Source organism: Parabacteroides sp. An277 (assembly GCF_002159645.1).
Taxonomy (GTDB): domain Bacteria; phylum Bacteroidota; class Bacteroidia; order Bacteroidales; family Tannerellaceae; genus Parabacteroides.
Map to the genome: position 1 here is coordinate 1 of NZ_NFJB01000015.1, position 57,671 is coordinate 57,671.

Sequence of the window (57,671 nt, forward strand, 5' to 3'; positions counted from 1 at the left end):
TCTCATAATAAGAAACAACCCCTCACCCCTTCGGGGAGCTCCCCTACGAACAGGGGAGCTTTTCAGTTACTTTCAGATAACATTTTCTTATTTATGACACACCCTCTTTTAGTTAGTGCTAAACTCAGAAGCCCTCTACGAAGACTTTTTTATTTCTATAACGGGCCTCGAAGAGGTCCCATTTTTAAGTAACCGCGGGTCGAAGCGGAGCGAGGCCTGCGGTATCCCATTTTAAATGAAAGAGCCGGGGCTCTAAAAAAGAAATCTACGTGCGCTTTTTCGCACAATAGTATAAATAATGGTTTCATCCTCCAAACCCCTATGTTTTGTCCATAAATCCCCACCTTTCGGATAAGAACTCGAAAAAAATCCCTCAAAACTCTTGCTATTTCATTTTTACTCCTTATCTTTGCATCGATTCCGCATCGGAGGGCGTTCCGACTTAGGGAATCGAATGAAAATATTGTAAGCATTTTACGGAGATTATTCCTAACTGAAAAATCGGCAAAATTTGGAAAGTGCACAGGAGTAATGGACAGTAAATGCTTGCGCTATGTACGAATCATAAAGTTATAGCCATGCCTCCCTTTTTCTGGAATCTGCGGGGAGAGGTTATATAAATCGTATAGGCGCGGGCTGTTGTTCTATTATTTGTGTACGGGTGTTTGCCGATACCCTCAGTTTGATAATAAACAATAAGCCCGCGTTTTTTATGCTTGTTCAGAAACGTATTTGGTTTGTTGCGCTTCGTAAAATCAGTTGGATAGAGATTTTATTAACTATTTTATTTACAAACTAAATTTAAAGTTTTATGAACAAAAAAGTACTTACGCTTTGCGCGGGCTTCCTGCTCGCGGGTAATGCCGTAGCTTTTGCTTCTGTATTTGGAACAACTAGTACTCAGGTAAAACCGACTACGGGCTATAGCATTCAGGAAGCATTATTTAAGCAGAATGGAGTTATCAGCGTTGATAATTCTGACGCTGTTGCGGGAAAGAATGCTTCTTTCTTTCCTTCAGTTTCTCCTTTTGCTATTAGTGTTGCTCATGGTGCAAATCCTATCACCGAATTAGAGCATATTAATGGTAAAGAAGAAAGCCGTTATTTCCAATTTGTAGTAGGTGATAAGACTTCTGCTGGTAAGGAAGTGTTGACAATGGTTTGGGTTGCAGATAACAATGTTACAGGCAATGCTAACCAAGGTCATTATGAGTTGCAGGTTGAGAATGTAGAAAACGCAAACATTCCTAACAATCGTATTCTTTTAGATCGTACTTTGTGGAAAGTAACGGTTAAGAAAGAAACTGCTGGTGCTGGTAATACATTGTATTATACATTGCAAAACAAAGCTACGGATGCTATTCTTCAGTTGACCATTGGTTCGGATAAACCGGAAGCAAACAAAGCTATCGCATTAGATCCAACAGTTGTGGCAGGTCAGACTCAGTGGCGTTGGGCACAAGGTGAAAATGCTACTCAACCAAGTACATTTGATGGTACAGCTGCTCCACGAGTATTGCAAGGTGTATTCTCTGCTCAATTCGACAATGGAACTACATTGGTATTGGCTAAAGCTGTGAAAAACAATGTTACTACGTTCAAACCTATTTTGATTAATAGCAATGATGAGACAGCGTTCTTGAGATCGACAATAGGCTTTGCTGATGCAACAGATAAAGATACTAAGTATTTCCCTGTAACATTCGAATCTTGGGAAGCTAATCCTATCCTGTTAACGGCAGATCAAATCAATGCAGAATTAGGAAACGATGTATTGGTTGATGGCAAGAACGATGGTAAGTTCAAGTTTACTTTCGATCCGGGTGTTCAAGGTGATGTAAACGTAATGGATGATACGTTTACCGCTGAACCCGCTATTGATGGTGCTGACCGTGTTCCGGGCGATGCTCCTGATGGTTTCGTTCGCTTCACAAATTCGAAAGGAACATTGATGGTCGATACGACTTATTACAATGAAGACGTAGAAGATCGTTATGAATTAAAGATGGCTGTTCGCGATATTACATTCCCGCGTCAGGCTGTAATTGCTGATAATACTAATATTTCGACGGTGCAAGGTAAAGAGGCTGATGGTACTTTGTATACAAGCCTTTCTTACTCAGCTGCTGCTTACGTACAGATGAATCGTCAAGCCAACTTCCGTCCTATCTTCTATCCGTCAACTCAGACTTTGCGCTTACAGGCTGAAATGATTTATAAGAAGGCTAAAGATGGTCGTCCTTGGTGGAGACAAGTTTATGATGATATCGATGCATCTACAGGTTATATAACAATTGCTAATTATGCATATGATAATAGACTTGATTCTGAAGATATAGTTTCCAGCCGTGTAAATGCTGTGGGTTATTATCCTGCTTACGTAACTAAGACGGAAGGTGATCCGGGTGCAGGAATTGTAAATGCTACATTCTCAAAGCAAGCATTGTCTTATAATAATGCATATAAAGTTCCTACAACTGTTAGTCAAAATAAATATAGAGCACAAGGTGAAGAACAACGCGAACAAGATCGTAAGGCTCTTGATGTATGGAATGCTGTAGCCAATACAAACTTGGATTATGCAGATGGAGAAGGTACTACAGCTAAGCCATATAAGAAAGTTGCTCCTTCGTTTACAGAAGTAGGAACTACTTATAATGATGGTTATGGAGCTATGCGTGTGATTGATCCGGCAGCTACAAATCAAACTCCGGGTAATAATACTAAGGTAATCTATTCACCGAACTACGTATTAGCATATAATAACGTAGTGAAGTTGGTTACTTTGACTGCAGGCCATAAAGTATTGACTACAGATATCCACGATCAGACAGATAATACTTACAACGGTTTGTTAACAAACATCTCTTTGGCTGGTTTGCGTCAGACTTCAGACATCGATCATACAACAGCTAACATTCCGGAAGGTTTCTATTACATCCAGAATGCAAACAAGAGCAATACGTTGGTAGCGGCTTATGGCGATTATCGCTATGAAGACTTGGCTGCTACAAATGCTTTGGAAACTGTATGGGATGAGAACATCGGTACGACAGGCGACTGGGCTATTGATGAAAATGACAATGCAGCTAAGGGCAATTTGGTTTACTCTGAAGATAAACTGATTATCCCGTCTGCTCAGTGGTATATTAAAGGTAATGGTAATCAATATCGGATGTTCAACCGTGAGTCTGGTCGTCAGTGGGGTACTGAATACTGGTGGGCAACTCAGGAAGAAGGCGTATATGTAAATCAAGCTACTTATACAAATGCTGCCGGCCAGTTGGTTACTTATCGTGATACAATCCGCTTGACTGCTGTTCCTGCTGCTGATTTGCACAAGCCGCATTTGGGTTATTTGTGGATGGAACAAGACGAAGCCATGGCTGATACTACAGTTTACAATGTAGGTATCACAAGCCTGGGAGAAGTAAACTTGTCGTTGAGCGTAAACGAAGAAGGAAACTTGGTAATGACTCCGGATTCAACGGGAGCTTACAAACTCGAAAGAGTATTGGAGAAGATCACGGATCCTTATGATGGACAAACTCATAAGACAACTGAGTTGCTCTATGGTTATACGGATTATGCAGAAAATGCAGCTGATACATTGGTTCGTGCTAAATACTACATCTACAAGGATGAAGTAAACGCTAACAGCGGTATCGAACCGTCAAGTATCAAGACGCGTGAATATATCACTTTGGATGGTGGTAAGTACAAGTTGAGCAAGGTACAAGTTAAGTTCGATAATAACTTCTATACAACAGAAGTAGACGGTAAGAATGTACGTCGTGCATTCTATGTTAAGCAAATCACTCCTGATGCTAATCAGTTCGTCTTGGTTGATCCGGAGGTAGTTGGTGTAGCAGGTAATAATACGGGTGATGATGTGAAGGAAGGTGCTCGTGTATTTGTAAATCAGTTGACTGCTGAATTACAACCGGGTAGCTTGGTATCGGAAGGCTATGCTAATCCGTATGCTAACAGCATCTTGAACCTTAATAAGGTAGGTGTTCAGAACTACGCAGACATCCGTGCAATCGGTGCAGACCGTGACACAGTTGAGTTCTTCGTAGCCAATGCGCCGACTTACAAGTTGGGTGAAAACTCTCAGATCAAGGGTGCGAAGGTTGGTTTGTTAGACTTGCGTGCTGAAAACGCTGACATCAACACCGCTATCTTCGTCGATACAGCTAACGTAAACAACGCCGCTTGCCCGCGCTTCTTGCTCGGTGTACGTGACTACGACAAGTATGAAACTTCTAACTTGGATCATCACAACCGCCACTTGTGGACAAAGGCTGCTTACTTGGTGAACTTGAAGGATTCTGTAGATGTAAATCCGGCTTACTATTACCGCAACATCGACCAGAACGCTACAACTTACTATCGCTTAGGCTTCTTAGACGGTACGCACAAAGGCACTACGTTGACTTTGGACAACGGCACGAAGTTCGAATTGAGCGACGAAGCACTGGGCGAAAACGGTTTGAATATCGCTACATTCGCATTCCGCTACTGCGATACTTCTCGTGAAAACTTCTATATCGAAACGATGTACGACGACAACACAAGAGGTTGGATCTGCATCCACAACGGTGTAGCTGCTGTAACGAAGAATATCCAGGAAGCTGAAGTATTCTCGATGGCTCAGAACGATAACATCGCTACTTCAAACGAAGCTATCTCGGCTGAAGAAGGTGCAGTAAGCGTAGTAGCTACTGACGGTGCAGTTATCGTGAAGGGTGCTGAAGGCAAGAACGTAGTGATCGCTACTATCCTCGGTAAGGTAGTTGCTAACGAAACAGTTAACAGCGATAATGAAACGATCGCAGTTCCGGCTGGTATCGCAGTGGTATCGGTAGACGGCGAAAGCTTCAAGGTAGTAGTGAAGTAATTGACAATTGAGAATTGACAATTGACAATTATCTAAGCTGAGACATTTAATTGTCAATTGTCCCTTGTCAATTATCCATTGAAAATAAAGTTCATAACAATAAAATTTGATTTTGTTAATTAGTAATTGAGAAGTCGAAGGCCCCTTGCGAAAGCCGCCGAGACGATGAAGAAATAATTCTATTCAAACAGCATTCCCCGGCTGCGAAGTCCGGGAATGAGAAGAAAACAGAGCCTCTCTCAGTATCGGGAGGGGCTTTTTTAGTCATAAACCGCGGTCTTTGGCTCGTCCCCAGGTTGATTCATGTGACCTACCCAATAGAATAACGTGACAATTAGGATAAGGATAACATGACTATTAGGGTAAGGATAACATGACAATTAGGATAAGGATAACGTAACAATTAGGGTAAGGATACGGTGCTATCCTTACAAGGATACGGAGCTATCCTTACAAGGATACGGTGCTATCCCGATAAGGATACGATGCTATCCTTATAAGGATACGGAGCTATCCTGAGCGGGAAGGCGGAAGGCTGCACAAAAAACGAGATAAATAAACAGGATTAATTAACGATTAAACATATCATGATATGAAACAACGATTACTTTTGAGCCTACTGATGCTGATGGTGTCGGTGGGGTTGGTGAAGGCGGCGGTTGAGATTACGGTACCTAAGGGGGAAACCCTAAAGATAACGATTTCAGGCGTGACGACTCCTGGTCCGGTTGTTAGCATAAATGGTACAGCTCAATATACGTTTTCTGCTGACGGTTATTGGACTGTAGCAAAGGATGATGAAAATCCGCAGACAGTAAGCATTGCGAACACTTTCGGTGGATTGAAGTTAGAAGGCAAAGCAACAGCGTTGACAGTAAACAACAATGGCTTGGAAACATTGGAAGTATCTAATTTAGGGCTGACTTCATTGGAATTAACTAGTGCAACCGGCTTAAATAAAGTGGACATTTCCAACAATAAAGAATTAGCAGCAATTACAGGTTCTGGCTCATTCTCGTCTGCGGAAGAGATTAATGCTTCGAACTGCGGTTTTACGACATGGCCAAATGCATTTAATGCAACAACGACATTAAAGAAATTGGACTTATCGAATAACGCGCTTAGTTCCGAGTTGAATTTTACTTCTTTCTCGGCTTTGGAAGAGTTGAATGTAGCGAACAATGAGTTGCAGAATGATGAATTGACCGTTCCGTCTACTTTAAAGAAGTTGGATGTAAGCGGCAATTCTTTGCGTTATGTGACGGGAGTGACGAAAGACATGGATGTGACTTTCGGAACGCAAACTTATACGGCTCCTTCTGCGTTTACGGCAGATGCTAATAAAGGATTGGATTTTAAAGACCTGAACATCCGGTTTGATGAACCGACAGAAGGTGATGTAACTTGGGAACAGGTAGAGGCAACTTGGACACCAGCACATGGGCAAAAGCGTTCGGGCGATGCGGCTGCTTCTACCTACTATTTCTATGATAGCAAAGGTGTTTACCAACAAGGTACTTATGACGTAACGCTTACCTACGGCGAAGCAAAGATTGAAATAAAAGACATTAAGATCACACCGGCTAAGTTCAACTTAGATATTGTAGATCCGACTAATATTAAGGTAACAAATCAATCCGGTACGGAGATTAAAGACAATTCGCAAGTAATACAAGGCGATATTATCTTGGTTGCGCTTTCCGATGAAGCGAAGAAGAACGGGTTGGATTTGGATTCGTTTGTAGCTACAGCTTTAACAGAGCAGACGGATAAATCAGATAAGGATCATAAAGCGTTCCGCGTGGAAGGTTATTGGGATGCCAGCCAAGACAAAGAGATTAATCCGAGCATAGAGGCGAAGTTGAAGGACGCTATGGTAGATGTAACCTTCAAAAAGAACGTGGATGGTACGAACAACTCTATTGTAGCGGTGGCTCAGAAAGGCAACCAAACCATTTCGTTGACGCCGGGTGAAACGAAGAAAGTGCCGTATGGAAGTAAGATTACGGTGACGTTCAAGGCAGAACCGGGTTATAAGACTTCTATTTTAATTGATGGTACGGATAAGAGTGCGGATATCAAACCTGTAGAAGGCTCGACTAACGAATATGTGTATGTAATCGAGGAATTGGCAAAAACGGATTTGGCGATTACGACGAATATTACGAAAACCAATACGGTGGCCATTACGTTGAAACTGGAAGGCGAGGCAAGAAATATTTCTGATCATGTATTTGCGCCCAATAGTATAATTACAATTGATGGCAAAGAATTTAAAGCTACGAATGGAAAGACGAATAATATTGGGGTAAAAGGTTTTACTGTAGGAAAAGAGGTTCAGCTGCATTTTGCTTTGACGCGTAATGCTGTGTTTGGCGGTGATGTATGGAAGGACAATCCGATTACAATTGAAAGTATTACGTATGGTTCGCAGAAAGTGGATTGGCAAATGAAGGAGGTTAGCAATAGCTTAGGTACAGGTAATGAAGCCAACCAACCTGCCCGCGAATATACGGCTACTTTCAAAGTACAAGAAGTAGACCAGACTTTGGTAATCCGCACGAAGAAGAATGTAGTAGTCGATATTATCCCAACTCCAGACAATGCAAGTGCAGGTTCGAAAGAACAAAAACATGCGTATGACGGCAAAGAACATCCGTTTGCTTATAAAACCAATCCGGCGGAATATGCCAAAGAGGTAAAGGTGGAATATACATCGGCCGATGGGGTGAAGCTGAATACAGGTGCTCCGACCGAAGCGGGTACTTATCAGGTAAAATATTGGATGGACGCGACTGAGTCGCATCAACGTGTGCTTTCTAATTCAGAATGGAAAGTTGTAATTGAAAAAGCACAGCCAACTGTGGCCACGAAACCAAAAGTAGAAGTAAATGCGGATGGCGAATATGTGATTACGGGTGGTGTAGCCAAAGGTATCAATGGTGAAACGCTGTATGGCAAATGGGAAGTATTGGATAGCAATGGAAATCCGGTACAGAAAGCCAGCAAGACTGACGCTCACACTGTAGAAGTTCGTTTCACAGTACTTGTAGAAAGCAGTAAGGCTGTAGATTCGAACTATAAGACGGCTACGGTTTCCACTTCTACAGGCACGGTAGATGAATGTGCAGTGAAGTATGAAAATATTCCGGATGGCATCACGGTTACCATTTATAATGGAGATTTGAAATTGGGTCAGAATGACAAAGTACCGGAAGGAGCGAAGGTAAAGGTAGAAGTGTATGTGCCTGATAACTATGATATCACGAAGGTAGAATTGAAACAGAATGGTAATCATGTTAACTGGACTACACAGCCTGATGGCAATTCTCGTACAATTATTTATGAAAATATCAAGATAACAGAAGGAACGGTATTCTCAGTGAATGGAACTTCTGCGTTCGACATCAACAAAGAGTTTGTGATTACACCGAATGAAGACATGACGGTTATGTACACAGGTACGGAGCCTGAGTTTAGTGACTTTATTGTATTGAAAGCTGATAATAATAAAGTCGATATCGACAAGTTGACCGGTGTACAATATGCTTATACGCAAGTAAGCGGCAGCACGGAGTATGCCGTGACTATACCGAAGAATGCCGGAACATATAAAGTATACGTAACGATTCCTTATCAAGGTAATAAGAGCAGTTATAAGGAATATAAGGCATTGGAGAATGCATACGTTGGTACATTGGAGATTACCAAAGTAAAGACAAAGATTACCGTCCTTCCGCGTCCGACATTGATTCCGAAGGGACAAGACTTGTCGCAATCGAACTTAATAGGTGGTACAGCTAAGGCTTTGAATGAAAAAGGCAAAGAAATAGATATGACGGTAGCCGGTACGTTCGATTGGTATGAATACACAGGTATTCCAAAGGATGGAGAACCTTACAAGGTTGTGTTCTGGCCGGAAGAATCTGACAATTATGACTATGCAATTGCAGATGTATATGTAACGGTTTCGGACAAGAACTTGATTACCATTAAAGATCCGGGTGCGCAAGTCGGTTCGATTATCGTCACGAATGCTAAGACAGGAGAACGTTTCTATGGAGAGGAGGAAATTATAGAAGGAACGATTTTACGTTTCCAAGTAACTCCTGCTTCTAATTTCCGGTTTGAACAATTGTTGGTAAACGGCTCTTCGTGGAATCCGAACGAAGTTTATACGGTAGGCAATGAATCGGTTGCGATTTCGGCTGTATTTAGCCTGATTGAACCCGAAGTCCCCGATCCTGAACCATCCGATCCAATTATTGACGAGGATAGCCAGTATATCGTAACGGTAAAGAAGGCATCGACAAACAACCGAGGCTTTATCCTCAACAAGGAAGGCGAGAATGGCGTTTATTACGAGAAAGCCTTTGAATTTACAGTCAATGCGTTGGATGCCGATTTGGATAAGTTGGTAGTGACGGGTGCAACGAGGGTTAGCAAAGGCAAGTACCGCATCGAAAGCGTGACAGACAATGCGACTGTAACAGTATCACTCCCGAACCCGACGCCGATAGATGTAAAGGTGGTTACAGAATCGAAGAACGCGAAGGGTTACTTGATGGGTAAAGTGAAAGCTGAGTCCTATCCGCTGGATGGCAAGTGCTATTATGGCGACGAACTGGTGGTAGTGGCTTATCCGGAGAGTGGCGTCAGCTTCTCGTACTGGAAAGACAATGCGTTGAATAAAGACCAGATGCGTGAAATCGTTGTAACGAAAGCGATGACCATCGAAGCTGTCTTTAGCGGTGTGCCTACGGGCATCGAGGATATCGAATCAGCCAGCATCTATGCGGGCGACGGTTATATCCAAGTGAAGAACGTAGCCAATGCCGACCTGACGATTGTCAGCATCAGCGGACGTATCCAAGCACGGCAATCAATCGAAGGCGATACGCAAATACGCGTACCAGCCGGCGTTTATGTAGTTGTTTTGGAAAGCGGCGAGGATGTGAAGCGCGTGAAAGTAATCGTGCGGTAAATTGATTGATATTATTGATTGGACACAGAGTCCCAGAGACACGGTGCTTCCCAAAAGCAGCCGGAGTCTTGGGGGCTCTGTATTTTTTTCTATCTACTTATGCCAAGAATCGTTCCTTTTTTGTAAGTTTGCGACAACTTTTTGGATATAAATAGGAAGAATATGAAGATTGCATTGGTCGGATATGGCAAAATGGGCAAAGCCATCGAACAAATTGCCCGTGAAAGAGGTCATGAAATCGTATCGATTATTGATATAAACAATTCGCAAGACTTTGCTTCGGAGGCATTCCGGAGCGCAGACGTAGCGATTGAATTTACTTCACCCAGCACGGCTTATGGGAACTACCTGAAATGTTTCGAAGCAGGCGTACCGGTCGTTTCGGGCACGACAGGTTGGCTCGATAAAATGCCGGAAATCAAACGCCTGTGTGCAGAAGAGGGAAAGACCTTCTTTTATGCGTCGAACTTCAGTATCGGTGTGAATATCTTCTTTGCCGTGAATAAATATTTGGCAAAGATTATGAACCATTTCCCCTCGTATGACGTGCGGATGACGGAGGTACACCATGTGCATAAACTGGATGCACCGAGCGGTACGGCCATTACCTTGGCAGAAGGCATCCTGGAAAACATCGACCGGAAAGAGCGTTGGACGCTCAATACGGCCGAACAACCGACCGACCTTCCGATACAGGCTATCCGCGAAGGCGAAGTACCCGGTATACATGAGATTGTTTACGAGTCCGATGCAGATAAGATTAGCATCAAGCACGATGCGAAGAGCCGTGCAGGTTTTGCCCTCGGAGCCGTGTTAGCCGCCGAGTTTACCGCCGAGAAGAAGGGCTTCTTGGGTATGAACGATCTGTTTCATTTCTAACATCGGGTCCATTGAATCATGAAGACTATCAGTAAAAAACAATGGATTAAGTTTAGTATCTGGGCCGTGCTCTACGTCCTCTTCTGTCTTTGGATGGAGAATGCGTGGTTGCTCTTGGGGCTTATCGTGCTTGTCGATATTTACTTGACTAAATTCATCCCCTGGAGTGCGTGGAAGAAGACGAAGAACCCGACACTCAGGAGTATTTTTAGCTGGGCAGACGATATTATCTTTGCGCTGGTGGCGGTTTACTTTATCAATTTGTTCATCTTCCAGAACTATCAGATACCAAGTTCTTCGTTGGAGAAATCATTGCTGGTGGGCGATTATCTGTTTGTGAGCAAAGTAAGTTATGGACCGCGGGTACCCAATACCCCTCTTTCGTTTCCACTTGTACAGAACACGCTTCCCTTCTTTAATTGTAAGTCCTATCTGGAATGGCCGGAATGGGGTTACAAGCGCGTGGCCGGATTGGGCAAGGTAAAGCGCAACGACATTGTGGTGTTCAACTTCCCGGCCGGAGATACCATTGCCCTCAAGATGCAAAACCCCGATTACTATACGCTGGTCGAGATGTATGGACGTGAAGCCATCCATGCCAACAAGGCGCAATTCGGGGAGGTCATGTATCGTCCGGTAGACAAGCGGGAGAACTACGTGAAGCGTTGCATCGGTATGCCAGGCGATAGCCTTTACATTAAAAACAACCAGGTATATATCAATGGCGAGAAGGCCGTCAATCCAAAGAATATGCAATTGAATTACTTTGTGGAGACGGAGACGCCTTTCTCCGAGACCATGTTCCGCAATTGGGGGGTAAGCCGCGATGATTATATGCCTTATGGACAACCTTGTACGGTGGGAGACCCTGAAACGCTCTCTTACCTTGGTTTTACGCCGAATGCCAATGGCGTATATAATATGGTATACCGTTTCCCCATGACGCAAGCGATGGTGGAACAGGTAAAGAAATTGCCCGGTGTGAAGAAAATCTTGGTGGAACCAGATGTCGTAGGCGGCACGATGTATTATCCTGTTGATTACAAAACCGGATGGACGCGCGACAATTATGGCCCGATATGGATTCCGAAACGAGGTGCTACTATCGAACTTACGCCGCATAACCTCGCTATCTATCGTCGATGCATCAAGAACTATGAACATAACCAGCTGGAAGAAAAAGACGGCGTCATTTACATCAATGGCGAAAAGGCGACCACCTATACTTTCCAATACGATTACTACTGGATGATGGGCGACAACCGGCATAACAGTGCCGATAGCCGTTCGTGGGGATTTGTACCGGAAGACCATATCGTGGGTAAACCGATTATGATATGGCTTTCGCTCGATAAAGACCGGAGTTTGTTTGAAGGTGGTATCCGTTGGGAGCGGCTTTTCCGCTGGGTAGATAATATCAAGTAATTACCAGCAGAATTTGTCATGGGTTGGAAGAATGAAGATGCGACAGAGAAGGGCAGGATGGAGAGGCGACGGCTTTTCCGTTCAGTTCTCTTCATTCTTCTATTGGCAGGGTTGTTGGTAGGTATTCGTTTCTTTGTCGTCGAATCAGTGCATCTTTCTACCGATGCGATGGAAACGACGTTGCATCGTGGGGATTATGTCCTGGCACATAAATTCCCTTTCCAAATAGGTGCGGAAAGAAATGGCATCTTCCTTTATACCAGTCCGCTGCGGAAAGATTCGTTGACAGCACCTCTGTTGGTGGGACGTTGTATCGGTATGCCGGGTGATACAATCCGGGTAGAAGCAGATGGCTACCGTATCAACGGGCAAGTCTATCCCCGTTCGCCCAATACGTTGAATATTTATTATGTTCCACGTGAAGCACAAGAAGCAGTCGTAAGTGTGTTGAAGCAATTGCGCATTCCCTTACGCGATTTTTCCCAACAAACAGAAGGATGTGTATTACGATTGACTCCTTTCGAGGAGTATCAAGTGCGCGAGGAATTACCAGCTTCGTTGCGCAATGCTTGGCAGGTACGGTCGACTCCTTCCTATCAGTTGGTCGTACCGCACAAAGAGCGGGCTTATCGTTTGGATAGTCTTTCGCTTTTGGCATGTCGGGATGCGCTCTTGCGAGAAACGGGAGGCAAGGCTGTATTTCATGACGGGCGCATGTATCTCGAAGGCAAACAGACGGACTTCTTTTTCTTTACGGAAGATTATTATTGGTTTCTTTCGGATAATGTGGCGGAGGGCATCGATTCACGTCATGTAGGTATTGTCCCAGCGAGTCATATTGTCGGTAAACTTTTTTTCTGTTGGTATAGTAAAGACCCAAACATTCGATTTAAACGTATACAATGAATATAGCTTATGTCTCGACCGCCTATCTGGGGCCGGTACAATTATATACAAAGTTTTTTGCCTATGATGCCATCCGTGTGGAGGCGGAGGAAAATTATGTAAAGCAAACTTATCGCAACCGGTGTGTCATCGCGGCGGCTAACGGTCCGCAAGCTTTGACGGTACCTATCGTTAAGCCCGACTCTCCGAAATGTCCGACACGCGACATACGCATCTCCGACCATGGTAATTGGCGGCATCTCCACTGGAATGCGCTTGTCTCGGCCTATCGCATGAGTCCTTTTTTTATGTATTATGAGGAGGACTTCGCACCTTTTTACGAGAAGCGATACACCTTCTTGATGGATTTCAATGAAGCCCTCCGTGAAGTGGTATGCCAGTTGATAGATATAACGCCTTCCATCCAGAGGACGCACTCCTATGAAACGCAGGTGGCACATGATTTCCGCGAGTTGATTTCGCCTAAAAGTCATGTGGTAGATACTGAATTCCATCCGGCACCCTATTATCAAGTGTTCCGCGAGAAATGGGGCTTCATTCCCAACCTGAGTATTGTTGATTTGCTATTTAATATGGGACCGGAGAGTATCTTGGTATTGAAGGCCTCGTCCCGTACGGCACTGACATAAAAAAGCCGAGGGCTGTCTCCCGACAACCCTCGCGCCCTTGTTAACCTTAAATCTAATACTATTATGAAAAAACCACGATGCAAATGTACATCGTTTTCCTTTTCCGGTTGCTATTTATCCTTATAAAAGGTGTTAAGAGGATTTCCTTTCTGATTTATCGCTATCTTTGCAAGCAATTATAAATATAAACAGATGAAGTTACAGGCATATTTTTTTAGCATAATCACGATATGCTCGTGGTTTGCATGTACAGGACCTAAGACCAGTCAAGAGGTATACCGGTTAGCCGATTATGGTATTAAACCGAATAGTTCGGAAAACACAGCGCCTCGTTTGGCAAAGGCATTAGCTGAAATTCGACAAGACGCGAATGGACGCGCGGTAGTTATCCAATGGGAACCGGGTCAGTATGATTTTTTCCCGGAGGAGGCTCCGGAACGTACGTATTACGTTTCGAATCACGACCAACCCTATCCGAAGAAAGTAGGTATGGCATTGGAAGATTGGAAGGGATTGACCTTGGATGGACAGGGCGCCAAGTTCGTTTTCCATGGGCGAATGCTGCCGGTGTCGTTGCTCCGTTCGACCGATTGCACGCTTCAGCACTTTTCTATTGATTTCGCCCAGCCGCATATTACACAAGCTACGGTCATCACGAATGATACCGTCCATGGTGAGATCACTTTGGAAATGGCTCCTTGGGTTCAGTACAGTGTCGAAGGAGATACCCTCTTCGTGTCGGGCGAAGGCTGGAAACACCGCCCAAGCTCAGCTATTGCGTTCGAACCTCATACACGCCGTTTGGTGTATCGTACCAGCGACGTACCTGTCTCGCTCTGCCAAGTCCGGGACTTAGGCAACCGCCGTATCCAAGCTAAGGGATGGGAAAATGCACGCTTGCTACCGGGGACTGTGCTGGCCTTACGTACTTGGGCTCGTCCCGCACCCGGCATATTCCTGTCCCATAATAAAGATACCAAGCTTAAAAACATCCAGATACACTATGCCGAGGGAATGGGCGTATTGGCTCAACTCTGTGAGAATGTCTCGCTCGATAGCGTGTCGGTTTGTTTGAAAGGGAAAGAGGACCCACGCTATTTCACGACACAGGCCGACGCCACGCATTTTTCGCAATGCAAAGGGCAGATAATCTCCCAACATGGACTATACGAAAACATGATGGATGATGCCATCAACGTACACGGCATCTACTTGAAAGTCCTGAAACGTATCGATGCGCATACCCTGGTGGCAGCCTATATGCACGAACAATCGTATGGTTTTGATTGGGGGTTTGCGGGTGATACCGTACAATTTATCCATTCGCAAACCATGGAAGCGATAGACACTACGTATGTAATTAAGGAGATACACCCAGAAGGACAGGAGCAGGTAGATGGCGCGAAGGCTTTCCGCCTCACGTTTACAGAAGCGCTGCCTGCCTCGGTAAACCCGGAACAATCGGTTGGCATCGAGAATCTGACTTGGACGCCTGAGGTTTACTTCGCACACAACCTCGTCCGTCATAATCGTGCCCGTGGCAGCCTCTTTAGTACACCACGCCGCACATTAGTGGAGGATAATCTTTTCGACCATACTTCAGGCACTGCAATTTTGCTGTGTGGCGATTGCAACGGTTGGTATGAAACGGGCGCTTGCCACGAAGTGCTCATCCGCCGGAATCACTTTATAAACGCTTTGACGAATATGTTCCAATTCACGAATGCGGTTATCTCTATTTATCCGGAAATACCCGATTTAGCCCATCAACAGCAATATTTCCACAGCGGCATTGTGATAGAAGATAATCTATTTGAGACGTTCGATACGCCCATACTCTATGCCAAGTCGGTAGATGGTCTCATTTTCCGCCGGAACGAGATAAAGACCAACCAAGATTATCCACCCTTCCATTGGAACCAGCAACGCTTCCTGTTGGAAAGGGTCTCGCATGAAACGATAGAGGAATAAAGAGCCTCGGTAAATCAATTGGCACTAAGCACGACTCCGGGCTTCTCAAACGCGCCCTCGTCTGCGAAGGCCAAGGCGTGAAACGCTGAAGAGCCTCTTTTCGGTTTCGACCGAGAAGGGGCTTTTTTATCCACTCCACCCGGAGATGGTAGTTGTTATCAGCCGAGATATTAACCTTTAGCTACCTATCTATTAGATTTGTGCCAATTGCCGCAAGTATCTGCGCGATATGGCGCAATATCCTGCGACGGCTGGCGCAAACAGATGTGCCATATGGCGCATGATTAATAGGTGGGCGGATAGAAGGTAAGGTGTCGAGGAACCTCAAGAATGGACAAGGGATAATTGTGAACTGGAAACTCCGAGAGGGCCTTCGCCGCCGATGCAAGAAAGAAAGACTTACTTGAATAGCTTCTTGATTCGCTGCTTCCGTTCCAGACGCCGTTCGTAGGCATTCAACATGGAACGGCAACGGGCGGTGCAGGCCTCTTCCTTCCAACCCCGAAGGCGGGCATACACACGCACTACATATTCAAACAAATCAGGACGATGCGTAAGACGTACCAAATTTTTCAAGCATTGTGCCTCGGTCGGTCGGTCGACAAACTTCGAACGGTTGATATCTATGACCGTAAATTGCACGCTCTCCCCGCTCCTATGATATAAAATATTGGTCAAATTCAAATCCCCATGCAAGAAACCCTTCTGGTGCATCTCGACAAGGAAACCAGCCAAAGCATCCGCCAGTCCGCGGTCGAACGCCTCCGTCTCTACCAATACCGGATAAAGCGGCGCATCGTCGCACCGCGCACAAACGAAGAAACTCCGCCGGATTCCCACAGGCGACTCTTCCACATAAGCGCACACCGGTTCGGGCGTCTGAATGCCCAATTTCCTCAAACGCAACGCATAGTGGCACGCTTTCCAAGCCTTACCAGGCGCAAACCAACGATAGGCCACCTTTTGAAAGAAGTTCGGTATCTTATACATCTTGGCAACCCATTCGCACCCATCTACCACAAAGGAATAAACCTGATTGCGCCCCGCATAGAGGAGCGTCCACCCTGCAGGAAGATGTCCGTCCGAGACGGTCATACCCTCCATCGAACGCATCCTTAGCGCATGCGCCTCATCCTTCACGAACCAACCCTTCCATCTATACCAATGAAAATTTCCCATCTATCTTGAATTTGAGTGCAAAGATACATTTTTAGACCATATCTATCGTTTACTCCATAAAATTCGTACTTTTGCAGGTGAGATAAAAACAAAACGAGTCAGACTATACGGAAATAGAATAATTCATTCACCTAATTCACCTATATGAGATATTGCTATCTATCGCGCAATTACAAAAACATGCGCAGTGCCGGAAGTAAGGCAAAGACAGACATGGAACAAATTTGGGCAGAGAAAGGATTTGTCAACATAGGACTACCCCAGACACGCTCAGACAATAAAGTGTATAGTTTCTTCCGTACCTTAGCCAGCGTCTGCGTAATGTGTTTCCGTATCCGCCGAGGCGATGTCCTTCTTCTGCAATACCCGCTGAAGAAATACTTCACGTTTGTTTGTAACGTAGCGCATCAAAAAGGAGCACAGGTGGTTACACTTATACACGACCTCGGTTCTTTTCGCCGCAAGAAACTAACTATCCCACAAGAGATAGCCCGCCTTTCCCACACCGATGCCCTCATCACTCTCAACGATGCCATGACCTCTTGGCTGCGTGAACAAGGTTGCCTTTTGCCCATGACGAGCCTCGGTATCTGGGATTACCTTTCGGACACCCAAGCCCCCACAACACTCCCCTCCGATATCGGCCAGCGTCCCTACGCTATCGCATATGCCGGTGCATTAAATCCTCGCAAAAACCGGTTCCTCTACCAGTTGGAGCCCTGTTTACATAGCCTCTCTTTCCATCTTTATGGGAATGGTTTCGAAATAGATAAAGTGCAGCATCCGGAACGGTTCACGTATCATGGATTCGTCGATTCGGACCAACTCATCGCAACAGTTCAAGGAGACTTTGGTCTGGTCTGGGATGGTGACTCTATAACAACCTGCACGGGTAATTTCGGAGAATACCTTCGTTACAATAACCCACACAAGGCATCGCTCTACCTCCGTTGCCACCTCCCGCTCATTGTCTGGGACGAGTCCGGTCTCGTTCCGTTCGTCCGCGACCACCATATTGGCATCTGCCTGCATTCGCTTGAAGACTTGGAAGCAACTCTTTCCCGCATCACTTCCGACGAATATGCTACGCTCCATGCCCACGTAGTACAGCTCAGCCAAGCCCTCGCCTCAGGAGAGATGATACAGAAAGCCCTAAAAACGCTTCCACTTCCACACAATGAATAACTTCATTAAGGTCCAAATATGAAAGAGCAACGGGAGCCCGAAATCCCAACCCATCAGCTTTATGATGGAATCTTCATGATAACTACTTGATTTTTTCATAGTAAAAAAGGAAACTGTTAGATTCCCCAGCCTATCGTAAGGGAATCAAAACAGTTTCCTTTATAATGAATATTAATATGAGTCTTTGGCAGTGTTCGACATATCCAAATCTAATTCACCACCTTTGACTACCTCTTTAAATGGAATGAATGGAGTGTGTAACGGTTCTCCATTTAAACGGTAATCCTGCACATAGATATTCGTCTTACTATTGTTTTTGCAGGTGATGACGAATGTATCGCCCGGATAATACTCCTTGTTTAATTGGATGGTTACCTTATCGAACAGGGGACTACCTACCGCGAAGGTGGCATTCTCGTTCGCTAATCCTACCACATCGAATAAACCAATAGAGGAAATCACATACCAAGCACCTAATTGCCCTTGGTCTTCATCTTGCCCATAACCATATCCATGAATACCGTCGGTGCCATAGAACTCATCCAAGATAGCACGTACCCATTTCTGGCTTAATGAGGGCCTTTCCGCTTGATAGAATAACCAAGGGATGTGCAAGCAAGGTTGATTTCCCTGATTATAATAGGTCTGTAAACCAGCGAAAGCATCAATTGTTGTTCCTCCACTGAAGATCTTGTCTTGGGAAATGATAAAGATACTATCCAAACGTTGGGTAAACTCCTCCGTACCCATCTTCGCTATCAAGGATTTCGCGTCATGAGGGACATAGAAGGTATATTGATAAGCGTTCCCTTCCTGGAATCCACGCCATACCTGCATCGGATCGAAGTTATCGATGAAGCGTCCATCCTTATATTTCGGTTGGATTAGATTGGTCTCCGTATTGTAAATACGTTCCCATCCTTTGGATAAATTCATTAAAGTGTTATAATCATCGGTCTTACCTAAAGCCTTAGCCATCTGAGCCACCGCGTAAGCCCCAAACGAATACTCCAAGGTATGAGAGGCGGAGAACATCCAAGCTTCATCCGGTCCCGTGCCTTTATCCAAATGAGGTACATATCCATATTTTACGAATAGGTCCGTATCCAATTTGCCGGCACCCATCGGTCGGTTCTCTCCGCCCAACTCATTCTTCCGGGCCGCCTCATAAGCGCTCTCCACATCAAAGTCATGAATACCACATAGATAAGCCGCGGCGATAACGTTCCCCAGTTGGTTGGTTCCCACGCCGGAGACATACCGGCTACATGCGATACCGTCTCCCAGCCAGCCCGTATCTTTATAAACCTGAACGTGCGTACTTACATAATCCGATAGATATTCCGGATAGGCCAAAGCCCACACTTGAATCAAGTTCCATTGGCCACCCCAGATACCATCCGAATTCACGAAAGAGAATGCGGGTTTTCCCTCTTTTAAAGGTAATTGTCCGATGGAACCATCATTCTTCGGGTAAGCACCGTTTACATCGTTCGCTATTCCTCTTCCCAAGATAGCGTGATAAAGTCCGGTATAGAACTTCACCTTATCCTCCTTAACCGGAGTCTCTACCCGGATGCGTCCTAAATATTTCTCCCAAGTAGCATGAGAAATCTCGCGGGCCTCCTCGAAACTCATCTGGTCTTGATGGGTCTCGGTCTCTCTATTCAACCGGGCGTTGGCAATGGAGGTGTAGGAGAGCCCCACCTTCGCGGTGATGGACTCATTCTCTTGGGTTTTATAGGTCAGGTAAAGACCGGCACCGATTCCTTTAGCTGTTCTGCTATCCGCTTGCACTTTTCTCTTTACGAAAGAGCCGAAGGCATCCGCGGGTTTATCCAATTTCGCAGAGAAGAACATGGAGACCGTAGCGCCCGATTGATATTTATTGCTATAAGCGGGGAGAGTCGTGACCCATCCTTCTACCAAGTCATCCTCCACGAGTTCTACGGAAGCATCAACTACCGGACCACTCTCCCCTTGGCGATTCCCTATATCAAATAGGATATGGCTCTCTTCACTCTTGGGGAAGGTGAACTTCTGGAAAGCGACCCGAGGGGTAGCCGTTAGCTCCGCCTTTACGTTATAATCCTTAAGCAGAACCGAGTAATAACCCGCCGTAGCGACCTCGTCCTGATGATCGAATTCGGATCGATAACCTTCATCCTTCGAGTTCACGCCGCCCGGAACAGTTTTCAACTCACCTACCGTAGGCATCAACACGATACCGCCCACTTGGAACTCATGCAGGCAAGGGAATCCCTCGATGGAGGTATCCCGATAATCATATCCGGTAGCTTCCCATCCGGATTTGTTTCCTACACTGGCGTTCGTGGCCGCTGCAGGCTTGGCAAGTCCAAAAGGCATCGCTCCCGGAGCGAAATGGAACCATCGGCAATGCGCCGTCCCGATACGGGGCTCTACATATTGAGTTAATGACTCCTCGCTTACTTTCGCTTCTTTCGGAGCCGTCGTACAAGCTCCTCCCATCAACAGCAGAGGCAAGAGGAGTAATGTTTTCTGCAAAAAATTGAATTTCAGCATATCTAAAATTTAATCTTATAAGTTTCTATCGCATATTTACCCAATTTGATTTCTTGCACAGATGCTTGCTCTTCCTCTATCAGATTCGTATGAATAATCTCCTTGGGTTGAACAAACATCCGCAAATGTACGGATTCTTCCTCATTCGAGCAATTATACATACGCAGAATCAAGCTATTATCATCCTCACATTTCTTAACCGCAGTTATTTTTACATTCGGGTTATCGATGGATATGAACGATACTTCTTCCGGCAAAGAGGCTCCTTTATAGGGAATCGGATTATATACGCTTACCAGAGGATCGTTGGACGAGGTGCCAAACTCCTCTCTATTGATACTATTAGTAGCGTGAGAGGTCAGGGAAAAATGATAAGAATGATCTCCGGGTTGCAAGTACTCATTTCCTAATGGATGACAACTCTTGCGGGAAGCCAATAGAATAGGCTGGAGAATAGTGTAATCCACGGGTTGGTCTGTAGGGTCGATATAATCCGCTACGGCCACGGATGAGGATAACGTCACCGCGCATTTCTCTCCGGATGCGCTCAACCAGTTCCCGATACCACGAGGATGTTGCTTCTTGTTCTCTACATAATACCGTTCCCCGGCGGCACCCGGCATCTCGTCCTTTCCAACAGTTAACGCCCCGTAAGGAACCTCATAGGAGATCTCTGAGTTCTGGAACGCCAAAGGCCACATCAAGCGATACTCCCGATAGAGTACCGCATCCCAATTCAGAATATCCACGTCCATATCGATTTTCTTCATCTGATGATAAACTCGCAAGGTCTGTTCTATCACCGCGTTACGGATGGGGGAACGTAATTTATAAGAAGTATATACGGGTCCCTCTTCCTCCAATGTCCAAACCTGGGCATAGTTCGAGGTCTTGTCGAAGCCTTCCATATCCGGTTGCTGTACCGCATCGAACTCCCCGGCACCATTCCCGACGGAACGCATGGTGATGACCTCGCCTCCCAGGAACTTGTCCGTGTTCAACAAGGGACAACCCATCTCCTTGTCATAAATCTGTTTGATACCTCCGTTCACCAACTCAATCCGGTAATATTGGTTCTCGATGAGGTTGGAGTTCGATTTAGGCGTATTGGACGAAGCTAGGTTTTGCGGGTTCAAATAGTACGTTTTAAGCCCCATAGAAGGTAGTTCCTCAGCTAGGAAATGTAACTTGGCCCGTTCGATAGAGCCATCCGGGTAACGGTTTACCTCCGAGAGCTGGCTATTGATAACCTTCCCTTGATAGTCTTTTACCAGGACATACTTGGCGTAGCCCGGCTCAAAGGAGATATTGACCTCGGCGGGTGCGGTGCGGGAGAACGATCGATTGTTGAATAACACGATAGGACGGCCTTTCCCCTCCTGGAATCCGATGGAGGAGGCTAAGAAGTTGGATTGCTCATCAATCACCTGATTCGCTTTCGAGAGGGCGAACTCAAACTTCCGTTGGAATAGATTATCCGTCATGATACCTCCGTTTCCACCCCATCCATGGTCCGGATAAATTTTGGCTTCCCAAGCCTCGTTCAGGGTATTGACCGGATATTTATCGAATGATTTCCGAAGCATCGCTCCATAAGAAGACATCATCTCCGCCGCGGGAAGCAGGACATCTCCTTCCCGGCTAACCGTAATCGCTTTCTCGTGAGAAGGTCCATGAATATAAAGCCATACGTTCGGACGCTCGCCATGCGTGGTGGGCAAAGTAGAAGTAGAGTGGTCTAAGGTCTCGAAGAAATCATCTGCCGTCGCATATTTGAACTTGGGCAAAGATACCTTCATCTTCTCTCCGTTCTCCGAGTTCATCACATAGCGGACATTGTTCCATTTCTCCATGAATACGGGACAATTCTCTACCGGCTTCCGATCCCAGGATAACTCATAATTAAGCATCGCGGGCATGACGGTTTTCGAATTCTTGACATCATTATATTTCGTGTACCAAAGGATAGCCTCTTGGGTCATCTCATTGACTGCAGCGGTATCACTCTTCCCCAATACATTATAAAAATAGATGTAATGTCCCGGTGTATAGGTACGAACTTTCGAACCATCCGGTGCTTCCCAATAGAACAATCCCCTTTCGTGCCGGCTGATAATCAGGTTTTGGATACCCGCCTTGCTTATCAATTGAGGCATTTGCAGGGTACGTCCCGGTACATCCACGTTAAAGTAAGAAGAGGTCTGATACCCATCGAAATTTTTCTTCAGCCATTTAGTCCCCAGATAGAACTGGCGAGCTAAAGATTCTCCGGAATACATCTCCTCGTAGGGCTGGATAAACGTTCCTCCCACACAGATACGTCCCTCTTTCATATACTTAACGAATAAGGGATAGGTCTCCGGATGTCGATGAATATATTCCCGAAGGATAGAAGTCTGTTCAATATCCATCTGGAAGGTCGGATCTTCTTCCAATCGCTTCAGGAAAGGAGTCAGCCAAAGCGTGTCCCGGTCTGCGATACACGCATCCAGGTGATTCAACCAAGCCAAATCCTGATGAGTCGTGGTAAACACATAAATATCCCCATTCTTCAATGAGGAATTCGACAAGTCCTTCAAGCGCTGAAAGGACTCCTGGTCACATACATATGTGTTTCCCGCAAATTGAGCCTTCAGCCCCATAAGCGGGAATACACATACAGACATTGCGATAGCAAATATTCTTTTCATATACTATTTATAATAAGGAATAAATACTTACATCTAGTACTTCCGCATCGCTCCCAAAGTTAGGTATCGTCTGTTCCAAGCTTTGGAACCCTTACTCCCAAAGCTTGGGAATGTTAGTTCCAAAGCTTGGTACTGACGCTTCCATAGCTTGGGAACGATACCTTTGTCCTAAAATACTCACCAGTTTATCCATACAGATAGGGCTCCTTTCGCCGGCACGAAGAACGATTCCTTTATATCAGAAAGTTTTACCTCTTTTCCGTTTTGTATGTACACAATAGACTTAGGTTGCTTTTTACTCCAGGATAAAGAGACTTGCTCGTCTTGGTCGGATAAGGAGAAGAGACGCACGATGCTGTTTTTCCCTTCGTTTACGGTCTTATAATTCGAGAGGACAATTTTGTCGCTCGCGTTCACAGACAGGGAGTTCTTCACTTTGAAGTTCTTTTTCGTCTGCACTGCTACCATCGGACGGTATTGTTCCATCGCGAATTGATTGGAGGATACGACATCGTAGTCACCCACATGAGGCCATACCCGGTATTTAAACTCAATCTTTCCATCCTGGAAGAGGCGGAAGTTCGTGTGCCAATGGTTGTTCAACGCCCAAGAGTAAATCGTGGAGCTGGGTTGCAATTTGCGAATCCATAAAGGCGATTCGTAAGCACCTCCTATTATGTTTGCAGTTAAATCTCCACTTTCGAAAGAGCATGCATTCAGAGAACACCACGTTACGCCTTTCTCTTCGTTGGAAACATCCAGCCAACGTTGCAAAGCTATCCAGTTGCGGTTTCCCGCCTTCAATTGTTCTTTTTCCAGTTCCATGACGCCCCACGGGATATTGACCCGCACCGTAGATTGAGGAACATTAAAGGCGAAACCGAAGTGGATACCCTCTTTCTCTGTAATGGCTTGCTTATCTACTAAATTATTGAATTCTACAACGGCAGAACCTTTTACCAAACGGACTTCACGACGTAAGCTATTGCAACCCTTGGCATCAGATTCAATAAGGAGCGAGTTCACCAAAGGTCCTTGTTCGCCGATGGAAATGCGTACATTCGTAGGCTTATAAGCACGACCCGATGTATCTCCACCTTTCAGATAACGATAGCTGTTCAATGCCACTAATGCCTCTTGGTCTACGAACTCCTCGTCTTGATAAAGCAGGCTGATGATATCTCCAGACAAAGGGTCTACCTTTACTTGTACGATGCCATTGTCTAATTGAGTCGGGGAGGTTGTAGCAAATGCATGGTCCTGCGATGCGCTTCCTTGCTTTAATTGATAATTCTTGTACCCTAAAGCAGGGACATCCTCAGCAAAGAAAACCAGTTCGCCGGTAGTTAATCGTTGGCAAACAACTTCTCTCCCGTTCTCATCACAAAGGCTGCCATATTTATCGGCAAGCTCTTTCGGGAGCGTGACCAATCCGCTCTTTACCCATAAATCCGTGTTGAAGACAGAGAGCTGGTCGGAATTCTTATCCTCGATGTCCTCATAGGTCATTTCCCGTAATTGATCGGTCAAAGCCCTTGCCGTGTCGAAATAACCGAGCTTTGTCTTCAGAATATTGTCTTGGATGGGTTGCCTTTGCGGATCCATGAACGCCCAAGTATGCTCTGTGCTTAGAATCATGTTCCGCCAAGCCTCCTGAACCATCTCTTCCGGCTCCTCTTCGCTGGGATGCAACATGCTCCATAATATCTCCGATTGCACCAGACGCTCTTTCACTTCCCGGCTCTCTCCCGTTTTCTCCGCACTTGAACCTAATCCATCGGTCCAATACTCGGTGAAGTCTCCCTGTAACGTAGGCAATTGATCGCCCCAACGTTCATCAAAAGCTTCCATGATTTCTGTAGCTGTGCAAATTTTCAGATGTGGATAGGCATATTCCTCGTTCCAACTTTTCACGGCATCCGGTAAATCAACATCAATCGGAGTATTATCTGCCATACACCACGTCATCGGGAAAATATCGTATGGATATTCCTTGTCTTTCTCCAGTTTGGGGAGCATTTCCGCTAAGTAAGCATCTACGAAATTTTCTCGTGGATGCTCAGTTTGTACTACTGGGAATAATTTGCTCCTGTCTATTTGTCCTGCCAGTTTCGGCCAGAAATATTTTCCTTTAGCTAAAGCACCTGGTGTATAAGCACCCGGTTGAAGGAACAATACTTTCGATTTCCCGTCCGGACCTATCCACCAGAAAGGGTGGAAACTAAGCTCGTGCGTCCATCCGGTACGGTCGCTACCATTAAATAAGGATAAGACATAATCAATACCCAGTTCATTTGCAGCAGTCACAACACCCCACGACATGCCCGGTATGTCTGTCTGTACCATCGTTCGTACAGGTTTACCTGTCTCTTTTTCTATCTTCTTGCCCCAATGGAATAGTTGGAGCAGCTCCTCATCGCTACTTGCACTGGTGTTCGTACTGACATACCCGGCATCCACAGAGATAGTCCCATCCTTAATTGCCTTAAGCAAGCGTTTCTTCTTCTCTGGCGATTCGCTATTCAAGTAACGTTCTACCGGCCACACTACTTCCGGATTCCAACGAAAGCGGGCATCCTCTGGATAATTAGCGGTCTTTTCCGCCAAATCCATTGCTACATCCAAATTCCGTTTGTGAATGAACTCTACATTCTCTTGCGTGTTCGTATAACCAATGTCCACATGCGAATGCGGATAGATATACACCGTCCAATGCCGCATCGAAGGGACAATAACCTCCTGCGACAAACGCTCGTTCCCGATTACAAGGCTCGCCACAATGGTATCCGTCTGCTCCACGCCAATAGCCGGTGCCAAAAGAACCGGAATAGAATCCGGGGTTGCGTTCACCGCTATAGGGAAGGTCTCGTTTCCCTTCTTAGAAAAGATTTCTACTTTCGCGTTTTCCAGCTTTTTATCTCCCTGATAGACTAACTTGATGGAACGTCCGGCCTTCCCGTCCGGACGATATTTATAGAAGTCATGTATCTTCACTTGGAGCAAGTCTGGATTCGTAGCTCCTTGCGATGTATAAATTCCTCCTAAAAGCATTCCTACAATAATGATAGCTGTTTTCATGTTACTTCATTGTTTTTTATAGGCTTCTGGTAAAAACTCATTCTCGATAATTACATTCTGATAGGTATAATGATCTTTCTCTTGAATATTCGCCAGCAATATATCTACAGCGGTTGTTCCTATTTTCGCCAAGGGCATCCTTGAGATACTGATTTCCGGCGCCAATATATCCAATGCTTCAGTCTCATGGAAACATCCCATATGGAAACGTTCCCGATAATTAATGCCATGCCGAATGAAATAACGAATGGCCTCGATTGCCAGATAGTGGGTCGCGAAAAAGAACCCGTCTACATCCGGTACTTCCTGGAAAAGGCCATCCAATTTGTTGATGATATCCGTCTGGTAGGTCTTGCGGTCAATGCAAAGTTCGAGGGACAAATTCATCTCCACACCTAAATCTTGCAATGCGTTTCGATAGCCCTCTACCCGTTGTTTCATCACATAGAGATGCATATCCGTCGTCAGCAACGCTATTTTTCTCGCTCCTATTTCTCCTAAATGGCGAACGACTTGATAACAGGCTTCTCGGTTGTTTACTATCACGTAATTAGACTGGATATTAGGATAATATCGGTCTACCAACACAAACGGAAGCGAATCGTTTTGCAAGAAAGAGAGCGCTCGTTTATCTGTCTTGGTCGGAGCCAATATAATGCCGTCTACTTGCGTAGCTTTCAGGTTCCTGACCAACTCATATTCCTTTTCTCCATCACCTTCTGAGCTACATACTACCAACGAGTATTTCCTTCGCGTCGCCTCCTTTTCTATCGCCCCGGCTAAAGACGCATAGTAGGTATCGCTTAGAAAGGGGATAATCAAGCCCATGATATTAGATGTTCCTAAAGACAAGCTACGCGCTAATAAATTCGGCCGATAATTGACCGACTCGGCATATTCTTTCACCCTTTTGATGGTAGCCTCACTAAATCCCTTTGCCTCCCCTTGCCCGGAAAGAATCCAGGAGATAGTGGCTTTAGAGAGATTTAACGCTTGTGCTATGTCTTTAATAGATACTCGCATGATTTCCTTTATTTAAACGGTTCAAAAATACGTATTTTCTTTATGGATATCCCGATTTACAGGTTATTTAACCGAATAAAATATTTATTCATCTCCATTTTCTCCGCTATCGAGTAAGTTTGCAACAACTGTTGCAAATAACTGCACCCTATAGTGCAATAGTCTGCATAAGTTGATACGATACCGAATCCCGTAGTACTCTCCTCTCCTTCCGTTTTCAGTTTTATCCTCCAAACCGTGGGGTTTCGTCCCTGAATCCCCTGCATTCGGATAAGAACTCAAAATTCTATTCAAAACGCGCTCCCTTCTGGGAAGACCGGGGCGCAAAACTTACAGAAGCCTCTTTCTGCCATGTACAGGAAGGGGCTTTTTATGGATAGGGCCTCGGAGAGGTCCGATTTTCAGGTAGCTGCGGGTCGAAGCGGAGCGAGGCCTGCAGTTTATACGCCACGAAATGGATGTCCACGATATACCGCAGGCCTCGCCGATGGCTTCGACCTACGGCTACATGAGGATTGGACCTCTTTCGAGGCCCATTTTTCTGGGGGGATTGGAGTTTTCTCCGTCGGTGCAAGCCATTCCGAGAACTCGGAGAAGGTCTTCTCCGTCGGTGCAAGCCGTTCCGGAAACTCGGAGAAGGTCTTCTCCGTCGGTGCAAGCCGTTCCGGAAACTCGGAGAGGGTCTTCTCCATCGGCGCAAGCCGTTCCGAAAACTCGGAGAGGGTCTTCTCCGTCGGTGCAAGCCATTCCGAGAACTCGGAGAGGGTCTTCTCCATCGGTGCAAGCTGTTCCGGAAACTCGGAGAGGGTCTTCTCCATCGGTGCAAGCCGTTCCGAGAACTCGGAGAGGGTCTTCTCCGTCGGTGCAAGCCGTTCCGGAAACTCGGAGAGGGTCTTCTCCATTGGTGCAAGCCGTTCCGGAAGCCCCACTTCGACATTCTCGGCATAAAAAGGTTCGATAAATTCCCACTTCATTTGTGTACATAGAGGAAAAAGAATCTGTGCCTTTGTAATTGAACAAAATTCGTTTGAATGCGGGGGTAAAGGTACGAATAATTTTCATTGAACTGACAATTGGCTCCAAGCCGTTTTCTGCGTGCAATGCGTTACGTAATAACGCTCTTCGTCCGTTAGAGCGGCAGAATCCACGTACCATGGTTTATGTTCTGCCTGATAGGGATAAGCTGTCCGGTACGACTCTACATAACGACTCCGGCTTAGTCCGACCCGAGGACGATAAAGCGCAAAAGTCGTATCAATTGGCGCACGGTACAACCCATCCACTGGATGTTTATAATAAGGCGTTTCCATAGCGAGAACCCTCTCCTTGTACCGATAAGAATCTGGTAGGTTATCGATACGAAGTGAGAACCCGACTTTCCGCGCCAACGGATGCGCCTTTAATACCTGATAGAAGTAGTCCAAAAAATCAGCCGGACAAGCTTCTATGGGCACAACATCCGAATCTGTATACACATAATAATCATGGCAAAAACGTTTATACATCCCCGACTTCCATAGCGCTTTGAACCCCAGGTTCGCATCTAACCGAATGACCTCAAACGGGCACGTGGCATAATAGTCCAATAGAGGTGGATAGGTAGAAGCGTTATCCAAAATATAGATATGGCGATAGCCACGTTGGCATAAAGCTGCTATTAACTCCTTTAACGTAGTCAGCCGATTGAAATTATTGATAATGATAGGTATGTCGTGCACATCTTGCAGGCGGGAAGGCGATAAGCATTCTCGCACATAATAATACAAGGAAAGCAGTTTGTTTCTCCAAATACGCTCCAACTTCATTTTGCCGAGGTATAAATAATATCTTTCCAAAAATGAATCATCCGCTTCTTCGACCACGCATGGCAACCGAATGGCAATTTCCCATGGGTCAACCGGAAACAATAAGCAGGATGCCTGTCAAACGAAAAACGCAAAGCCTCTGCGGCTTTCGGATAATGAAATTCAGGTACTTCCGTAGCCCAAAAGACATCTTCATTATAGAAATGGTTATCGGTATAGGAAAGGAAGCGTACAATCTTTTCCTTGTATTTCCGCACAGCCGCTAAATGATGTGCTACATGGCGCAAAGAAAATCCGCCATTCCCCACTTTATTGTATAAATCCTGCCGCGAAGGTTCTTTTCGCACACGACTATGCCACCTGGATAAACGCATCCAAACGGATACAGGCAATCGGTTGTAAACCGGACGTTGTATCCAAGGCGCCCCTACATAATCATATCCTTTGTTGCACCATTCTTCCAATTCATCGCGAAAAACATAGGCATCCAACTGATAAATCAACAGATATTCCGTACGTTCCACAAAACGGCTATAGAACAGTTCCGACAACATCAAACGGTTATATCCACTAATACCTTTAAAGTATTCATCCGGAAACGACTCGATTTCTAATAACGGATAGATCTCCTTCCAATTTGACACATCCAGGCTCTCTGGTTTTACGATGACCAAAGGGTAACGCTTTAAGACTTTACATACTTGCCTTAAAGAATGAAACTCCGACTCCGACAATTGATTTTGATAGACAGGAATCACCACTTGAACTCTTTCCATACATAATATTGTTTACATTTCAGACCACAAAGATATAAGGATTCTTTCATTTATACTAAGGCATTTAGGCAAACTCATTAAAAAAGCCGCCCCGGACCGCGCCGGGGCAGCTCAAAACCTCGTTTTGTGTAAGCTGCGAGGGATTAATTAATAATACTTATTTTGACAATATAGCCAATGTATCAGAAGCAATCATATATTCTTCGTCGGTCGGGACTACCATGATAGTCACCTTGCTGTCCGGCGTACTGATAACAGCCTCTTCGCCACGCAAGCCATGGTTCTTCTCGACATCGATCTTCATGCCCATATATTCCATACCTTCGCATACGACCCGACGCGTTTCCCACTGATTTTCGCCTACGCCGCCCGTCCATACCAAGATATCACAACCGCCCATAGCTGCCGCATAGGCACCAATATATTTCTTAATACGGTAATTGTAGACGTCGAGTGTCATAATCGCCCGCTCATCGCCTTTGGCCACAGCCGCCTCCAAGTCGCGCATATCCGACGAACCACCTACGAGGCCAGCCACACCGCTTTTCTTATTGAACAACACCGACAGCCCATGTGCATCCAGATGTTCTTTTTCCATGATGAAAGGAATGGCACCCGGGTCCACATCACCGCAACGCGTACCCATCAACAGGCCTTCCGTCGGAGTCAACCCCATCGACGTATCCACGCATTTACCATTCATGACAGCCGCAATCGACCCTCCATTACCTACATGTGCCGTGATAATTTTCTGTTCTTCGTAATTGACACCTAAAATCTCGCATGCCCGTTTCGAAACATACCGATGGCTCGTTCCGTGGAAACCATAACGACGGATACCATATTTCTGATATAACTCGTAAGGCAAACCATACATATACGCCTTAGCCGGCATCGTCTGATGGAAAGCCGTATCGAAGACACCTACCTGTGGGATGCCTGGAATCAAAGCCTCCATGGCCGCAATACCCTTCAAGTTCGCCGGATTGTGTAACGGAGCCAATTCAGAACATTCTACGACTTGCTCTAACACTTCCTTCGTCAGCAGCACACTGGAAGCAAACTTCTCGCCGCCATGTACGACCCGATGCCCTACAGCATCAATTTCTTTATAATCTTTGATGCAGCCATACGTATCATCCGTCAAGACGCTCAAGATAAACTGAATGCCTGCTTGATGTTCAGGGATATCCTTTTCCAAGATAACCTTTTTCCCGTCCTTATCCGTCAACTTCAGAAACGCATCGGGCAAACCGATCTTTTCGATACCGCCTTGCGCCATCACGCGACCCGACGTCATATCGAACAACTTGTACTTGATAGAACTACTACCACAATTTAAAACTAAGATTTTCATATCACACTGTGTTTTTGTAATTATTTACGATGTGCTTTTAAAGCGATAGACTGGTTACATGCGATAGCGACCATCTTGTACACATCGTCTACCGAGCAACCACGAGAGAGGTCGTTAACCGGAGCGGCCATACCCTGCAAAATCGGGCCAATAGCCTCAGCTCCACCCAAACGCTGTACTAATTTATAAGCAATATTTCCTACTTCCAACGTAGGGAATACCAACACATTTGCCTTACCTGCGATTTCACTTCCCGGAGCCTTCTGAGCGCCTACTTTCTCAACCAAAGCTGCATCAGCCTGCAATTCACCATCTATCTTCAAATCCGGTTCCATTTCTTTAGCCAACCGAGTAGCTTCTACTACTTTATCAACCATTTCGTGAGAAGCACTACCCTTTGTCGAAAAGCTCAACATAGCCACACGCGGTTCGATATCAGCAATCGTACGAGCCGTTTCAGCAGTAGCTACAGCAATGCTAGCCAACTCCTGTGCATTCGGATTAGGCATCACTGCACAATCAGCAAATACAAACAACCCATTCTCTCCATACTGTGGAGTCTGCGTAAACATCAAGAATGCACCTGATACGCAACTCATGCCCGGAGCCGTCTTAATAATCTGCAACGCCGGACGCAACACATTTCCTGTCGTATTCTGAGCACCAGCAATTTCTCCGTCTGCATCTCCAGCTTTGATCATCAAGCAACCCAAATACAACGGATCTTCTACCAACACAGCCGCTTTTTCCGGTGTCATACCCTTCTTCTGGCGCAATTGAACCAACAAATCGGCATATGCAGCTTTCTTTTCATGATTCTTCGGATCTACAATCTTGGCTTCAGCAATATGAGACAACCCCCATTCAGTAGCCAACTTACCGATTTCATCCGGATTACCAATCAACACGATATCTGCTACCCCATCAGCCAACAAACGGTCGGCTGCTTTCAATGTTCTTTCTTCAGTTCCCTCAGGAAGAACGATGCGCTGTTTGTTTGCTTTCGCACGCGCAATAATTCCTTGCATTAAATCCATATACGGAAGATTTTATTATAATTTAAATAATCATCTTTGTTTCTACGCTACAAAATTAGGCATAATGCCATATAGAGTTTGCAAAATAGAAGGATTAATTTGTCCGATTTGGCGACACTTTCAGAACATTTAACAGTAATTCGTCACGGGACGTTCACCCGAGAGGATTTGCTGAAGCTCCTCGCCACTAATATTTACACTTATATTTCCATTATGGGCTACGGAAATCTTGCCTCTCTCTTCTGATACAATGATGACCAATGCATCTGTTTCGAGCGACATGCCCAAACCCGAGCGATGCCGCAATCCCATTTCTTTCGGCAAACTGGCCGTCTGTGCTACCGGCAAGATACACCCAGCGGCACGGATGCGGTTCTTGGCAATAATCATGGCTCCATCGTGTAACGGACTATTCTTGAAAAAGATGTTTTCTATCAGACGGGCATTCACGTCGGCATTAAACATTTCGCCTGTATGTTCATAAATAGACAAATCCACGTCTTGCTGGATGCAAATCAAAGCTCCTGTCTTTTTCTTTGCCATGCTCATACAGGCCAAGACAATGGGAGCCACAAAACTGGATTCGTTCTCATCTCCTTGGTTTTTTCGGGCAAAGAGGCGCGTAAAGAATTGCCATCCCCGATGCGAACCCATCGCCACCAAGAAACGCCGTATCTCATCTTGGAATAAAATTACTAATACAATGACACCAACATTGATGACTTTATCCAAGATAGCCCCCATCAGGCGCATCTCCAATATTTGCGATACCAAAATCCAAATCACAATGAAAGACACGACGCCACTGAAAATAGCCAGTGCGCCCGAGTTCTTCATCAGTTTGTAAACTTGGTACAGGAAGAATGCCACCAATAAGACATCTATCAAATCCTTCACACCAAAGTGCATCCACATAGTTTACTCCTCCTTCAATAACTGAGTGATTCGAACTGCCTCGACCGCTGCACGTACATCATGTACCCGCAAAATATCCGCCCCCTGCAAAAGTGAGAAGGCATTCAATACAGTTGTTCCATTCAAACTATTTTCTGGCGTTGTCTCCAACGTCTCGTAAACCATCTTTTTCCTGGAAACACCTACCAACAAAGGTGCCTCCAAAATCCGGAAATCAGACAGATGCCGCATTAATTCGTAATTTTGTGCTACCGTCTTGCTAAAACCGAAACCCGGGTCGACAATCACATCATTTACGCCCAATTGATACAATTGATCCATTTTAGTGGCCAACGATTGCAACACCTCCGCCGTTACATTTTCGTAAGTCGTCATGCTCTGCATCGTTTCGGGTGTGCCTCGCATGTGCATGATAATATAAGGTATGCGCAAATCCGCAATCGTACGAAACATTTCGGGATCCATATCTCCGCCAGACACGTCATTAATGATGGATGCCCCATACTCCTCAACCGCCCAACGAGCAATATTGGCCCGGAACGTATCCACCGAGACAATCACCCCCGGATAATGATGCATCAATATCGACAATACTCCTTCCAAACGTTCCCGTTCCTCTTCTTCCGTAGGGATATACGCACCGGGACGCGTAGAGCATCCGCCAATGTCGACAATCCGTCCCCCTTCCAACAAAATGGTCTCAATCCTTTTATAAATCTCCGATTCCTCTTCTACCCTGCTGGCTGCATAAAAAGAATCAGGCGTGACATTCAAGATTCCCATAATCCATGGCTCATCCAACGTGACAAGCTTTCCCTTGATATTGAGTGATTTTGCTTTCTTCATTTTCCGCATATTGTTTTAACATGTGCAAATGTACAAAGAAGAAGCGTCCCAAACAAGGTATTAATTCCAGAAACATCACCGATAATTAGAAAAACTTATAACGGTAAATGAATTAGCTATCCGTTATCAAGATTACAGACAGGAAGTACACGTTTAGTACACTTGCTAAAAAGAAAAATCCCTGATAATCAGTTGATTATCAGGGATTTTAAGTACCCAGACCCGGGGTCGAACCGGGATGGAAGTGAATCCACTGGTGTTTGAGACCAGCGCGTCTACCGATTCCGCCATCTGGGCATTTGCTTTATTTCTCAAATGCGATGCAAAGGTAAGGCTTTTTTTTGAACTGGCAAGCGTTTCGGCTATTTTTTTGCAAAAAAATTTTCGTTTGTGCTTTTTCTGTGATTATTTACGTACTTTCGAATGGTTATAAGAGATTATTTCGTTAGCTTTGCGCTGTGTATAAATCTTTAATTTGTCAATAGAATTATGACCGATAATTATTGCGTTATTATGGGAGGTGGTATCGGGAGTCGATTCTGGCCGTTCAGCCGCGAATCCTACCCGAAACAGTTCTTGGATTTCTTTGGGACGGGACGTTCTTTGTTGCAAATGACGTATGACCGTTTTGCAAAGATTATCCCGGAAGAAAATATATATATTGTAACCAACGAGGCGTATTTTGAACTTATCCGCCAGCAATTGCCCCAGATGAAGGCCAGCCAAATTTTATTGGAACCGGCACGGCGCAACACGGCTCCCTGCATTGCCTACGCGGCATACCATATCCAAGCGAGAAACCCGAAAGCGAACATCGTAGTGGCTCCGTCCGACCATCTCATCCTTAAAGAAGACCTCTTCCTCGAGGATGTGCAGATGGGATTAGATTTTGTCAAGACGCACGACGCGCTCCTCACGATGGGCATCCGTCCCAGCCGTCCGGAAACAGGCTATGGCTATATCCAGAGTTGCGAAATCGCGACGGAAGGATTCACCAAAGTCAAGACGTTCACCGAGAAACCGGATTTGGAGCTTGCTAAAATTTTCTACGAAAGCGGCGAATTCTTCTGGAATTCCGGTATCTTCCTCTGGAATGTGAAGACGATTCTCGACGCGTTCCACAAGTACCTGCCGGAAATCACAGCCCGTTTCGACTTGGGCGGCCCCGTCTTCAATACGCCTGAGGAGCATCCTTTCATTCACCAGAATTTCCCCTACTGCCCGAATATCTCCATCGATTACGGCGTGATGGAAAAAGCGGAGAATGTCTACATGCTGTGCGTGAACTTTGGCTGGGCCGATTTGGGCACCTGGGGCGCGCTCTACGACATCGCCGACAAAGACGAACACCAGAACGCACCGCTCAAGACGCGCACCCTCATGTATGAAAGCAGCGGGAACATCATCGCGCTGGGCGACGAAGGGCGGCTCGCCGTCATCCAGGGCTTGCACGATTACATCATCGCCGAGTCGGGCAACGTCCTCCTCATCTGCAAGCGCGAAGACGAGCAGCGCATCAAGCAGTTCGTGGCCGACGCGCAGATGAAATACGACAAGGAATTCAATTAAGGGCTTGAATACCGAATTTTAAATACGGCGGCGCGGGGCTTTTCTTTAGCTCCGCGCCTTTGTTTATTACCTTGTTTTTAAGATGGCACTGCTACCGCTATACGCATTTCGGGCATTTTGTTATACGCAACGGCATTATCACATAAATGTCACACAAATGAAATATTTCCTTGTTTCAGATTATCTACTTTTGCAAAGTAAAAGAGAATCTTAATTTTTAATTAAAAAATAAAGAGCCATGAAGTATTATTTTTTATTAGCGGCTTCATTAAGCCTTACAACTTTAATCAGTTGTACAGGTGAAGAGAATGGGTTGATTTCGCAAGGAGCGGATATGCCTAAAAGTAATTTGGAATTAACGGTTGATTTGATGAAATCATTTGCAGAAACACATCAAGGAGATCAGTTAACAAAAGCTGGGAATTCGGAAATAGAAGTGATTAGCCATGAAGTAACCACTTACGCTTTCGATTTAAGCAAAGAATTAGGTGTTCAAACATTATCGACGAATGCTGTAAATGTAGGAGACAGTGCGAAAGTAGATGTATATACCTTAGTAATTGAAAAGGACGGAAAACAAGGATATTGTATTGCCACTTCCGACGAGCGTATCAATCGTGTTTATGCTTATGTAGAAGAGGGACAGCTGTCCGATACTACTTATAATATAGGTTTAGCTGCTACATTATCATATCTTCCTGCCCAATGCAAGATGGATTTGGTGGATTATTACAAATCACAAAGTGAACCCCAGACAAAAGCGGTGACTGAAAAACGATACATAGTACAACCTGTTTCCCGTTTTGCTTGGCATCAGAATGCTCCCTATAATGCATTAACTCCAGAATGCTCTTCAAGAAGTGATGGACATTGTCCCGCTGGTTGTACTCCAATAGCTGTAGCACAAGCTTTAGCAACTATCCAACCTACAGCATTATCTGGATTATATGATTTTTCAAGTTTTAGCGATTCTTATCCAATAATGGAGACACAACCGTTGAATACACCTCCTGAAGCATGGTTCGTTATTCATATAGGTAGTTTACTTGGTACTGAATACGGTTGTACAGGGAGTGGTGCATGGTCAAGAGATATTCGTCCTTATTTAGACGATTGGAACGTAAGATATTATTATGAACAAGATGAAAATGTAGATGAAAGTTTATTGTTGAATTGTTTGAATTATAAACGTCCTCATATTTCTTCAGGTTTCAGAAAAAGTCCTCGAGAAGGTCACACGTGGTTGTGGACGGGCATTGATTGTGTAATAGATGCATCCACTGTAGCTCCTAATATGAAAGTTATTCGTGTGAACAGTCTTTATTGTAATTGGGGATGGGGACCAAACTCTAATGGTTGGTTTGCAAGTTATGAGCAACCAGATCCAGATATGCAACCGTTCTTAGACGATAATGATCAACTTTATCTCTTATCAAGCGGCAGATAACATGAAAACAATGTACAAGAATCTGATTCATTTATTGCTCCTATTGCCCTTCTTCCTCATCAGTTGCGACGACGAAGCGCCGGGGAAACTGATCCCGATCAATCTTTCGCCGGCAGCATCAACTGTCGGCGCGGAGGGCGGAATCGTTACGGTGCGGACGGATCGCCTGGATTGGTGGCTGGAAGGCGTAACGGAGATTCACGACGGCGAGAAAATGCCTTATCGGAACAATGGTTACGAGGAAATCAATGGCATCAACACGCCTTATCCTGAAATGTCGGGTGATTGGTATACTATTCAGAAAAAAGAAGAATACTTGATTGTTTTTGATATAGAACCGAACACGACGGGAAAGGAACGCGTCGTGGAGGTACGCATCGCGGGCATTTCGTTAATCACGACGCCTATCCGGGTAACGCAAACGGCGGAATAAAATTGTTTATTTTTCTACATGCGAGGCGGCAAATTTATGAACAGATGGGCTGCCTCGCCTGTTTTTCTCCAATCTTATCTTCTTTTTGGAAAATGTAAAAAATCAAAATGATAGCAAAATGGTGATTTTGCTATCAAAATTAACGGAGAAAACGCCAAAACAATCTTTATGTTGTTTCTCCAGTGGAGACGTTTACAAAACGATGTTTTGAAGCTTTCGCAGGAAAGCGAAAGAAAAAAAGGAAGTTGGGAGACTTTCTCCCGGCGAGAAGCCTTCCAAACTACGTGGGGAGGCGTTCTCGGCAAGAGAAATGTTAAAAATGAAGTTTTTGGGCTTTCTTCCGGCGGAAAACTTTCCAAACTACGTTTGGGGGCTTTCTACATGCGTGAAAGAGGTAAAATAAAGTTTTAAAGCTTTCTCGATTCGAGCCTGTTTCCAAACGACGTTTAGGCGGATGCTCGGCATAAAAAATCCTAAAAACGTCGTTTTTAAACCGTCGTATTTGTCCGGCTGACTAAAAAACATTACCTTCATGCCATCGTTAATTTCTAAAAAATAAAAAGCTTATGAACGTTTTATGTATTCAAGCGGATGTGAATTTTTCACGTGCCCGCAACGCAGAACATGTTACCCTGCACAACAACTTGCTGGCGGAGGTTCCAGAGGATGTAGCTAAGGCGCAAGGGTTTGAAACTCCTCGGTTTAATTATGCGGCGGCGGTCAATCGGGAAAATGATTGTTTCTTGGTAAATACATCTTTCACGGAGACGGAAGACATGTTAACGACGGATAAGGTCCGTGATAATGGTTTTTATTTGATTGCAAACGTGGTAGACGCGTATGCCAACTTCTGTTTGGACGACGCGCTGGCTGCGGCGGCCAAGCGGTTGGCGCGGATTATCAAGCCTTCGCGCGGTGCGGCGACGAAACCGTATGCCGAAGAAACCGCGATACTGGACGACGTGTACGAAAAGTTGCAAGACGAGGCGAATGCGGCCGACATCGAAGCCCTGCACCTGACGGACGCGCTGGCGAAGGCGAAGGAGGCGAACGACGCGTATAACGCACTGTATGTGGAACGTACGCGCACGATGAATACCCGCAATGTATCGGCTAACATGAAGCAACTCCGCCCGCAGACGGATGAAGCGTTCCGGCAACTTGCCCTCGCCATCAACTCCTATTATATGGTTAATTTCCTCTCCACCAAGGACGCAGAAAAGGAGGCGGCGCTCTCGAAGATTATCAACAACATGAACGGACTGCTCTACCAGCACGACCGGACTGTCCGCACTCGCCTGGGATTGGGTTCGAAAGGGAAAGACGACAAGCCCGAGCCGGAACCGGAACCCACCCCGGAACCCGAACCCATCACCCCCGAAATCACCGCCGTCTACCAAAAAGAGGGAGGCGACCCGGAGAATCCGAACCGCATCGAGCGAGGCAAGCAAACCGGCGTGGAATATCAAGGATTTACGCTGAAGGGACAGGATGGTACGCTGGAGCACGTCATCGGGCTCGTCAATGATCAGGATTACATCGAATGGATTAACCCGGAGACCATCACTAACGTCACAGAGACCAGTTGCGAATTTACGATGGTTCCGGATTTGACGGAAGGACAATACAAAGTCCGCATCGAAACTTACGATGGCGGTAGCCCGCTGGTAGTGGAATATCCAGAGCCCATCACGTTGTGGTAATTTTCAATTGACAATGGAGAATTGACAATTGACAATGAAATGCTTGTAGGGGGCGGATTGTATCCGCCCTATTTTTTTGCCCGCCCCTACGAACGGGGAAAATTGTCCATTGTCAATTTTGTATCCGTTCTATTCATGCCATTTATAAATTCTTTAGCCATTTCTTTCCGGCCGGCGTTTTCATCCAGACAAGGATGCCGATGCCGACGACATTCATAGCGATGAACAGGATTAGCAACGGTTCTAATGAGATTTCCATACACTACTGTTTTATAATGTTATTACCAATTTGAGCAAATACATAGGTGGCACTTATACCAAGAGCCACTATTCCCCAGAGCACAGGTTTCTGTTGACCCGAAATCATCGTCACAATACCTCCCGCGACCAAGCTCGTAAAAGCTATCTTCGCCAAATCATAGAAGAAACTACCCAGCTTTTCGCGGCCTACTTTTAGCTTCTCCTTGTTTTCTTTCTGCAGCTCTTGCTGCTCCGCAAATTTTCCCATATAAGATTGTTTTGTGATTAATATGTTGCAAAGTTACTATTTTCCACTTAAAAATATGTCTACAGAGGAGAATTAAATACAAAAATAGCCCCGCACGGTACGGAGCTATTCCTATCTTCTTTTCTATGATGCAAACCTTTTTATCTCCGACGACGGACGCTGCGGACGGGCGTCGATTTCTGTGCTTTCGGAGCCTTGGCCGCTTTGACGTTGCTGTCGCTTTCTTTCTCTTTAGCCTGCGCCTTGGCCGCCTTCTTAGCCTCTTTTTCAGCCTTCTTGCGCGCCTCTTTAGCCTCCTTGGTGTTGGCCAGGGCGGCCGTATCGGGCTTCATCCAAAGCGAATCCTCGAACGAAACAAGCTGCTTTTCGATACGCGCCTGCTCGGCTTTCAGCGAATCGGGCGTGGGGCAATAAGCCTGGAGCGGCTGGTTCATGAGATTTTGCGTCTTGATGATTTCACCATTAAACATACGCTGACGGAAATAATCGTCGATGGTAAACATCGCGGCATTGTTGAGGTTCGACGTCATGAGATAAGCGTTTGTGACGTAAGGCCGGATGTTCTCGTACGGAAGCCAAAACATCGGGCTGGTGGTGAGTCCGAAATCGCTGTCTATTGTCAACAACGGACAAATAGCCAATATTTTCACGTCGAAGAGCGAGTTGTTTTGGTCGAAATACCAAGCCTCTTTGACATAATATGAGCGGACCTGCTCGGAAGGCACGTCACTCTCGTTGATGACCAACGCCGGCTCTTCTCCCCGCTTGCCAGGCACCTCCTCGTAATAGACATGGAAGCGGTCGAGCAGCTCTTTGAAATTAACCAGGTGCGCGTCGTCGAACACTTCGTAACCATCCAAATATTCATATACCTGCAATTTCCCTTCGCTCAAGAGCTGGAAGATAATCGTGAAGAGATTCATCTGGCCATTCATAGGGCGGACAGGATAATACAGCGGAGCATTCTGTTCCTTCATCAAATCGACCTGCCGATAGATGACACGCATCCAGCGCGCATTGCCGATTTGCTGCGTCATGCGTTCGTTCAACTCCTGTGCACGAAGAGTCAATTCCGGCAATCCGTTATCCTCTTTCTTTTCAGCCCGTTCACCCCGGCTGGCACGCGGGCTTTTCCGTTGTTGTTGGGTTGTCTGCGTGGTCGTATTCTCCTCTTGCGCTTCGGCAGGAAGCACTATCATCCACGAAAGGAGGCAGGCAACTATGTAATATAGACGTTTCATATTCAGTGTACAAATTAGTTTACAATTACTTCAATCGTCGAGATCTTACGTTCAATGCCATCCGGACCTTTTGCGATGACATTCGTGATATAAAAACGTTTACCCCGCGAAAGGCGACGAATATAATCTTTTTGCCGTTGCGAGAAATTCGTTCCCTGCGCTACTTCGGGAATGGCATTTCCCATCGAATCAAAGAAAGTCAACTCAAAACTCAGGACCGTGTATTTCACATTCAACAAATCATCGTCGATAGCCGCCAAAATACCTTCTGCCTCCACCAAATTACGCTTCGATATTTTTCCGCCACGGAACTTACGCACGTTCCCATTCTCGTCCTTATATTCGATGTAAGGAGAAGGGTCGGGCAAAGCGCGGACACGAAACGAGGTTTTAGCCATCTCGACGCTGCGACCATCAGACATACGAGCATTCACGGTAATAACAGCTTCCGTCCCTACTTTCGAGGGACGCGCTTCCCAGAGTTCGCCTTTGCGCGTCAAAGTGCCGTTCGTCATAGACGCCGTCACATTCCCGCTCGGGACACCGGGGACAGCAATACGAATCGGATTGGCAATACCCGCATAGAGCACATTCATCAATGTAGGGGCGACCGTCGCGCTCGGCTCCGTCACGAAATATTCGCTCTTGAAAGGATATTGCGCCATCTCTCCTTCGCTATTCGGCATTTCGATATAACCTTCGATGGGGAATGTACCCGTAGAGCCCGTCGTCACACTAAACAAACCCTTATTTTCAGCCGGAAGCTCTTTACCATTGACAAAAATCGTCGGACGTTTGGTCGAATCGACTGCCGAAAGCACAATGTTTGCCTGATACTGGCTTCCCCGCATAACGATTTGGCTCTGCGGGATGACCTGCGCCCGGATTTGATTCACACGATAATCACCCACATCCACACTGCTCAGCAAGTACGACAACGCTTCGCCCTCCGCATAGCGGATATCGCTCTGCATCTTTGTTAGAAGCGTAATGGCTGCAGCCACCGGCATATTCTCGAAAAGAGCGCTTTCCCACGTCTGCTTTGAACGTTTCGACTTATTGGGCAATTCCGTACTAAGCGCATTCCGGATAATACGAACTTTTGCTGAATCGCTTATCAACGTGCTAAGATGCTCGCGATATGTATCTATTGAGAGACGAAGGTTCTTACCCTCCCCTTTCATCGGTGCCAACATGACGCGTGCAGCAGCTTCGAGGTCATCTTTGTGTTCAATATTCTCCACGTTTGCATCTTTACCATCCGCAATCTCGGCAATACGTTGTTTCAAATCTTGGATATAATTATATAAGGAATCCGATTGTTGCTTCACTTCCCGACTTTTTTCATACCATTCTTTTACTTTGACGGGATTAGATTGATACGCATCTCCCAGTTGTTGCGCCACCATGTTGTTCCGATGCGTAGAATTGTCGATGGAAGTGCGCAAACTATCTTGTACCAGCTCAAAGCCATCGAGCACCTCTGAAGAGACGTTCAACGCCATCATCGCGATGAACACCAGATACATCAGGTTGATCATCTTCTGACGTGGTGAATTCGGATTGTTTGCTATTCCTGCCATTTGTTTCGATTTATCAGTCCTTTATTACTTATCTTGCTCCGTTGTAAGGTTGTTGTTGATAACCATAAGGAGGTTGTCCGGGATATGGATTCTGTGGAGCTTGGTATGTTGGTTGCTGCGGCGGATACATATTAACCGTCATCGCTTGAAGCAAACGACTATATACCTGGTTCAATTGAGCCAATTGCTGCGTCATTTTCTCAGTCTCGCTACGGAATACAGAACTATCCATCACTGAGCCATCATACATCTCGCGAATACGATTCAGGCTGGCATTAATGCGCTCAATATTATCCATCTGCATCGTGATACTTTTCATCTGCATTTCGTAAGCCGCGTTCAAACTGGCAATATTCCGGCTTAAGCCATCCATTTGTTCGGCATAATTCTGGGAATTATTAACGATTTCTTCTGAATTTCCAGCTATATTTTTGTATGAATCCAAGAGACTGCCGGAAGCATCCGTCAGCGAATGAGTGATTTGATTAAACTTCTCCATCTGTTCTGAAACAGAAGAGAGCTGTTCCAAGTATTTTTGGGTAGCTTCCGTCAATTCCGCCATCTTAGAAATCTGCTCAGAAGCATCGCTCAATTTCTTAATGCTTTCAGAAAGATTTTTTGTATCTTCCGCGGTAACATTCAATCCTAACGAAGCTGCGGCAGCAGCTCCCGCCTCCGGATTGACAGTGCCAAACGTTCCTCCACCTTGCATTTGGATAATGGTCCCACCCGTATTGATTCCGTTTGTTGCCGTAGCATTGTTGTTGCCATCTTTTGAAAAAGCTGGACGGTCCAATGGGTTCTTCGACTTCAACACCGGAAAGACATCTTCCCAATGATACTCATCATTCGGACGTTCAAAAGCGGAAATAAAGAATACCGCTGCCTCCGTTATCATGGCAAAGAACAGAATCTGATTAGCATACGGCAAATGCAATAATTTGAACAAAGCACCCAAAATTACAATAGAAGCACCCCAGCTATAACAGAAGTTCAATACGCGTTTTCCTTTCTCGCTGGAAAGGAACATTTCAATTATATTCTTATATCTTCTATATTTTCCCATATCGCTGTTTATTTTTATTTCTTTCCTTTCGATTTTGAAAAACCAATTTGTGTCCGCGCACAACGGAAGCCGATATACGAGCGTGTTTCATTCTGATATTCAAAGCTGCGTATATCCGAACGGATGAATTGTGAGACATCTTTCCATGAACCGCCACGTACGACTTTCTTTTTCATGGCATACGGATCTTCCTTCGCCGCATTATATCGAAGCTCCGGATTGATATCACTCATTTGGCTTGGTCCTGATTCCGAATAGGCCGTCGAAGTCCATTCCGACACATTCCCAGCCATATCATACAATCCAAATTCATTCGCAGCAAATGAACCGACACGAGAGGTAATCAGATGTCCATCTTCTGTGTAATTTCCTTTTCCAGGCTTGAAGTTTCCAAGGAAGCATCCTTCGCCCGTAGCCAAATCATCGCCTGACCATGGATACTTATTTTCATTTTTTCCGCAACGAGCCGCATATTCCCATTCTCCTTCAGTAGGAAGACGGAATGGTTCGATAACCTGTCCTGCAGGTAAACTGAGTGAATTCTTATACAGCATTGTTCGCCATACACAGAATGCTGTCGCCTGCTCCCACGAAACGCCTACGACTGGATAATCATCGTAACCCGGATGGTTGAAATACATGCGCGTATAAGGTTCGTTGTATGAATTATTGAAATCATTCACCCAGCAATTTTCATCTGGATAAATATTCACAATACGTGTATGCAGAAAATCCCACGGACCACTCCGAGGGCGGGTAATCGTTTCATTTACAATATTTCCCTCTTCATCAATATACGCTGTATCTTTGGAAATCATAATGACTTCATTAGGATCAACTTGAATATCTGTATTACGGACACGGTCAGCGGGATCCATCTGATTCTTTCTTAAAGCAGCTGCGGTATAATCGTACCATTCATATTTGTAAACCATCTGTTTGGCATCCAATTTCTTCTCACCCGTTACGGGATTAGTATAATAGACACTTTCGATGGCTCGAATCTCATCTTCGTTTGCTCGCTTCCAAGGAATCGGACGGCTCCAATCCAAATGCGGAGTCACAGGATCACCATACCGATCTTCTGTAATCTTGAACAAATCATTACCACCATAAGCGGGATCAGCCAAACGTTCACGAATAATCGAATCACGTACCCAATAAACAAACTGGCGATATTCCGCATTAGTCGTTTCCGTTTCGTCCATCCAGAAAGCATCCACCGAAATTCCTTTCGGATTTGGCATAATCCCCCAAATAGAATCTTTCTCGGCCGGCCCCATGTCGAATGCGCCTCGTTTAATCAATACCATACCATAAGGAGCCGGTTCATTGATAGCCATCGAACGCGCTCCCGTCACTTCTCCGCCTCCATTGGTAAACGACCTACCGCACGAAGTCAGCAATGAAGCCATTGCTAGAAGTATTATCCATATCCTTTTCATATACCTATAATATACGTACGCTCTTATGTCGTGTATTTCCTGTCTTCGTTTTCTTCAGTTTTAATCGGTACTGAAGCACGATTTCATGATTTCCAGATGAACCTTTACTAATAGCTGTCGTCGGATACCCAAATGCATAACCCAGACTAAAACGCCCGATGTTCGCTCCGAGTAATACGCCGATAGATTCGTTCATCTTCCAAGAAATACCACCATTAAACATCTTATTATATTCCACGCGTGCCGTTACATCAAGATGGTGGTTGATGCCATCTGTGAGGTAAAACACGGACGGTTTTAATTCAAATAACGGGTTTTTTAATTTTATATTGTATCCACCCATAAAATTAAGCATTCTACCAACGTAGGTATATACGGTTTCATCCAACTGCAATTCGGGCGCAGTAACATGCGTATATCCGATGCCTGCATAAAAGTTCTTATGGGTATAAAAAAGGCCTACATTGATATCCAATCCCATTGCATTAACCGACCCTCCTTCCGGAAAGGCAGCATCCGACCGGTCGAATACATCACCTATCGTGCTTTGGGGCATATAAATACTATCCGATTCAAACGTGGAGTTATAAAGTCCGATTTGCAAGCCCCCGCTTAATACTCCTCCAAACAATTTCTGTTTATAAGCATACTGGAAACCGATGTTCGTATTTTTGAAAAGTCCGATGCTTTCCAGATAGGCTGTGATTCCAATGCCGTGGTTTGTATTCTTTATCTTGAGCGGCATATCTGCGTTGACAAAGAACGAACGGGGTGCCCGTTTAAAACCAGCCATTTGTTGGTTGAAGAGTGCCAACATCCTCAAATCTTCGGTACTACCTGCCGCCGCCGGATTATAATAAGCCGTCGCCATAAAATAGTGACTCAAAGCCGCATCATTTTGCGCCTTCAGGCCTTGCCACCCGAACATTGTCAATAACACCAGTAAAAGTATTCTCTTCATACGAATATGAACGTCAGACTTGCGGCTTTATTGCCTCTCTCTTCAGAAAAACAAACGAGGCAGAGAGGCTTTTTTGCCTTCCCTCCTCGTCGTGATTTTCATTTCCTTTTTTGCTTCAAATTCGGACAATCAATATTCTTCCTCGTTGAAGAAGAAGTCTTCTTTGCTGGGATAATCGGGCCAAATATCTTCCATACATTCGTAGATTTCGCCTTCATCTTCCATTTCTTGCAAATTTTCAATTACCTCTAACGGCGCTCCAGAACGTTGGGCGTAATCAATCAATTCATCTTTGGTTGCGGGCCATGGCGCGTCTTCCAATTTTGAAGCTAGTTCTAATGTCCAGTACATAGTTTTTTCGTATTAAAGACTACCTTGCGATAGTCAGGTTTCAAATTTTCCGCAAAAGTATAATAATATTCTTTAGCTACAAGTATAATCCCAAAGAATTTCTTTTCCATTATGTCGCAAACACTCTTTTCGCGCCAAAACGAACAGATAATCAGAAAGACGATTGATAAAAACCAAAACGTTTTCTTCTACTTCGCTCTCTTCCGCGAGGCTGTAAATGCGACGCTCTGCCCGGCGACATACCGTACGGCATACGTGGGCGAGCGAAGCAGAACGACATCCACCGGGAAGAACGAAGTGTTTCATGCGGGGCAAACCTTCGTTAATGCGGTCGATTTCCTGCTCCACGCGGACAATATTCTCCGCGGATACTTGACTCTGTACGCGGATAGCCGTGGTGTTCGGGTCGGTGGCAAGATAAGAGCCCACCGTAAATAGTTTATGCTGGATGAACATCAGGAAGTCCAAGTCCTCAGCGTCGTCGATAGCCGTCATCAAAAGGCCGATAAACGAGTTCAGTTCGTCGATGGTACCATAGCTTTCGATTCGTCGGTGCGCTTTCGAAACACGTTGCCCGCCCACGAGCGAAGTCTCGCCTTTATCACCGGTGCCTGTATATATTTTTCCCATTCCTTTTCCCTTTGAAAATTGATAGTTGAAAATCGAAAAGAAATAAACTATAATCGTCGGCGATTATAGGCATAAACCGCGACGATTATAGTTAGATTCTTTTTCAAAGATCTTTTATCTCTTCGAAGTTCTTCTGGAGTTCTTCGTTGCTTACCTCGTAATTACGCAGGTCGCCTGCCAGATACAGGTCGTAGGCCGCCATATCGATCAGCCCGTGGCCCGAGAGGTTGAACAGAATCGTACGCGGTTTGCCCTCCAATTTAGCTTGCTTGGCTTCGCGGATGGCGGTGGCAATAGCGTGTGCGGATTCGGGTGCCGGGATGATGCCTTCGCTCTGTGCGAACAGGGTTGCCGCCTGGAAGGTTTCGAGTTGTTGCACGTCGACCGCTTCCATCAGACCGTCTTTCAGCAATTGGCTCACGATAGCGCCTGCGCCGTGATAACGCAATCCGCCAGCATGGATATTGGCCGGGGCGAAATTATGTCCCAACGTAAACATCGGGATGAGCGGCGTGTATCCGGCCTCATCGCCATAATCGTAATGGAATTCGCCGCGCGTCAATTTCGGGCACGATGCCGGTTCGGCTGCTATCACGCGGATATCCTTTCCCTCGTTGATTTTATGCCGCAAGAAGGGGAACGAGATGCCCGAGAAGTTCGAACCTCCTCCGAAGCAGGCAATCACCACGTCGGGATATTCGCCCGCCATCTCCATCTGCTTTTCCGCCTCGAGGCCGATGACCGTCTGGTGCAGCATCACGTGGTTCATGACGCTACCCAGCGTATATTTACAATTCGGTGTGTTCATAGCCAGCTCGACGGCTTCCGAGATGGCCGTCCCCAGGCTTCCCTGGTAGTTCGGGTGGTCGGTCAGGATTTTACGCCCGGCCTTCGTACTCATACTGGGCGAAGCGATTACCTGCGCGCCAAACGTCTGCATGATAGAGCGGCGATAGGGTTTCTGGTGGTAACTTACCTTGACCATATACACGGCCAATTCCAGCCCGAACGCCTTAGCTGCGTATGAGAGCGCGGCGCCCCATTGTCCGGCCCCCGTTTCGGTGGTGATGTTCGTTACGCCCTCTTGCTTGCAATAATAGGCTTGCGCGAGCGCGGAGTTGAGCTTATGCGAGCCAATCGGGCTTACGCTTTCGTTCTTGAAATAGATATGCGCGGGCGTATCGAGCGCTTTTTCCAGTCCATAGGCACGGACGAGCGGCGTCGGGCGCCATACTTTATACATTTCGCGTACTTCGTCGGGGATTTCAATCCACGCGTCCGTTTCGTTCATTTCCTGGTGTGAAGCAGCTTTCGAGAAGAGCGGATAGAGGTCCTCTTCCTTAAGCGGTTCTTTCGTCTGCGGGTTCCGCATCCGCATGGGTTTCTCCTTCATGTCGGCCACGATATTGTACCAAGCCGTCGGAATATCTTTTTCTTCCAATAAAAACTTTTTTCTTTCCATATATATAACGATTTCTATGATTTCTGTTTTCCCGTGCAAATGTACAATTCTTTTTGGCTTTTTCGTCAAAAGCGGGAGGAAATGTTGGTCCTACACTGTAGGAAAGTCTCTCAGCCTGTCGGAGAAGGTTTCCTACACTGTAGGAAAGTCTCCCAGCTTGCCGGAGAAGGTTTCCTACCTGGTAGGAAGGTTTCCCAGCTTGCCGGAGAAGGTTTCCTACCTGGTAGGAAGGTTCCTATTTATTGCGCCAACGAGAAACGGAGGCTGATGCCATAGTTCGAGTTCGACGTCGGGTAGGATTCGCTGGAGACGAGCGGCTCGTTGATCTGCAGGTCGTAGAAGGCACGGATGGTGAGGGCGCGGCTCAAGCCGTAATCGGCCGAGAACTGGATGGTCTTCGCCAAGTTTCCGCTCGTGGCCTGCGTGAATTGCTCTTCTATCTTGCGAATCAAGGATTGCGTGCGGCGGAACGAGAGGTCGAGGTTGACCGTCAAGTCGTTACTAAAGTTCTGCGTCTTCTTCATCTTCAATACCTTGTTGAACTCGACGAACTTGTACCCTAAGCCGATGACAAATTCGCGCGTGTTGGATTCGACAATCTGGTAGGACGAAACATTGAGATTGAGGTTGCGCGTCGTGCGATATTCAATCTTGCCCGTAATGTTATTAAGCGCCGTGGCGTCGATACCGAGAAGCGGATTGAAGCCTTCGGTAATGCTGACGGACGAGATATCGTAGGGCGAAGAGGGCGTCGGCGTGCCGGTCGTGACGTTGCGCGTGTAACCCAGTCCGTCACCCACGTCGACCCAATTCAAGAACGACGAATAGGAACCCACGCTATAACTACCCGTATATTGATGGCTGAGCGTGACGTCCTTGAAATATTTCTGGATGAACGGAATCTTCGACAAGCCATTATAGGTAATGCGCCAGTTCGGGAGCAAGCTCCAAATGGAAGGGAATGCCGTGGTTCCGATTTTACCCGCATCCTTGCCCGTATAAGCCGCGAGAAAGGCCGGGATAAGCACGTCGGCCGAGTTGCGGCTCACGCTCCCATTGTCCGGATTGTAAGGCTGGCCGGCCAGCGCGGACCCCTCGATGAAACCGCTGTTGGGATAGTTCGTGCGGGCATACGCCTGCTCCAGACGCGAAGCAATCACGTCGCGGTTTGCCAGGAATTGGTCGAATTGCTTCGACGCATAGTTATTATCCGCACTTCCCCCGCCGCCGAGCATACCCCGCAACCCGATGGTCGTCATGGTAAAGCTGCCGCCGTAGGTTTCGGGCATACCGGCATACATGAACTGTATTTCCGTATCGCGCGAATCTACCCGGTTGGCGTTAAGGTCGATTTTCAAACCTGGAATAGGCTCCAGATTGATACGAACCGTCAAATTCTTCGAGTTGTTAATCATGGCCGGGTTGATGTTTGTTGAATCATTCTTCATCAACCAACCTTTGGCATCCATCTCGTCGATATACCGACGACTCACGCCACCGAAAGCAAAGCCCAAACCTGGAGCCAAGCCGTACGTCGAGCGCGATTGACCAAAGACGTCGCCAATTTCCGGCACAAATCCCGGGATGCTCATCCCGTCGCTCTGCGTGAACTGGACGCTGACGCGACGCACCATCATCGCCACGCGCGTCGCATATTCGAGGGATTTCGTCAAGGTCTGCTCCGTTTTGTTAGGCCCCGGCTTGATGGTCAACTTCAAATGCGCCGTGTCGCGATTCAAAATTTTGACCTGCGCATAATTAATCGGTTTGTATTTGATAGCATACCGTTTGCCGTCGGCACCAATGGCCGTGATGCGCACCTTTTTCGTGAACATGCCATGCTGTACCACTACGTCACTATCCGGACTCAAGGTAATTTCCTTTTCAAGCTTTACCTCTTTTTTCTGCGTGCGACGCTGGTTCCGCTGATTGCGTTGGTTCGCACGAGCCGAAGTATTAAACTTCTGGTTAATCTTTTTCAGATACGGATTCTTGTTGTAGAGCGACTGGAAATTGAAATTGGCCTGCCAATCAATCTGCCGTTGATTTTTAATGGTATTCCCTATCGGGTCGTCATCTTCGATTTCGGCCGCACGTTCCCAATTATAGGTAGCGTTGTAAGAGGCCGAACTGTTCACCCAATCCAAGACGGGAATATATTGCAACGGCAAATTCCAAGTCACCGAGAACTGCTGGTCGTATTTCAACGGCGTCCCAAGGTCCTTGATACTTTGCATGACCGAATCTTTCCAGACTTGATAACCATCCGGATTCAATTCTTTATTGACTTGCTGGTAGGGCTCTTCAATCCGCGCATTCGTGCCCGAGGTGAAATTTACCGAGAAATTATTCGTAAAATCCCAACGCAAGCTAAACGCACGGTCCCAATAAAACTCTTGACTGAACGAAACCGGAATCGCATTCTCGCCGCCATATTGCGCACTGTTCAAATCGCGAAGTTGCAGTTCATAATAATTACGCATCATCGTCGTTTGGAAACTGATGTTCGACGGCAAATAATTCAACGCAAACTGCTTGATATATTTCGTATAGCCATTGTCTTTCTTCAGTTTCTGGAACGGGCGGAATGGTTTAGCATACGGCGTATAGGTATAGGCGAAACTACCATTCCAATCTTTGGTACGTTCGTATTCCGTTTCCGGATTCTGCATGCTGTTTTCGCTATACGAATAGCTGAGCGAGAAATTGGCCGGATCATAAGGCATCGGGTTCTTGCTTTGAATATCGACATGTACATTATTAAACGCAATACTCTTAATCGTTGTTCGGTCAATAGAATAATTCTTGATAGAATCTTTTTCTGCTTGTGTTTCCACATTGTCTAACGCATCCGACATTTTGATATCTTGATTCAAAGGGTCATATTGCGGCGTGGTCGTTTCGCGAGAATAAGCATAGTAAAAAGGAAGACTTACCTTAGCCTTTTCCGGAAAGAACTTACCCAATTCGAGCGAAGTTGAAATACTATATTGCGAGTAATCATCCATGCGACGTTCAGTAACAGATTGGTCAAGAGCCCCGAATCCAGCCGTTTCTATACGCCCGGACGCATTCACAGTTCCTAAATCAGAAAGTGCGATACTGGCATTGACATTAGCAGCCCAACCGCCATCCTCGTTAAAATCCGTAAGGCGTAATTCATTCACCCAAATTTCACCACTTTTCACGGTCCGGGAATTATTTCGTACCCCAATCATGATTACTTCCACATCCGAAAGACTCGGATTTCCCATGATACTAATGGTATTGGCCGTATGATCCGGATCTGGTTCCGAATAGACGGTTTGGAAACCGATACCCGTCTGCCCTTGCCGTTTCTTCCTATTTCGAGTTAGCTTCAAATCGGTCAGACGTTCAAACGCGAAATCAAGCATATTGCTGGATGGCCAAACGACATCTTGTGCAGTGCTGCCGGCCGGTGTGATTTGCAACGGGACTTCATATTCATAATAATTATTTTTATAGTCTGAACCCAAACGAATGAAAACAGACAAATCTCCGTTACTCAGTCCCGTCACGTCGTTAATCAACGCTTCTGCATGCGTGAACAACTGCATCCGTTTGTATTGGCGCAAATCATAACTTGTATTTTTATAGACAGCCAATGCATCCTGCGATGCTAAATTCGTAATTTTCAACGAAAGAGATTGTTCGTTCTCCTGACGGATTTGCGGCTGACTCGGGTCTTGCATACGAGATACCCCCGGCGGCAATACATAATTCACTGGCTCACGATCACCATCCTCTTCGATATTGACAGTGGAAATATCTAATACTCCATCAGCAGCAGGTACATCCGATTCTGAAAGATCCTGCTCGTACGCACGCCATTCCCCTCGCACCAATTCGAACGTACCAAAACGAAGAATGGTAGTTTCCGAGAAATCGGTCATATACATACGCATGAACCGAATCGTTTTAAAATCCTGAATTGCTCCAATACGACGTGTATATTGCTTGATAGGAATCTTAAATTGATACCAAGTAACCTCTCCAGTTTCTCCATTTTCTAAATTAACACGCGCTTGTTGCGTATTTACAATGTAATTTGAACCTACTACTAAATCCCTTGGCCGAAGCGAAACTTTATATTCAAAATATTTCTCGTTTTCGTTCAGCGTATTGTCTTGATTCAAATCTTCCACGTCTGGTGTAGTACGTGATGAGGTGCTATAACTTTCCGTTGATTCCTCCGAATTCCCTTCCGTTCCGTTATAACGCTTATAACGTTCCAAAACGCCCAACTCTTGCGCGTCGTAATCCGAGCCTCGAAAATAGTGAAACTTATCGCCCGACGGATTATTCAATACAGACATAGGGTCATTCTGTAAAGAATCCAAGACATTAGATGACAATCTCGTCATTAATTCCTGCAAAAACTCCTGATAAGTAGGGAACTGCAATTCCTCGTCCGACGAAAGTCCGTTCAACCCTACATCTTGCAACGTTCGTGCACCCGCCGTATTATCGAATGCATACACCGTACTTTGTTGACGCGGTACTTTTCCCCAAACCGTTGTATCGACTTGCGACATATCTCCGTCGACAGGCAAACCATTTTCAAAGAATTTCTTTTCATCTTTCAAGATATCTTCAGAGATGTCTCCCAAATTAAAATAGAGATCTCCCCCTTGTGCAGACGAATTATAGACAAATGGATCCATAAGCCAAAACTCAATGTATTCGATATTGGCTGTTTCAAAATCTACTTGGTCTATTTTACGCATAATGCCACCCCAACGTTGTTCAGGATTCTGAAGCGTCCCGTCAGAATTTACACGTTCGGCATCCAAATTGTACGGTCCACGTTCGTTCGGATAATAAGCCACATTGAGGACAGACAGCAAATTGTCTTCATTTACACCTACGTCTCTTCCTGGGAAAAGCTCAGTGGTTTGCACGGCACGGACAAAATGATTCGACATATCATCGGCCGTCAAATGGTTCGGACGCGAACGTGAGTTTCTACGTGTGAAGATTCCATCAATACTATACCAGGCCATCAAGGCACGGTTCTTCCCATAATCGATATCATTTACCAACGAAGCTTCCGGGAAAAGAGCCGTAGCCGCATCATCGTAGGGCGTGCTGGCCAAATTCCACGGATAAGGGTTCACCAAATCAATGGAACTTTGCGTGGATTCAAAATCATCCAAATAAGAATACGCTCCTGTATTCTCATCTTCATAGTGCCCAGCAATTAAATGCGCAAATTCCGCGTTCATGGAAATCTGGCTGGGTTTGGTAAGTGTCAAGAGCGGAAGCTTGTCAAATACATTGGTCAGCCATTGGCTTTCTCCCTTATACGATGCATTCAGTCCCCACAACGTATTTTTGACAGACTCATCGCCCATAACTGTTTTGGTGGTTAATGGCATTTCAGACATATGCATGATGGTGGCTCCGAAATTAATGTCTTTGGTTAATTGATAATTCAAATCCAAACCCATCATGGTCTTACGTTGCATACTATACGTGGATTGGTTTTCAAGCGAGACACTGACCGCTGTTCCGCTTGAAAGGATATTTTCATTTAGAATCGTGACGATACCTGAGGCATAATCTACGGTATAATCCACGTTTTCCGTCAGTGTTGCACCTCCCGCTGTTACCTTCACCGATCCACGTGCCACATTGGTAGCATCCAATACGATCTCACCTGTAGTCGAGGCTTTATATTCGCCACGCAAGATGAACTTATTTTTTTCAGCAATTTGTTGTGCATACGTCTTTGTCGAATCATATAATTCTTGGTATACATATTTGTCGGCAATAATATCATTTCCTATTTTTTCTCTCAAATGAGAACCGAAAGGCTCGACTACAGGAAAGACAATCTTTCCCTTATCGGCTAAAATAGTATAACCATCCACAAAGTCGAAGAATCCATCCGAGTGCGCCTCCTCTTGCGAATTCAAACGGTCCAGATTCATTACTTTCAACAACACTTGGTTACGAATAGCTCCTTCTGAGATATAATTGACCTCCGTTCCAGTCGTGTCGCTCTGGTAAAGGATATTCATTTGGAATTTCTCTTTCTGAACAGAGTAAGCACCCAGCGAATAAATGTTTTTCATCATCAAATCCCAGAACGGCATGCTCGGAGACATATTGGTTCCCTTCAACAACTTTACATAAAGACAATTCGATGTGTTTTCACTGTTGTCCGTCGAGAATTCACCTACTTGATAGGCTTGCCCCATATAGGTATATTCAAAAGCAACCGCTACAACATCGTCTGATTGAATCTGAGAGGTTAATGAAACGTATCCTAATTGTTTATTAATCGTATATTCGGATTCGTCCAGCAAGCGGGCGCTCTCTATTTTATCGAAGTCACGTCCTCCCTCTAGAAAACCGCCCAAGACTTGCGTCACCCGGCTTATTTGGCGTGCATCGGGATAATTGGTAGTGATGGTTTGGTAGAGCGTGTTGGCCTCGTTCGAGGGACGGTCTGTCGAGCCTTGCCGCGTGAATTGCGGGTTACTGATATGATTGTATTCACCCAAATCAGAGAAGGCTACGATATTACGAGACTGGTCATAATTTCCCTGCTTGTTGGTGACCCATATCTCAACCCGGTTGATGGTAATGGAAGAGTTGACGCGCGGCAATTTAGCGAGTGCATCGTCATAATGGTCTCGGAAATATTGCGCGAGGAAGAAGTGGCGGTTCTCGTCGTAATCGTCTACTGTGATTTCAAAGTCTTTTGTCTGCACGCCACCTTTGGCTGTCACGGTTTTCGTACTGGATTCCTGTTGGGCCAAGAGCGCATTCACCCGCAACTTGCCGAACTGCAAGTCGGCTTTCATACCGAAGAGCGCCGCACCTCCGTTGATCAACGAGTTGCTGGTTGTCATGCTCACGTTTCCGGCTTCGATGGACTTGATGATTTCATCCTCTTCGCCCGTATAGGCTAATTTGAGTTGTTGGGCATCGAAATCGAACGAGGTTTCGGTATTGTAGTTCATGTTGAAGTTCACCTTCGTCCCGACCGAGGCTTGCATGTTGAGCTGTACATTCTCGTCGAAATTGAAGAAGGTACGGCTGCGCGAACGGGTTGGCAGCGAGGGATTATCCGTCGTATTGTTCTTCAATCCGAGGGTAATCTCGGCAGAACCTTGCGTCCGGACACGCACACCTCCTTTTCCGAAGATACGGTCGGCTGCGCCTATGTCGAACTGCATGTCTGTCAGGTTGAACTTCTGGTTCGTCTCTTTCTCGAATTCCTCGGCATTCTTTTCCCGGAAATAGGCACGCATGGACTGTTGCATGCTATAGTCTTGATATTCTTCCGGCGTGAGGGAAATCGGCGTGCTCAGGTCCATATCGCCTACTTTCGTGCGGATGATATAGGTTCCGGTCTTGATGTCGTATTCCACTTCGGTCTTCAAGTTCTCCGGGTCTTTCAAATCGGCCGGCGATTCTTGAAGCAGGTCCTCGTATTCTTCGGCCGTAGTCTTCGAGACGGGATAACGCGGCGGCACCGTATCCGGTTCTTGCCGGACAGGCTCGTCGATAGCCTCAAACTCGGGCAAGAAGCGCGAAGAGGCCAAATAGTCGGCATTCAACGCCCACCATCCGCTCGCCAGGAGAAATAACGTAATCCATAGTATGTGTGTGAATCTTCTTTTCATCAGAGCATTTTAAGCGCCGTTTTTATCACCTGTTCCACTTTCGCCTGCGGTTCGCCTTTCAGAATCGAAGCCACCGCCTTTTGCGAAGCGGCCTTCTGGAATCCCAGCATCACCAGCGCCGCAATGGCTTCTTCGGCTACTTCGGTTTGCGGGAGTACGTGGGCAGTCGTTTGCACCGGACCGGCGAGCGATTCCAGGGTCTTGACCTTGTTTTTCAAATCGACCAAGATGCGTTGCGCGGTTTTTTGCCCGATACCTTTGGCGGCGGTCAGGGCGGTTTCGTCGTGCGAGGCGATAGCTTGTATCAATTCGGTGGGCTGGAGGGAAGAGAGTATCATCCGTGCCGTATTGGGACCGACGCCCGATACCGACGTCAGCATCAGGAACAACTCGCGCTCGAGGGGCGTCGCAAACCCAAACAACAAATGCGCGTCTTCGCGAATCACTTCGTAAATGAAAATCTTCCCTTCCGTTTTCCCTTGGAACGCGGTAAAGGTCGTCAGCGATATATTGATTTCGTATCCAATGGCGTTGCATTCCAGTACCATCCGTGCCGGTACCAATTCTACAATTTCACCTTTTATATAGTCTATCATACGGTTTCTTTTGTTTTCTTTTTGTTTGTTATAGATTAACCCACGTCATATATAACGCAAAAATACTTCGAAACGTATTTCTTATGCGAATTATTTCCATCTGTACCAGTCGCGAAAATTGGCCGGACGGTTCCGGTGACGGTAATCGCGGGGCGCTACCTTAGCCCACCGGATGAACCAAGCGCTGAAGGCGGAAAGCGTCGTAAAACCGCACCGCTCGCCTACCTCCGTCAGGCTCAAATCCGTGCTCGCCAGCCATTCCTTCGCCTGCAGCAGGCGGTATTGCGCCAGAAAATCGGCCGACGGAAGACCCGTCAGGTACAGGAAGATGCGCCGGAGCGTCCCGTTGTCCATCTGCAACCACGACGCCAATTCGGAGGGCGTCGCGCCGCGGCGTACGGCCAAGAAACGGGCCACGGCGTCCATCACCAGCGAACCCGTGGGCGCCGGCTGTTTGTCTACGGGCAGTACCTTCTCCCACCCCTCTGCGTTACGGATGCGCTTGGCCTCCAGCACGGAAACGTACACGTCCTCTACCGTTATTTTCTTAAAAGTAAATGGTTCCATCTTGCTTTTTTGTGGCAAATTTAGGTGATTTCTCCCTATTTTCCCCGTTTTTCTACATAAATTCCCCATTATGACGAATTTCAGGACTCCATTCGCTACCTATAGTCAACTTTAACGAGGCGCAGCGCTCGATTCGTTTCCGTTGATCAACGCTAACGAGGCACAGCCGACGATTCTTTATCGAAGAGAAACGATAACGAGGCGCAGTACTCGATTCGTTTCCGTTGGTCAACGCTAACGAAACAACCGGCTCGATTCGCTACCGATGAGTCGCGACAACGAGGCGCAGCACTCGATTCGTTACCGATAGCCAACGCTAACG

General features: G+C 46.0%; 37 protein-coding genes and 1 tRNA gene. 13 read left to right on the forward strand and 25 right to left on the reverse strand.

Translation table 11 applies throughout. From position 1 onward, the window contains the following. Positions 1-811: 811 nt before the first annotated feature. From B5F77_RS07410 to B5F77_RS07440, 7 genes are all read left to right on the forward strand, one after another. Positions 812-4,900, forward strand: a complete 4,089-nt coding sequence (locus tag B5F77_RS07410) for a DUF6383 domain-containing protein (protein WP_087329529.1) — start codon at positions 812-814, stop codon at positions 4,898-4,900. Positions 4,901-5,492: 592 nt separating this feature from the next. Continuing rightward, positions 5,493-9,884, forward strand: a complete 4,392-nt coding sequence (locus tag B5F77_RS07415; RefSeq protein ID WP_140392837.1) for a DUF6383 domain-containing protein — start codon at positions 5,493-5,495, stop codon at positions 9,882-9,884. Between the two features lie 162 nt (positions 9,885-10,046). Further along, complete coding sequence (gene dapB / locus B5F77_RS07420) at positions 10,047-10,763, forward strand: 4-hydroxy-tetrahydrodipicolinate reductase (RefSeq protein ID WP_087329533.1); 717 nt, start codon at positions 10,047-10,049, stop codon at positions 10,761-10,763. Between the two features lie 18 nt (positions 10,764-10,781). Then, entirely contained in the window at positions 10,782-12,188 is a 1,407-nt protein-coding gene (lepB, locus tag B5F77_RS07425; protein ID WP_087329534.1) for a signal peptidase I, read from the forward strand. An 18-nt stretch (positions 12,189-12,206) separates the two neighbouring features. Next, entirely contained in the window at positions 12,207-13,094 is an 888-nt protein-coding gene (lepB, locus tag B5F77_RS07430; RefSeq protein WP_239445796.1) for a signal peptidase I, read from the forward strand. Continuing rightward, positions 13,091-13,723 (forward strand): WbqC family protein, encoded by a 633-nt coding sequence (locus B5F77_RS07435; protein ID WP_087329536.1) that lies wholly within the window; start codon positions 13,091-13,093, stop codon positions 13,721-13,723. Before lepB (B5F77_RS07430) ends, B5F77_RS07435 begins: the two co-directional genes overlap by 4 nt. 192 nt (positions 13,724-13,915) lie before the next feature. Beyond that, the gene (locus tag B5F77_RS07440) at positions 13,916-15,694 is read left to right on the forward strand and encodes an alpha-1,3-galactosidase B (protein ID WP_087329538.1); all 1,779 of its coding nucleotides are present in this window, start codon (positions 13,916-13,918) and stop codon (positions 15,692-15,694) included. A 399-nt stretch (positions 15,695-16,093) separates the two neighbouring features. On the opposite strand, the gene B5F77_RS07445 is transcribed toward B5F77_RS07440, so the two are convergent. Beyond that, a complete protein-coding gene (locus B5F77_RS07445; protein ID WP_087329540.1) occupies positions 16,094-16,873 on the reverse strand; it encodes a lipopolysaccharide kinase InaA family protein in 780 nt (259 codons plus the stop codon). A 213-nt stretch (positions 16,874-17,086) separates the two neighbouring features. On the opposite strand from B5F77_RS07445, the gene B5F77_RS07450 reads away from it, so the two are divergent. Further along, positions 17,087-18,058, forward strand: coding sequence for a galactofuranosyltransferase (locus B5F77_RS07450; RefSeq protein ID WP_239445798.1), 972 nt, complete (start codon positions 17,087-17,089; stop codon positions 18,056-18,058). A gap of 171 nt (positions 18,059-18,229) precedes the next feature. Here the strand turns inward: B5F77_RS07450 and B5F77_RS07455 are convergent, their stop codons facing one another. The 12 genes from B5F77_RS07455 to B5F77_RS07515 form a co-directional block, all read right to left on the reverse strand. Further along, positions 18,230-20,602: a GH92 family glycosyl hydrolase gene (locus tag B5F77_RS07455; protein WP_087329544.1), complete on the reverse strand. Its 2,373-nt coding sequence runs from the start codon at positions 20,600-20,602 to the stop codon at positions 18,230-18,232. A gap of 2 nt (positions 20,603-20,604) precedes the next feature. Then, entirely contained in the window at positions 20,605-23,292 is a 2,688-nt protein-coding gene (locus B5F77_RS07460) for a glycosyl hydrolase-related protein (RefSeq protein ID WP_087329546.1), read from the reverse strand. 177 nt (positions 23,293-23,469) lie between these two features. Further along, positions 23,470-26,370: a glycoside hydrolase family 38 C-terminal domain-containing protein gene (locus tag B5F77_RS07465; protein WP_087329547.1), complete on the reverse strand. Its 2,901-nt coding sequence runs from the start codon at positions 26,368-26,370 to the stop codon at positions 23,470-23,472. Between the two features lie 6 nt (positions 26,371-26,376). Next, positions 26,377-27,393: a LacI family DNA-binding transcriptional regulator gene (locus B5F77_RS07470; protein ID WP_087329549.1), complete on the reverse strand. Its 1,017-nt coding sequence runs from the start codon at positions 27,391-27,393 to the stop codon at positions 26,377-26,379. A gap of 440 nt (positions 27,394-27,833) precedes the next feature. Continuing rightward, positions 27,834-28,367: a hypothetical protein gene (locus B5F77_RS07480; RefSeq protein WP_087329553.1), complete on the reverse strand. Its 534-nt coding sequence runs from the start codon at positions 28,365-28,367 to the stop codon at positions 27,834-27,836. Between the two features lie 84 nt (positions 28,368-28,451). Beyond that, the gene (locus B5F77_RS07485; protein ID WP_087329554.1) at positions 28,452-29,198 is read right to left on the reverse strand and encodes a glycosyltransferase; all 747 of its coding nucleotides are present in this window, start codon (positions 29,196-29,198) and stop codon (positions 28,452-28,454) included. Continuing rightward, a complete protein-coding gene (locus B5F77_RS07490; protein ID WP_087329555.1) occupies positions 29,195-29,974 on the reverse strand; it encodes a DUF5672 family protein in 780 nt (259 codons plus the stop codon). The genes B5F77_RS07485 and B5F77_RS07490 overlap by 4 nt, the downstream gene beginning before the upstream one ends. 157 nt (positions 29,975-30,131) lie before the next feature. Continuing rightward, complete coding sequence (locus B5F77_RS07495) at positions 30,132-31,331, reverse strand: acetate kinase (protein ID WP_087329557.1); 1,200 nt, start codon at positions 31,329-31,331, stop codon at positions 30,132-30,134. A gap of 20 nt (positions 31,332-31,351) precedes the next feature. After that, entirely contained in the window at positions 31,352-32,368 is a 1,017-nt protein-coding gene (pta, locus tag B5F77_RS07500) for a phosphate acetyltransferase (protein WP_087329559.1), read from the reverse strand. 129 nt (positions 32,369-32,497) lie between these two features. Beyond that, positions 32,498-33,283, reverse strand: coding sequence for a diadenylate cyclase CdaA (cdaA, locus tag B5F77_RS07505; protein ID WP_087329561.1), 786 nt, complete (start codon positions 33,281-33,283; stop codon positions 32,498-32,500). Positions 33,284-33,286: 3 nt separating this feature from the next. Then, positions 33,287-34,138, reverse strand: coding sequence for a dihydropteroate synthase (folP, locus tag B5F77_RS07510; RefSeq protein WP_087329563.1), 852 nt, complete (start codon positions 34,136-34,138; stop codon positions 33,287-33,289). Between the two features lie 204 nt (positions 34,139-34,342). Next, positions 34,343-34,426 (reverse strand) — tRNA-Leu (locus B5F77_RS07515). A 192-nt stretch (positions 34,427-34,618) separates the two neighbouring features. On the opposite strand from B5F77_RS07515, the gene B5F77_RS07520 reads away from it, so the two are divergent. The 5 genes from B5F77_RS07520 (at position 34,619) to B5F77_RS07535 (ending at position 39,281) form a co-directional block, all read left to right on the forward strand. Continuing rightward, positions 34,619-35,698 carry a mannose-1-phosphate guanylyltransferase gene (locus tag B5F77_RS07520; protein WP_087329565.1) on the forward strand — a complete coding sequence of 360 codons (1,080 nt, stop codon included), beginning with the start codon at positions 34,619-34,621 and terminating at the stop codon, positions 35,696-35,698. A gap of 238 nt (positions 35,699-35,936) precedes the next feature. Further along, the gene (locus B5F77_RS07525) at positions 35,937-37,145 is read left to right on the forward strand and encodes a C10 family peptidase (RefSeq protein ID WP_087329567.1); all 1,209 of its coding nucleotides are present in this window, start codon (positions 35,937-35,939) and stop codon (positions 37,143-37,145) included. Position 37,146: 1 nt separating this feature from the next. After that, a complete protein-coding gene (locus B5F77_RS07530; protein WP_087329569.1) occupies positions 37,147-37,578 on the forward strand; it encodes a BACON domain-containing protein in 432 nt (143 codons plus the stop codon). A gap of 168 nt (positions 37,579-37,746) precedes the next feature. Beyond that, on the forward strand, positions 37,747-37,989 hold the full coding sequence (locus tag B5F77_RS15575; RefSeq protein ID WP_140392838.1) for a hypothetical protein: 243 nt from the start codon (positions 37,747-37,749) through the stop codon (positions 37,987-37,989). Between the two features lie 155 nt (positions 37,990-38,144). Then, a complete protein-coding gene (locus B5F77_RS07535; protein WP_087329571.1) occupies positions 38,145-39,281 on the forward strand; it encodes a DUF6261 family protein in 1,137 nt (378 codons plus the stop codon). Positions 39,282-39,543: 262 nt separating this feature from the next. On the opposite strand, the gene B5F77_RS07540 is transcribed toward B5F77_RS07535, so the two are convergent. The 12 genes from B5F77_RS07540 to B5F77_RS07595 all read right to left on the reverse strand — a co-directional run bounded on the left by B5F77_RS07540 (position 39,544) and on the right by B5F77_RS07595 (position 57,349). Then, positions 39,544-39,789, reverse strand: coding sequence for a hypothetical protein (locus B5F77_RS07540; RefSeq protein ID WP_087329573.1), 246 nt, complete (start codon positions 39,787-39,789; stop codon positions 39,544-39,546). Between the two features lie 140 nt (positions 39,790-39,929). Beyond that, a complete protein-coding gene (gene gldN, locus B5F77_RS07545) occupies positions 39,930-41,030 on the reverse strand; it encodes a gliding motility protein GldN (RefSeq protein WP_087329575.1) in 1,101 nt (366 codons plus the stop codon). Positions 41,031-41,044: 14 nt separating this feature from the next. Then, on the reverse strand, positions 41,045-42,613 hold the full coding sequence (gldM, locus tag B5F77_RS07550; protein ID WP_087329577.1) for a gliding motility protein GldM: 1,569 nt from the start codon (positions 42,611-42,613) through the stop codon (positions 41,045-41,047). A 28-nt stretch (positions 42,614-42,641) separates the two neighbouring features. After that, complete coding sequence (gene gldL / locus B5F77_RS07555) at positions 42,642-43,679, reverse strand: gliding motility protein GldL (protein ID WP_239445809.1); 1,038 nt, start codon at positions 43,677-43,679, stop codon at positions 42,642-42,644. Between the two features lie 14 nt (positions 43,680-43,693). Beyond that, on the reverse strand, positions 43,694-45,124 hold the full coding sequence (locus B5F77_RS07560; RefSeq protein WP_087329580.1) for an SUMF1/EgtB/PvdO family nonheme iron enzyme: 1,431 nt from the start codon (positions 45,122-45,124) through the stop codon (positions 43,694-43,696). A gap of 4 nt (positions 45,125-45,128) precedes the next feature. Continuing rightward, a complete protein-coding gene (locus tag B5F77_RS07565; protein ID WP_087329582.1) occupies positions 45,129-46,085 on the reverse strand; it encodes a type IX secretion system membrane protein PorP/SprF in 957 nt (318 codons plus the stop codon). Between the two features lie 129 nt (positions 46,086-46,214). Further along, positions 46,215-46,436, reverse strand: coding sequence for a DUF2795 domain-containing protein (locus B5F77_RS07570; protein WP_005633363.1), 222 nt, complete (start codon positions 46,434-46,436; stop codon positions 46,215-46,217). 72 nt (positions 46,437-46,508) lie between these two features. Beyond that, entirely contained in the window at positions 46,509-47,066 is a 558-nt protein-coding gene (locus B5F77_RS07575) for a cob(I)yrinic acid a,c-diamide adenosyltransferase (RefSeq protein ID WP_087329584.1), read from the reverse strand. A 103-nt stretch (positions 47,067-47,169) separates the two neighbouring features. Further along, entirely contained in the window at positions 47,170-48,528 is a 1,359-nt protein-coding gene (locus tag B5F77_RS07580) for a TrpB-like pyridoxal phosphate-dependent enzyme (RefSeq protein ID WP_087329652.1), read from the reverse strand. A gap of 239 nt (positions 48,529-48,767) precedes the next feature. Beyond that, entirely contained in the window at positions 48,768-56,186 is a 7,419-nt protein-coding gene (gene sprA, locus B5F77_RS07585; protein WP_087329586.1) for a cell surface protein SprA, read from the reverse strand. Next, complete coding sequence (gene ruvA / locus B5F77_RS07590; RefSeq protein ID WP_087329588.1) at positions 56,186-56,782, reverse strand: Holliday junction branch migration protein RuvA; 597 nt, start codon at positions 56,780-56,782, stop codon at positions 56,186-56,188. Before ruvA ends, sprA begins: the two co-directional genes overlap by 1 nt. 90 nt (positions 56,783-56,872) lie before the next feature. After that, a complete protein-coding gene (locus B5F77_RS07595; RefSeq protein ID WP_162607967.1) occupies positions 56,873-57,349 on the reverse strand; it encodes an AraC family transcriptional regulator in 477 nt (158 codons plus the stop codon). Between the last annotated feature and the right edge of the window lie 322 nt (positions 57,350-57,671).

What these genes read in the sequence shown, in the direction of transcription:
- B5F77_RS07525 (WP_087329567.1), top strand. Translation starts at nt 35,937, where the DNA reads ATGAAGTATTATTTTTTATTAGCGGCTTCATTAAGCCTTACAACTTTA.
- B5F77_RS07495 (WP_087329557.1), bottom strand. Translation starts at nt 31,331, where the DNA reads ATGAAAATCTTAGTTTTAAATTGTGGTAGTAGTTCTATCAAGTACAAG.
- B5F77_RS15575 (WP_140392838.1), top strand. Translation starts at nt 37,747, where the DNA reads ATGTTGTTTCTCCAGTGGAGACGTTTACAAAACGATGTTTTGAAGCTT.
- B5F77_RS07460 (WP_087329546.1), bottom strand. Translation starts at nt 23,292, where the DNA reads ATGAAAAGAATATTTGCTATCGCAATGTCTGTATGTGTATTCCCGCTT.
- lepB (WP_087329534.1), top strand. Translation starts at nt 10,782, where the DNA reads ATGAAGACTATCAGTAAAAAACAATGGATTAAGTTTAGTATCTGGGCC.
- ruvA (WP_087329588.1), bottom strand. Translation starts at nt 56,782, where the DNA reads ATGATAGACTATATAAAAGGTGAAATTGTAGAATTGGTACCGGCACGG.
- B5F77_RS07435 (WP_087329536.1), top strand. Translation starts at nt 13,091, where the DNA reads ATGAATATAGCTTATGTCTCGACCGCCTATCTGGGGCCGGTACAATTA.
- B5F77_RS07570 (WP_005633363.1), bottom strand. Translation starts at nt 46,436, where the DNA reads ATGTACTGGACATTAGAACTAGCTTCAAAATTGGAAGACGCGCCATGG.
- gldM (WP_087329577.1), bottom strand. Translation starts at nt 42,613, where the DNA reads ATGGCAGGAATAGCAAACAATCCGAATTCACCACGTCAGAAGATGATC.
- B5F77_RS07440 (WP_087329538.1), top strand. Translation starts at nt 13,916, where the DNA reads ATGAAGTTACAGGCATATTTTTTTAGCATAATCACGATATGCTCGTGG.
- B5F77_RS07535 (WP_087329571.1), top strand. Translation starts at nt 38,145, where the DNA reads ATGAACGTTTTATGTATTCAAGCGGATGTGAATTTTTCACGTGCCCGC.
- B5F77_RS07560 (WP_087329580.1), bottom strand. Translation starts at nt 45,124, where the DNA reads ATGAAAAGGATATGGATAATACTTCTAGCAATGGCTTCATTGCTGACT.
- B5F77_RS07530 (WP_087329569.1), top strand. Translation starts at nt 37,147, where the DNA reads ATGAAAACAATGTACAAGAATCTGATTCATTTATTGCTCCTATTGCCC.
- B5F77_RS07520 (WP_087329565.1), top strand. Translation starts at nt 34,619, where the DNA reads ATGACCGATAATTATTGCGTTATTATGGGAGGTGGTATCGGGAGTCGA.
- cdaA (WP_087329561.1), bottom strand. Translation starts at nt 33,283, where the DNA reads ATGTGGATGCACTTTGGTGTGAAGGATTTGATAGATGTCTTATTGGTG.
- B5F77_RS07470 (WP_087329549.1), bottom strand. Translation starts at nt 27,393, where the DNA reads ATGCGAGTATCTATTAAAGACATAGCACAAGCGTTAAATCTCTCTAAA.
- B5F77_RS07465 (WP_087329547.1), bottom strand. Translation starts at nt 26,370, where the DNA reads ATGAAAACAGCTATCATTATTGTAGGAATGCTTTTAGGAGGAATTTAT.
- pta (WP_087329559.1), bottom strand. Translation starts at nt 32,368, where the DNA reads ATGGATTTAATGCAAGGAATTATTGCGCGTGCGAAAGCAAACAAACAG.
- B5F77_RS07455 (WP_087329544.1), bottom strand. Translation starts at nt 20,602, where the DNA reads ATGCTGAAATTCAATTTTTTGCAGAAAACATTACTCCTCTTGCCTCTG.
- lepB (WP_239445796.1), top strand. Translation starts at nt 12,207, where the DNA reads ATGGGTTGGAAGAATGAAGATGCGACAGAGAAGGGCAGGATGGAGAGG.
- B5F77_RS07580 (WP_087329652.1), bottom strand. Translation starts at nt 48,528, where the DNA reads ATGGAAAGAAAAAAGTTTTTATTGGAAGAAAAAGATATTCCGACGGCT.
- B5F77_RS07595 (WP_162607967.1), bottom strand. Translation starts at nt 57,349, where the DNA reads ATGGAACCATTTACTTTTAAGAAAATAACGGTAGAGGACGTGTACGTT.
- B5F77_RS07445 (WP_087329540.1), bottom strand. Translation starts at nt 16,873, where the DNA reads ATGGGAAATTTTCATTGGTATAGATGGAAGGGTTGGTTCGTGAAGGAT.
- B5F77_RS07540 (WP_087329573.1), bottom strand. Translation starts at nt 39,789, where the DNA reads ATGGGAAAATTTGCGGAGCAGCAAGAGCTGCAGAAAGAAAACAAGGAG.
- gldN (WP_087329575.1), bottom strand. Translation starts at nt 41,030, where the DNA reads ATGAAACGTCTATATTACATAGTTGCCTGCCTCCTTTCGTGGATGATA.
- gldL (WP_239445809.1), bottom strand. Translation starts at nt 43,679, where the DNA reads ATGGGAAAATATAGAAGATATAAGAATATAATTGAAATGTTCCTTTCC.
- B5F77_RS07485 (WP_087329554.1), bottom strand. Translation starts at nt 29,198, where the DNA reads ATGAAGTTGGAGCGTATTTGGAGAAACAAACTGCTTTCCTTGTATTAT.
- B5F77_RS07410 (WP_087329529.1), top strand. Translation starts at nt 812, where the DNA reads ATGAACAAAAAAGTACTTACGCTTTGCGCGGGCTTCCTGCTCGCGGGT.
- B5F77_RS07575 (WP_087329584.1), bottom strand. Translation starts at nt 47,066, where the DNA reads ATGGGAAAAATATATACAGGCACCGGTGATAAAGGCGAGACTTCGCTC.
- dapB (WP_087329533.1), top strand. Translation starts at nt 10,047, where the DNA reads ATGAAGATTGCATTGGTCGGATATGGCAAAATGGGCAAAGCCATCGAA.
- B5F77_RS07490 (WP_087329555.1), bottom strand. Translation starts at nt 29,974, where the DNA reads ATGGAAAGAGTTCAAGTGGTGATTCCTGTCTATCAAAATCAATTGTCG.
- B5F77_RS07480 (WP_087329553.1), bottom strand. Translation starts at nt 28,367, where the DNA reads ATGAAGTGGGAATTTATCGAACCTTTTTATGCCGAGAATGTCGAAGTG.
- B5F77_RS07565 (WP_087329582.1), bottom strand. Translation starts at nt 46,085, where the DNA reads ATGAAGAGAATACTTTTACTGGTGTTATTGACAATGTTCGGGTGGCAA.
- folP (WP_087329563.1), bottom strand. Translation starts at nt 34,138, where the DNA reads ATGCGGAAAATGAAGAAAGCAAAATCACTCAATATCAAGGGAAAGCTT.
- B5F77_RS07415 (WP_140392837.1), top strand. Translation starts at nt 5,493, where the DNA reads ATGAAACAACGATTACTTTTGAGCCTACTGATGCTGATGGTGTCGGTG.
- sprA (WP_087329586.1), bottom strand. Translation starts at nt 56,186, where the DNA reads ATGAAAAGAAGATTCACACACATACTATGGATTACGTTATTTCTCCTG.
- B5F77_RS07450 (WP_239445798.1), top strand. Translation starts at nt 17,087, where the DNA reads ATGGAACAAATTTGGGCAGAGAAAGGATTTGTCAACATAGGACTACCC.